The 57,671-nt window shown below is 37.2% G+C and carries 50 protein-coding genes and 3 riboswitches (1 of these 53 running past the window's edge); of the genes, 32 read left to right on the forward strand and 18 right to left on the reverse strand.

What is annotated here, in order from left to right:
• The coding region (locus tag E1I69_RS10730) for a transposase (protein WP_136379611.1) at nt 1–405 on the forward strand (405 nt) is incomplete at its 5' end.
• Nucleotides 406–566: 161 nt separating this feature from the next.
• On the opposite strand, the gene E1I69_RS10735 is transcribed toward E1I69_RS10730, so the two are convergent.
• Together E1I69_RS10735 and E1I69_RS10740 are read right to left on the reverse strand one after the other, a co-directional pair.
• On the reverse strand, nt 567–929 hold the full coding sequence (locus tag E1I69_RS10735) for a GIY-YIG nuclease family protein (RefSeq protein ID WP_136379612.1): 363 nt from the start codon (nt 927–929) through the stop codon (nt 567–569).
• Nucleotides 930–986: 57 nt separating this feature from the next.
• Complete coding sequence (locus tag E1I69_RS10740) at nt 987–1,742, reverse strand: DUF2087 domain-containing protein (protein WP_136379613.1); 756 nt, start codon at nt 1,740–1,742, stop codon at nt 987–989.
• Nucleotides 1,743–2,008: 266 nt separating this feature from the next.
• Between E1I69_RS10740 and E1I69_RS10745 the strand changes: the two genes are divergently transcribed.
• The 11 genes from E1I69_RS10745 (at nt 2,009) to E1I69_RS10795 (ending at nt 11,393) form a co-directional block, all read left to right on the forward strand.
• Entirely contained in the window at nt 2,009–2,206 is a 198-nt protein-coding gene (locus E1I69_RS10745; RefSeq protein ID WP_136379614.1) for a hypothetical protein, read from the forward strand.
• A 247-nt stretch (nt 2,207–2,453) separates the two neighbouring features.
• Nucleotides 2,454–3,065, forward strand: coding sequence for an NAD(P)H:quinone oxidoreductase (gene wrbA / locus E1I69_RS10750; protein WP_136379615.1), 612 nt, complete (start codon nt 2,454–2,456; stop codon nt 3,063–3,065).
• Nucleotides 3,066–3,209: 144 nt separating this feature from the next.
• The gene (locus tag E1I69_RS10755) at nt 3,210–4,352 is read left to right on the forward strand and encodes an SH3 domain-containing protein (protein ID WP_242634577.1); all 1,143 of its coding nucleotides are present in this window, start codon (nt 3,210–3,212) and stop codon (nt 4,350–4,352) included.
• A 136-nt stretch (nt 4,353–4,488) separates the two neighbouring features.
• Nucleotides 4,489–5,010, forward strand: a complete 522-nt coding sequence (locus tag E1I69_RS10760; protein WP_136379616.1) for a hemerythrin domain-containing protein — start codon at nt 4,489–4,491, stop codon at nt 5,008–5,010.
• Between the two features lie 155 nt (nt 5,011–5,165).
• Nucleotides 5,166–5,266, forward strand: a riboswitch (SAM riboswitch).
• Nucleotides 5,267–5,399: 133 nt separating this feature from the next.
• Nucleotides 5,400–5,573 carry a YezD family protein gene (locus E1I69_RS10765; protein ID WP_136379617.1) on the forward strand — a complete coding sequence of 58 codons (174 nt, stop codon included), beginning with the start codon at nt 5,400–5,402 and terminating at the stop codon, nt 5,571–5,573.
• 164 nt (nt 5,574–5,737) lie between these two features.
• On the forward strand, nt 5,738–6,289 hold the full coding sequence (gene ssuE, locus E1I69_RS10770; RefSeq protein ID WP_136379618.1) for an NADPH-dependent FMN reductase: 552 nt from the start codon (nt 5,738–5,740) through the stop codon (nt 6,287–6,289).
• Between the two features lie 21 nt (nt 6,290–6,310).
• Nucleotides 6,311–7,696, forward strand: a complete 1,386-nt coding sequence (locus E1I69_RS10775) for an LLM class flavin-dependent oxidoreductase (protein ID WP_136379619.1) — start codon at nt 6,311–6,313, stop codon at nt 7,694–7,696.
• A 144-nt stretch (nt 7,697–7,840) separates the two neighbouring features.
• Complete coding sequence (locus E1I69_RS10780) at nt 7,841–8,866, forward strand: methionine ABC transporter ATP-binding protein (protein WP_136379620.1); 1,026 nt, start codon at nt 7,841–7,843, stop codon at nt 8,864–8,866.
• Nucleotides 8,856–9,518, forward strand: a complete 663-nt coding sequence (locus tag E1I69_RS10785; RefSeq protein ID WP_136379621.1) for a methionine ABC transporter permease — start codon at nt 8,856–8,858, stop codon at nt 9,516–9,518. The genes E1I69_RS10780 and E1I69_RS10785 overlap by 11 nt, the downstream gene beginning before the upstream one ends.
• Before the next feature lie 27 nt (nt 9,519–9,545).
• On the forward strand, nt 9,546–10,421 hold the full coding sequence (locus E1I69_RS10790; RefSeq protein ID WP_136379622.1) for a MetQ/NlpA family ABC transporter substrate-binding protein: 876 nt from the start codon (nt 9,546–9,548) through the stop codon (nt 10,419–10,421).
• A gap of 153 nt (nt 10,422–10,574) precedes the next feature.
• A complete protein-coding gene (locus E1I69_RS10795; RefSeq protein ID WP_136379623.1) occupies nt 10,575–11,393 on the forward strand; it encodes an alpha/beta fold hydrolase in 819 nt (272 codons plus the stop codon).
• A 212-nt stretch (nt 11,394–11,605) separates the two neighbouring features.
• Here E1I69_RS10795 and E1I69_RS10800 read toward each other — a convergent pair whose 3' ends face one another.
• On the reverse strand, nt 11,606–12,655 hold the full coding sequence (locus E1I69_RS10800) for a 2,3-butanediol dehydrogenase (RefSeq protein ID WP_136379624.1): 1,050 nt from the start codon (nt 12,653–12,655) through the stop codon (nt 11,606–11,608).
• Between the two features lie 361 nt (nt 12,656–13,016).
• On the opposite strand from E1I69_RS10800, the gene E1I69_RS10805 reads away from it, so the two are divergent.
• Both E1I69_RS10805 and E1I69_RS10810 read left to right on the forward strand, forming a co-directional pair.
• On the forward strand, nt 13,017–13,397 hold the full coding sequence (locus E1I69_RS10805; RefSeq protein WP_136379625.1) for a hypothetical protein: 381 nt from the start codon (nt 13,017–13,019) through the stop codon (nt 13,395–13,397).
• A gap of 304 nt (nt 13,398–13,701) precedes the next feature.
• Entirely contained in the window at nt 13,702–14,319 is a 618-nt protein-coding gene (locus E1I69_RS10810; RefSeq protein ID WP_242634579.1) for an Ltp family lipoprotein, read from the forward strand.
• 153 nt (nt 14,320–14,472) lie between these two features.
• Here the strand turns inward: E1I69_RS10810 and E1I69_RS10815 are convergent, their stop codons facing one another.
• The 3 genes from E1I69_RS10815 to E1I69_RS10825 all read right to left on the reverse strand — a co-directional run bounded on the left by E1I69_RS10815 (nt 14,473) and on the right by E1I69_RS10825 (nt 18,108).
• Nucleotides 14,473–16,119 (reverse strand): hypothetical protein, encoded by a 1,647-nt coding sequence (locus E1I69_RS10815; protein WP_136379627.1) that lies wholly within the window; start codon nt 16,117–16,119, stop codon nt 14,473–14,475.
• Between the two features lies 1 nt (nt 16,120).
• On the reverse strand, nt 16,121–16,900 hold the full coding sequence (locus tag E1I69_RS10820) for an ABC transporter ATP-binding protein (RefSeq protein WP_136379628.1): 780 nt from the start codon (nt 16,898–16,900) through the stop codon (nt 16,121–16,123).
• Nucleotides 16,901–17,022: 122 nt separating this feature from the next.
• Entirely contained in the window at nt 17,023–18,108 is a 1,086-nt protein-coding gene (locus tag E1I69_RS10825; protein WP_136379629.1) for a GntR family transcriptional regulator, read from the reverse strand.
• Nucleotides 18,109–18,447: 339 nt separating this feature from the next.
• Here E1I69_RS10825 and E1I69_RS10830 point away from each other — a divergent pair, with 339 nt between their 5' ends.
• The 5 genes from E1I69_RS10830 (at nt 18,448) to E1I69_RS10850 (ending at nt 25,180) form a co-directional block, all read left to right on the forward strand.
• Complete coding sequence (locus tag E1I69_RS10830) at nt 18,448–20,058, forward strand: xylulokinase (protein WP_136379630.1); 1,611 nt, start codon at nt 18,448–18,450, stop codon at nt 20,056–20,058.
• 24 nt (nt 20,059–20,082) lie between these two features.
• Nucleotides 20,083–20,778, forward strand: coding sequence for an L-ribulose-5-phosphate 4-epimerase (locus tag E1I69_RS10835; protein WP_136379631.1), 696 nt, complete (start codon nt 20,083–20,085; stop codon nt 20,776–20,778).
• A gap of 37 nt (nt 20,779–20,815) precedes the next feature.
• Nucleotides 20,816–22,228, forward strand: coding sequence for an L-arabinose isomerase (gene araA, locus E1I69_RS10840; protein ID WP_136379632.1), 1,413 nt, complete (start codon nt 20,816–20,818; stop codon nt 22,226–22,228).
• A gap of 184 nt (nt 22,229–22,412) precedes the next feature.
• The gene (locus E1I69_RS10845) at nt 22,413–23,792 is read left to right on the forward strand and encodes a sugar porter family MFS transporter (protein WP_136379633.1); all 1,380 of its coding nucleotides are present in this window, start codon (nt 22,413–22,415) and stop codon (nt 23,790–23,792) included.
• Nucleotides 23,793–24,007: 215 nt separating this feature from the next.
• A complete protein-coding gene (locus E1I69_RS10850) occupies nt 24,008–25,180 on the forward strand; it encodes a diflavin oxidoreductase (RefSeq protein ID WP_136379634.1) in 1,173 nt (390 codons plus the stop codon).
• A gap of 144 nt (nt 25,181–25,324) precedes the next feature.
• Here E1I69_RS10850 and E1I69_RS10855 read toward each other — a convergent pair whose 3' ends face one another.
• The 5 genes from E1I69_RS10855 to E1I69_RS10875 form a co-directional block, all read right to left on the reverse strand.
• Nucleotides 25,325–25,849: an RNA polymerase sigma factor gene (locus E1I69_RS10855; RefSeq protein ID WP_136379635.1), complete on the reverse strand. Its 525-nt coding sequence runs from the start codon at nt 25,847–25,849 to the stop codon at nt 25,325–25,327.
• A 79-nt stretch (nt 25,850–25,928) separates the two neighbouring features.
• Nucleotides 25,929–28,169: a sensor histidine kinase gene (locus E1I69_RS10860; protein ID WP_136379636.1), complete on the reverse strand. Its 2,241-nt coding sequence runs from the start codon at nt 28,167–28,169 to the stop codon at nt 25,929–25,931.
• The gene (locus E1I69_RS10865; protein ID WP_136379637.1) at nt 28,147–28,839 is read right to left on the reverse strand and encodes a response regulator transcription factor; all 693 of its coding nucleotides are present in this window, start codon (nt 28,837–28,839) and stop codon (nt 28,147–28,149) included. Before E1I69_RS10865 ends, E1I69_RS10860 begins: the two co-directional genes overlap by 23 nt.
• Nucleotides 28,840–29,108: 269 nt before the next feature.
• Complete coding sequence (locus tag E1I69_RS10870; protein ID WP_136379638.1) at nt 29,109–30,101, reverse strand: DUF3231 family protein; 993 nt, start codon at nt 30,099–30,101, stop codon at nt 29,109–29,111.
• Nucleotides 30,101–31,204, reverse strand: a complete 1,104-nt coding sequence (locus tag E1I69_RS10875) for an NAD(P)/FAD-dependent oxidoreductase (RefSeq protein ID WP_136379639.1) — start codon at nt 31,202–31,204, stop codon at nt 30,101–30,103. Before E1I69_RS10875 ends, E1I69_RS10870 begins: the two co-directional genes overlap by 1 nt.
• A gap of 294 nt (nt 31,205–31,498) precedes the next feature.
• Between E1I69_RS10875 and E1I69_RS10880 the strand changes: the two genes are divergently transcribed.
• A complete protein-coding gene (locus tag E1I69_RS10880; RefSeq protein WP_207308536.1) occupies nt 31,499–32,488 on the forward strand; it encodes a glycoside hydrolase family 43 protein in 990 nt (329 codons plus the stop codon).
• A 103-nt stretch (nt 32,489–32,591) separates the two neighbouring features.
• Here E1I69_RS10880 and E1I69_RS10885 read toward each other — a convergent pair whose 3' ends face one another.
• Nucleotides 32,592–33,728 carry an ROK family transcriptional regulator gene (locus E1I69_RS10885; protein ID WP_165439159.1) on the reverse strand — a complete coding sequence of 379 codons (1,137 nt, stop codon included), beginning with the start codon at nt 33,726–33,728 and terminating at the stop codon, nt 32,592–32,594.
• A 290-nt stretch (nt 33,729–34,018) separates the two neighbouring features.
• Here E1I69_RS10885 and xylA point away from each other — a divergent pair, with 290 nt between their 5' ends.
• From xylA to E1I69_RS10935, 10 genes are all read left to right on the forward strand, one after another.
• The gene (gene xylA, locus E1I69_RS10890) at nt 34,019–35,335 is read left to right on the forward strand and encodes a xylose isomerase (RefSeq protein WP_136379642.1); all 1,317 of its coding nucleotides are present in this window, start codon (nt 34,019–34,021) and stop codon (nt 35,333–35,335) included.
• Between the two features lie 68 nt (nt 35,336–35,403).
• Nucleotides 35,404–36,903 carry a xylulokinase gene (xylB, locus tag E1I69_RS10895; protein ID WP_136379643.1) on the forward strand — a complete coding sequence of 500 codons (1,500 nt, stop codon included), beginning with the start codon at nt 35,404–35,406 and terminating at the stop codon, nt 36,901–36,903.
• Nucleotides 36,904–36,948: 45 nt separating this feature from the next.
• Nucleotides 36,949–37,932, forward strand: coding sequence for an aldo/keto reductase (locus E1I69_RS10900; protein ID WP_136379644.1), 984 nt, complete (start codon nt 36,949–36,951; stop codon nt 37,930–37,932).
• Nucleotides 37,933–38,159: 227 nt separating this feature from the next.
• Nucleotides 38,160–38,768 (forward strand): YesL family protein, encoded by a 609-nt coding sequence (locus E1I69_RS10905; protein WP_136379645.1) that lies wholly within the window; start codon nt 38,160–38,162, stop codon nt 38,766–38,768.
• A 710-nt stretch (nt 38,769–39,478) separates the two neighbouring features.
• A complete protein-coding gene (locus E1I69_RS10910) occupies nt 39,479–40,594 on the forward strand; it encodes a GntR family transcriptional regulator (protein ID WP_136379675.1) in 1,116 nt (371 codons plus the stop codon).
• 361 nt (nt 40,595–40,955) lie between these two features.
• Complete coding sequence (locus E1I69_RS10915) at nt 40,956–42,302, forward strand: ABC transporter substrate-binding protein (protein WP_136379646.1); 1,347 nt, start codon at nt 40,956–40,958, stop codon at nt 42,300–42,302.
• Between the two features lie 66 nt (nt 42,303–42,368).
• A complete protein-coding gene (locus E1I69_RS10920) occupies nt 42,369–43,322 on the forward strand; it encodes a carbohydrate ABC transporter permease (protein ID WP_242634578.1) in 954 nt (317 codons plus the stop codon).
• Between the two features lies 1 nt (nt 43,323).
• On the forward strand, nt 43,324–44,160 hold the full coding sequence (locus E1I69_RS10925; RefSeq protein WP_431731876.1) for a carbohydrate ABC transporter permease: 837 nt from the start codon (nt 43,324–43,326) through the stop codon (nt 44,158–44,160).
• A gap of 31 nt (nt 44,161–44,191) precedes the next feature.
• On the forward strand, nt 44,192–44,878 hold the full coding sequence (locus tag E1I69_RS10930; RefSeq protein WP_136379648.1) for a YesL family protein: 687 nt from the start codon (nt 44,192–44,194) through the stop codon (nt 44,876–44,878).
• The gene (locus E1I69_RS10935) at nt 44,838–46,352 is read left to right on the forward strand and encodes an alpha-N-arabinofuranosidase (protein ID WP_136379649.1); all 1,515 of its coding nucleotides are present in this window, start codon (nt 44,838–44,840) and stop codon (nt 46,350–46,352) included. Before E1I69_RS10930 ends, E1I69_RS10935 begins: the two co-directional genes overlap by 41 nt.
• 79 nt (nt 46,353–46,431) lie before the next feature.
• Here the strand turns inward: E1I69_RS10935 and E1I69_RS10940 are convergent, their stop codons facing one another.
• Nucleotides 46,432–47,238: an AraC family transcriptional regulator gene (locus tag E1I69_RS10940; protein WP_136379650.1), complete on the reverse strand. Its 807-nt coding sequence runs from the start codon at nt 47,236–47,238 to the stop codon at nt 46,432–46,434.
• 131 nt (nt 47,239–47,369) lie between these two features.
• On the opposite strand from E1I69_RS10940, the gene E1I69_RS10945 reads away from it, so the two are divergent.
• Nucleotides 47,370–49,289 carry a right-handed parallel beta-helix repeat-containing protein gene (locus E1I69_RS10945; protein ID WP_207308534.1) on the forward strand — a complete coding sequence of 640 codons (1,920 nt, stop codon included), beginning with the start codon at nt 47,370–47,372 and terminating at the stop codon, nt 49,287–49,289.
• A 102-nt stretch (nt 49,290–49,391) separates the two neighbouring features.
• Here E1I69_RS10945 and E1I69_RS10950 read toward each other — a convergent pair whose 3' ends face one another.
• The 5 genes from E1I69_RS10950 to E1I69_RS10970 all read right to left on the reverse strand — a co-directional run bounded on the left by E1I69_RS10950 (nt 49,392) and on the right by E1I69_RS10970 (nt 55,179).
• Nucleotides 49,392–50,282, reverse strand: a complete 891-nt coding sequence (locus E1I69_RS10950) for a carbohydrate ABC transporter permease (protein WP_136379651.1) — start codon at nt 50,280–50,282, stop codon at nt 49,392–49,394.
• Nucleotides 50,283–50,299: 17 nt separating this feature from the next.
• Nucleotides 50,300–51,178: a carbohydrate ABC transporter permease gene (locus E1I69_RS10955; RefSeq protein WP_136379652.1), complete on the reverse strand. Its 879-nt coding sequence runs from the start codon at nt 51,176–51,178 to the stop codon at nt 50,300–50,302.
• Nucleotides 51,179–51,255: 77 nt separating this feature from the next.
• Nucleotides 51,256–52,563 (reverse strand): extracellular solute-binding protein, encoded by a 1,308-nt coding sequence (locus tag E1I69_RS10960; protein ID WP_136379653.1) that lies wholly within the window; start codon nt 52,561–52,563, stop codon nt 51,256–51,258.
• Nucleotides 52,564–52,670: 107 nt separating this feature from the next.
• Nucleotides 52,671–53,456, reverse strand: coding sequence for a response regulator transcription factor (locus E1I69_RS10965; RefSeq protein WP_136379654.1), 786 nt, complete (start codon nt 53,454–53,456; stop codon nt 52,671–52,673).
• Nucleotide 53,457: 1 nt separating this feature from the next.
• On the reverse strand, nt 53,458–55,179 hold the full coding sequence (locus E1I69_RS10970; protein WP_136379655.1) for a sensor histidine kinase: 1,722 nt from the start codon (nt 55,177–55,179) through the stop codon (nt 53,458–53,460).
• A 292-nt stretch (nt 55,180–55,471) separates the two neighbouring features.
• Nucleotides 55,472–55,577, forward strand: a riboswitch (SAM riboswitch).
• A gap of 200 nt (nt 55,578–55,777) precedes the next feature.
• Nucleotides 55,778–55,889: riboswitch (SAM riboswitch) on the forward strand.
• Nucleotides 55,890–55,995: 106 nt separating this feature from the next.
• Here E1I69_RS10970 and E1I69_RS10975 point away from each other — a divergent pair.
• Nucleotides 55,996–57,671, forward strand: partial view of a PLP-dependent aspartate aminotransferase family protein gene (locus tag E1I69_RS10975; protein WP_136379656.1) — the 5' portion only. 124 nt of this gene lie beyond the right edge of the window; only the first 1,676 of its 1,800 coding nucleotides appear in the window; it begins with the start codon at nt 55,996–55,998; its stop codon lies beyond the right edge, outside the window.

The following is a 57,671-nucleotide window of genomic DNA, read 5'->3' on the forward strand; positions in this document are numbered from 1 at the left end:
CGATGGGATTTATCCGCATCTGAGATTGCAGAAATTTATAAAAATCGGTGGATTATTGAATTATTTTTTAAATGGATAAAGCAATCACTACGATTCGTCAAAGTCTGGAGTACAAAACCGCAAGGAATTTGGAACCAAATGTTTATAGCGATGATCGCTTATATTTTAACGCTCATTGTTAAACTAAAGACCAAATCAAAGAAAAGCCAGAAGTTTATTCTTACAAATATTCGAGTGTATTTCGATAAAACATGGGAAAAGTTTATCTCTGCATTAGAATATAAACCAGTAAAGACATCAAAAGGAAGACAAAAGGTTCCAGATAAACCGACGAAAGAAATATTCTACGGAAGTGTTGCGCTAATTGGTGAGAAAAAGAAACGTATTAAAAGGAAAATAAAGTAAAGTAAATACCAAAAAATGGGAACAAACAACAATTTTATCCATGATTGTTGTTTTAGCTCCCAAGCGAAAAAACTAACTGTAAATATATTACTTTTTATCAAAATAAATGCAATTATGCAAAGCTAGTGGGACAGGTTCACTGTCCCACTGACCCAGTATAATTAACGGGTCTTTTTCTTGTTGTATCCCCGTTCTTCATAGGGTTGAATCTGATTAATCCATTTATTCTCAAGTTCTGATAAGGCTTCTTTTTCATTAAAATAGGGGTCATCTTTCTTTTTTAGTGTTTCTAAAATATCAATACTGAATGCACTGGCTCCGTAATGCTTCCAGTCTTCTTGTAGTTCCTTGTTCATAGGTGAAGCTGTGCCTGCCTCTAAACTGAATTTTAAACCGTTTAAAGTTTTAAAATTTCTGGTGCTACCGATAAATACTTTTCCAGTTTGCGTGTTTTTTATCTGAAAAACACCGGCCTCGATAGGTGTTTCTTTGTATTGTTGTTTCAATTCTTTCTTGCGATCCATTTTATATTCTCCCTTTCAATGGGTATTTTACGAGTATTCACTTACTGCTGTGTTCCGCTATTTTTTCAGCCAGTATTGACTTCCATCCGTCTTTCTTCCTAAAAATCCATAACTAATTAAGTATCTTCGAATGAGGACATAATCATCATAAATGTCTTCTAAAATCTGATTGATTTCTTTTTCTGTGTAAATTATATCTTTTTCAAATCGCCCAGAGATTTCCCGAAGGATAATTAGTCTTTGTTTTTCTTTTGGGGGAAATTTCTTTAACCTCCCATTTTTCCCTTCCGTTAGAAACTTTTTGATAATTTCTTTTTGTTCCTCATCCGTAACGGCATAGCGATCATCAAGCATTGTTGCTGTTTTATGAGGTGGAACAAAGGCAGGTGCATGCTGATCTTTCTCTTTTAAAAGTTCCATTATGGCTAAAAAGGTCTTTGCTTGACGTTCTTTCTCTTTCAACGCAAACCGATGGTGCCTAATAGTAGAAGTGCTGCCTATACCCATCTCAGACTGTACATCTTTATCACTTTTGCCCTGATAAAAAAGGCGAATCAACTGATTTTGATGATCGGTTAGCCCTGTCAGTTTTTTATCAAGTCCAATTAAATAATCAAATACGGATTGGTGGGAACCTTCAATATGAACACGCATATACCTTTCTGCCTCATATAAAAATCCTTCATGTGGGTAAATGATTCCTTTTTCGATCTTCTCTCCGCATAAAAGACAAGTATAAGAATCTGACTCTTCCAAATATCCCTGTTTAAGTTCTTCCAACGTTGCATTCCAAAAACCATCTGAAATATCCATTGTTTAAACACATCCATTAAAAGTTTGTAGTAAAACAAATATATTATAATTTTGTTTATTAATCAACAAACATTTTTGTTTCATGTTTGTTTCTTGAAGTGTAGGAGGTTTTACATGAATAGAGTAAGAGCAGAAGGGTATGTTTTGGACGAATTGGGCAAATGAGGAAACAAACATACGGTAATTATGTGATTATTTTGAGCAAACTATCGTTTAAGGGAAGTGTGAGATTCAAAAGGCATTTCCTACACGAGGAGGTGGGATAATTGGCTGACAACAAACGAAATCGCGATGATATTAATACTGGCGAGGCACTTGGAACGGGTGCCGGTGCAACTGCAGGAGCAGTGGTGGGATCTGTGTTGGGACCACTAGGTACAGTTGCGGGTGCTATTGCTGGTGGGGCACTGGGCAACAAGGCTGGCGAAGGTGCTGAAGAGGCTGTGGATCAAGAAGAAAAGTAAAGGTTTCACTATACTTAATTTGAAAAAGGCTCCCAGATGGGGGGCTTTTCTTTTCTGTTAGAAAGGCAAAGATGCAGGGGACACAGGGACAGGTACTGCGTCCCAGTCTTTTTACCAAATAACTTTTGGGACAATGAACCTGTCCCTCTGTCCCGCATATAAAACAAATTATAAGAAATAATAGGTTAGGTAAGATATTGGGATTTACTCTACCACTTAAAAATCATTGATAAAGGAGAATGTAAAATTGTCAAATGTTAAATTAGCCGTTATTTTTTACAGTATGGGCGGCACAAATTATCAGTTATCAAAATGGGCAGAAGAAGGAGCTAAAGAAGCAGGGGCGGAAGTTAAAGTATTAAAGGTCCAGGAATTAGCTCCAGAGTCTGTCATCCAGGGAAATGAAGTATGGAAAGCAACAGTTGAAGCAACGAAGGACGTTCCAGTGGTCACATCAGAAGATATTGAATGGGCAGACGCCATTATCTTCAGTGTTCCTACCCGTTTTGGAAACATGCCTTCACAAATGAAGCAGTTTCTTGATACGCAAGGTGGCCTTTGGGCTAGTGGAAAAACGATTAATAAAGTTGTAAGTGCAATGACGTCTGCTCAAAATCCGCATGGTGGACAAGAAGCGACAATCCTTTCGTTATACACCAGTATGATGCATTGGGGAGCGATTATTGCTGCACCTGGTTATACTGATCCAGTATTGTTTGGAGCTGGTGGAAATCCATACGGAACAAGTGTGACAGTCGGTCAAGATGGAAAAATGATTGAAGACGTACAAGCGGCAGTAAAACATCAAGCAAAACGTACGGTTACTGTTGCAGAATGGGTAAAAAAAGCAAATCAATAAATGATGAATTTGAGACCTTGAATTGCGGTATAGTCGGGGTCTCTTTTTTTTGTGGGTTGATGTGGGTAAAATTTACAATTCCTCTAGTTTTATTTTCGTAATATAATTATTTGAGCAGTTTTTCATTAGGGGGATATTTTCAGCATGAAGAAGAAAAAATGGCTAGTCGGAATTTTAACAACATTGATAATGGCTGTAATCATAATTGCCGTTACAATTGATATAGGTGGCGACGATACTGTTGAAACTTTTTTAAAAGAAGAAACAATAACGAAGGCTACAATAGCAAGCGAAATAGATAAGGAAATGAAAGAGGACAAGACAGTTAGGCAGGAAGCGTTACACGAAGATATTCAAAAAGAAAATGAGATAAAAGTTGAAACACAAAAGACTGAGAAGGCGACTTCTACTACTCTAGGAAAGCCCGTCACTAAATATGTTACCGTAGGTTCTTTAAACGTGCGTAGCGGGGCAGGTACGAATTATCCAGTTGTTATGGCTGTTACGCAAGGCCAATCCCTTTTCGTTAGTGAGGTTACAGATTCTTGGAGTAAAGTGAAAATGAATGATAAAACAGGCTGGGTGTATAGTGAATATTTGTCCGATTCGAAACCTGTTGTTGAAAAAAGCGTTGTGGCAGCACCACCAGCCCCAGCTCCAAAACCTGTAACACAGCCTGAAATAAGTGGGAATATTGCTGATACATTAAAAACGGTTAATGGAAATAAACAGCTTATTCTTGTAACGGCGAATGGATACAATACCAATCGGGCAACGATTCAAGCGTTTGAGAAGGATGCAAATGGAAAATGGAATCCGATTTTAAGCACGACTGGCTATATCGGAAAAAATGGCTTTACAACAAACAAAAAAGAAGGCGATGGTAAATCGCCGGTAGGCAAATATACGATCGGAACTGCTTTTGGTCAAAAAGGTAATCCAGGAACGAAATTATCTTTCCGAAACATTACAAATGATGATGTATGGGTCGATGATCCGGAATCCCCACTTTACAACTCCTGGCAATCAAGAAGCGCAACCCAAGGACAGTGGAAAAGTGCAGAGGATATGATGCATCGTCTATATACCTATGGATTTGTGATCAATTACAATACAGAGAGAACTCCCTATAAAGGAAGTGCGATATTCTTCCATGTTGGCAGTGGGTATACGTTGGGGTGTACTGCAACATCGGAAGCAAATGTGATCAAACTTTTGAAATGGTTGGATCCAGCAAAAAATCCTGTTATCGTTCAGACGCCGGCACAAGAACTGAATAAATATTAGACTGGTACAGATAAGGCCTGACACCTGGGACAATGTACCTGTCCCTCTGTCCCGCCGTGATTCCTGTCACTAAATTATTTTTTGATGTAGCGTATGCTATAAGAAAAGGCATCATGCACTGTAGTGAAGGAGGATAATGGCTAATATGATAATAGGAGACCCCAATATTGAATTAAGTGCTCCACTTCAACAATTAAAAGATGAGCATACGTTTTTGCGGGCAGACATGGATCGTTTCTATGAAATTGCGGAAGAAATAGAGTTTGAGTCCGGCCCTGAAGTGCTGGAACTGTTTTGGGATTTATTTGAATTGGTCTCGGCTTTCAATGACAAACTATCCGTCCATTCGAAGCGAGAGGATGAAGGCTTATTCCCGTTAATAGATCAGCACCTTGGAGAAAATGACACAACCATCGAGACGATGGAATATGAGCATCAGAAGGCAGAACAGCATCTACAGGATTTTTTAAATGAGACTGCTGCAGTGAGAGAAAAAATGGATGAATACCATGCGCAAACCATTACAGTTTACGCAGTACAAGCTTATGCAACCTTAACACAGCACTTTGCAAAGGAAGAAAATATGTTGTTTCCATTAGCAGAGAAAATATTGTCAGTTGAAGAAATGGATGAGCTCGCGCGGATGTTTCGGGATTAAAAAAATAGTATTCAGAAATACCCAAACTCACACTCGCAACTAAGACTAAGTAACTAAAAGTTTCCTCTTTTAAAAATTTTTGGATAAAGTGATTGACAGATAGTAAAATTCCGTGTAATTTTATATCAACAAACAACAACTTAATTACGAATTGATTCTTATCCAGAGAGGTGGAGGGACTGGCCCGACGATACCTCGGCAACAGACATTTTGTACTGTGCCAATTCCAGCAAGCGCTAAGCTTGAAAGATAAGAAGAGTGTATTTGAACTATGCATGTATGCCCTCTTCTTGTTAGAAGAGGGTTTTTATTTTGGCAAAATGAACAATTGTCTTACTGGTAAACCAGCGGCAATGGCTTAATACACATCTTTTACAAGGAGGAGTGACATGGCAAAACTTGATGAATCCAAAGTGAACCATATTTTATCAACCTTGGAGAACCTGGAATTTGGATCTGTTGTGATTACCGTCCACAATGGAGAAATCACCCAAATTGATGCGACGGAAAAAAAGCGTTTTTCCCTACAAAAATCAATCCAAAACCAAACAACGAAAAAATAATAAGCCGATTAGACGACTAAAGGCATCTTTATTTTCAAAGCGTCCACTTTTGACGTTTTGGATAAAGATGCCTTTTTCTATTCCTTTTTTCAGTGGAAGGGGGAGGTTGATGTTCCAAAACTCATAAGAAATGATTTCAATAAAAATGCGAAAGGATGATTAAGATGAGTGAAATCGTTATTTTATCAGGAAGTCCTTCAGAAAGTTCTAGAACGGATTTGGTTCTACAGTTTGTAGGAAAAAAGCTTAAACATGAAGGTTTTTCAATCACACATGTATCCGTGAGAGATATTCCTTCTGATGACATATTCAATCTGAAGTTTGATAGTCCAGCCCTTAAGGAGCTCACTTCACTAATCCAAGGGGCAGAAGGTGTGATTGTAGGATCCCCCGTTTACAAGGCTGCGTACACAGGAGTTCTGAAGGCTGTGCTAGATTTACTTCCACAAGATGTGTTAGCAAGAAAAACCGTTTTACCAATTATGACAGGCGGAAGCCCAGCACATCTCCTTGCGATTGACTTTAGTCTCAAACCTTTATTGGCTGCATTAAAGGGGCAAAGCTTACAGGGGGTGTACTTCCAAGATTGTCAAATTGATAAAACACAAGCGGTCAATCCCATTATCGATGTAAATGTTTTAGAAAGATTGAAAAAGGAGCTGTACTACTTTATTGAATCAGTTAATCAGAGTAAAGATTTTGCCATAAAAAATTAATTTTAAAAGGAGCTAACAAAAATGACAAAGAAAAGAATTTATTTAAATGCATTTGATATGAACTGTGTGGGGCATCAATCTCCAGGACTATGGACACATCCTGAGGATCAATCCCATCGCTATAAAGATAGCGAGTATTGGATAGAACTAGCGAAGCTTTTAGAAAAAGGTAGATTCGATGCTATTTTTCTAGCAGATGTATTAGGTCCATATGATGTATACCAAGGCTCTCGAGATGCTGCTATCCGTCAAGGGACCCAAACCCCTGTTAACGACCCATCACTAGTAGTGCCATTAATGTCAGCAGTGACAAAGCATTTAGGATTTGGAGTCACGGCATCTGTTACACATGAGCATCCTTATACATTTGCTCGCAGAATGTCGACACTGGATCATATAACAAAAGGGCGTGTCGGCTGGAATATTGTCACTTCTTATTTAAAAAGCGCCGCGGTGAATATGGGATTGGAAGACCAAATTAAACATGATGAGCGCTACGATATTGCCGAGGAATATTTACAAGTTTGCTATAAATTATGGGAAGGCAGCTGGGAGGATGATGCCGTATTAGCAGATAAAGAGAATCGGATTTTCGCTGACCCGAGTAAGGTTCATGATATCAACCATGAAGGTAAATATTTTAAAGTTCCAGGTGCACATCTGTGTGAACCTTCTCCACAAAGAACGCCGGTACTCTATCAGGCTGGAACTTCAACAAAGGGGCGCGCTTTTGCTGGTAAAAATGCAGAGCTCATCTTTATCGGAGCACCTACAAGATACGTGGCGAAGCAGTCAGTTAAGAAGTTACGTGAAGAAGCTAAAAAGGCAGGTAGATCACCTGAGGAAATTAAAATACTGACCATGATTACTCCGATAGTTGGCAGAACGGAAGAAGAAGCTTTTGAAAAATACAATGAGTATAAAAAATATATAAGTTATGAAGGTGCACTAGCACTACTTGGGGGATGGACTGGAATTGACTTTTCAGAATATGCTCCAGATGAAAATCTTCGTTTTGTAAAAAATGAGGCGATTCATTCTGCAGTTGAAAACCTTACAAAGATTGACCCGGATAAAAAATGGACTGTAAATGAAATCAAAAATTATACGGGAATTGGCGGAATGGGACCTGTTACTGTTGGAAGCCCAGAACAAGTTGCAGATGATTTGGAGAGTTGGGTGGAAGAGACAGGAATTGATGGATTTAACATTGCCTATGCGATTACTCCTGGTACCTTTAAAGATTTCATCGAACTTGTTGTGCCCATATTACAAGAAAGAGGTCTAGTTCGAAAGGAATATGAAGGTGGAACATTAAGGGATAGTCTATTTGGCAAGGGAAGCCAGCTATCAGAACACCATCCCGGAAAACAGTACGGAAAACTAAGTATTTTAGCAACAACATAACAAACATCTAGGAATGTTCATTTTTCTGCCAAGAAGTATCATTTGAAACAATTGCCGATTAGACGACTAAAGGCATCTATCATGCTGATAATTAGAAAAATTATCAGAGGGTAGATGTCTTTTTTAGATAAAGGGGGAGTACCATTGATAAAGTTTGATAAAGTAAATAAAGTTTTCGGAACGGCCGAGAGGAAGGTTCAAGCTGTCAAAGATGTCTCTTTAACAATCCATAAAGGAGAAATCTTTGGAATTATAGGTTTTAGTGGTGCCGGGAAAAGCACATTGCTTAGAATGGTGAATTTATTAGAACGCCCAACCTCTGGAAGGATCATTATCAATGATAAAGAAATCAGTACTATTTCCAAAACAGATTTAAGGAAACTGAGAAGTCGAATCGGGATGGTTTTTCAGTCTTTTAATCTGTTATCTTCGCGAAATGTTGAAGGTAATATTGCTTATCCTTTAAAGCTAGCAAAGGTCCCAAAGGCTGAAAGAGACAGGCGGGTGAAAGAACTACTGCAATTTGTTGGGTTGGAGGACAAAGCCGCTAAATATCCAGAGCAATTATCAGGTGGCCAAAAACAACGAGTAGGGATTGCAAGAGCACTTGCAACATCGCCTGATATTTTAATATGTGATGAAGCAACCTCTGCATTGGATCCAGAAACAACCGAAGAAATCCTGAATTTATTAAGAAAGGTAAATAAGGAGTATAATATCACAATTTTGTTAATTACACATGAAATGCATGTGATTCGAAGTATCTGTAGCCGAGTTGCTGTAATGGAGGGGGGAAAGGTGATTGAGCAAGGTAATGTATACGACCTCTTTTCAAATCCAAAATCAAGAATGACTAAAACCTTCATTAGTTCTATTTTGAATGACCAACTTTCTCATAGATTGTATGAACAGCTGCAAAAAGAACATACTGGAAATTTCTATCGATTAATATTTACGGGAAATGTATCAAGTAGACCAGTTATCTCTCAAATATCCAAAAAATACAATCTGGATTTTAATATTATGTATGGTAGCATTCATGAAATTCAGGATCAACTGTTTGGTAATCTCATTGTAGAACTAATAGGATTAGATTCGGTTGTAAAAAAAGCGGTAGCTGAGCTAAAAGAAATAGTAGAAGTGAGTGAGGTGCTAGTCAATGAAGGTTGATTGGACCACATTTTGGCCAAAAATAGTAGTAGCTCTGGGTGAAACCATTTCGATGGTGCTCCTTACTTTGGTTATCGCAAGTATCGTTGGGCTTGCTGTTGGACTATTATTCTTTGTTACACGAGAAGGGAATATTTTAGAAAACAAAATTGTTTTTACGATCTTAAATATATTAGTTAACGTAATTAGGCCTATTCCATTTATTATTTTACTTGTGGCCGTTAGTCCAATGACGCGTGCTTTAGTAGGGACAACGGTTGGAACCGCTGCTGCGGTATTTCCAATGAGTATTGCTGCATCATTCGCAATCGCGCGGGTTGTTGAAAACAATCTTGTTTCGATAGATCCTGGGGTCATTGAAGCGGCGCAGGCAATGGGGGCTAGTCCAACGAAAATTGTCTTCACCGTCCTGATACCGGAAGCTTTAGGTCCTCTTATTTTGGGACTTACGTTTATTACAGTTGCCCTAATTGACTTTTCGGCTATGGCGGGAACTGTTGGTGGAGGTGGATTAGGGGCAATTGCTATGAGTTATGGATACCAGCGGTTTGATACCACAGTTATGGTGGTCACGATTGTTATTTTAATTATATTAGCCCAGGGGGCACAATTCGTTGGGAATTTTCTATCGCGATTTTTTTTACGACGATAAAAGGGACATTGAAAGGGGATGAAAGGCATGAAAAAACGATTATACTTTTTATTTTATATGATTATTGCTTTGAATATCATTACAGCTTGTGGAACAAATATCTCTTCAGGTGGAAATAAAGATAGTAATGCAGTCAAGATAGGTGTTTCTAGCACGGATGGACCCGTTTGGGACTTATTGAAAGAAAAAGCAAAGGCAGAAGGAATTGATATAGAAATAGTAGAGATAGTAGATTGGCAATTGCCGAATGATGCTTTAGTCAACGGTGAAATCGATATGAATGCCTTTCAGCATTTGGCATTTTTGAGTCAATATAATGTACAAAGAGGTGCGAATCTTGTCCCGATAGGCTCTACATTTATTGGACCTAAAGCGCTATTCTCTGAAAAATACGATAAAATTTCTGAAATACCAAATGGTGCAAGTGTTGCCATTTCTAATGACCCCGCCAATATGGGGCTAGATTTAAAGCTGCTTGAATCAGCAGGTTTGATTGAATTGAAGGATGGGGTTGGTATTTTTGGAACGCCAGAAGATATTACAAAAAATCCAAAACAATTAAAAATGAATGAGATGGATGCTCAGCAAACACCACGAACCTTGCAAGATGTTGCACTTGCAGCGATATATATTAGTATAGCTGGTAGGGCAGGAATTGATATGGAGAATATTTTGTATGAAAATGATCCACTTAGTATGGATGGATTACCATATGCGAATGTATTTGCGGTACGATCTGAGGACACGGAAAATAAAACCTATAAAAAGATTGCATCGCTCATTCAAGACCCGGAAATAAAACAGGCCTATAGTGATGATACAGGAGGCTTAGGAGAAATTATTGACGTTCCACTGGACGATCTTCAAAAAACCCTGGATAGGTTAACCGGACAGAAAAAGTAAATCTAGAAAACTTCTTACTTTCAATTATATAGTAGTGAAAAAGTTAAGATAAGCCTTCGAAATCAATGGAGGCTTTTTTGACTTAAGTTAGGAGGAATGCAGTACCAACATGTTGAATATAGTGTGTAAAAGCCAAATGAAGGGGGAGCGATGATGAGTTTTATCGAAGGAAAATATATTGAAGTTGATTCAGGGGTAGAATTATTCGTTCAAGATGTAGGGGAAGGGGAGCCTATTGTTTTCATCCCGGGTTTTACATTTACAGCTGAGGTTTTTTCAAAGCAAATAGACTATTTTTCAAAAACGAACAGAGTCATCGTGATTGATCCAAGAAGTCACGGAAGATCGACTATCACTCTTCATGGAAATGATTATGTCACACACGGTTCTGATTTAGCTTCTGTTCTCCACACGTTAGAGGTAAAAAATGCAACTCTTGTTGGTTGGTCATTTGGGTGTTTTACAGTTTGGGAGTACGTGAAGCAGAATGGCTTTGATCGTATTAAATCCTTAGTACTTGTTGATATGCCACCCAAATCCTTATCTGTCAATGATGACTGGGTCGAAGGAAAGCTAGATGATATTGCAGGCATTTACAATGCTTATTTACGAAATCCAGCAGGACATCGTGAGTTCATAACCAGCTATATTACTCAAGTCATGGTGCAAAGAGAACTTGAGAGAGAAGAATTAACCTGGCTAGTAGAGCAATCATTAAAAACGCCATATTACATCGCAGGTAATTTGTTTGCATCAGGTATGTTTTCTGATTATCGTGAGGAAGCAAAAAAGGCAAGTAAAGCTGTCCCTACTTTAACGATTGTCGCAGAGCACTGGGCTGATATTGCCAAAAGGTCCACAAACCAACTGACTCCCGAATCTCAAGTGAAGGTCCTTGGAGGACATATGATGTTTTGGGAGCATAATGAAAAATTTAATGAAATGGTCAAAGCCTTTTTGAATGAAAATTAGGTAACAAAGGAGCCACAGGGACGGTTCCTGTGGCTCCGTTCAACTGCATTGTACACGGGCGCTCTTCATCAGTTCACTCATAACTCCTAAGCCTATCATACTCTATAAAAGAGAGGGATGAAAGGAAGCGAAACATGTTGGAAGCTTTATAAGGTCTAAAAGACTGAGCCAATAGTCATTGGTCCATGATCTATTGGCTCATTCATCACAACTTATTCAGCTTTCACTAGGATTTTAATGTGATTTCTTTCTTTAAGAAGACCTTCGAATCCTTCAGTGACGACATCATCAAGTGTTATACGTTTTGTTACTAGTTTTTCAGCTGGAAAATATCCTTTTGCCATTAGGCTAATAACGGCTGGGAATACATCTCGATATCCGATAATGCCTGTTACTGTACGCTCTTTCATCACGATATTTTGGGGATGGATAGAAGCCTCTGTTTCAAAAATGCTGACAATCATGGTTTCACCGTTGAATTTTGTAGAGTTGATGGCTTGGACTAAGACAGGTGGCACACCTGTAACTTCATAAGCTACATCGACTCCGCCACTTGAAAGTTGTTGAATTTGCTCTACGACATCACCGTTATGTGGATTTATGCCAATTGCCCCTAGTTCTTCAGCTTTTTGTCTTCGTTGCTCCGAAAGCTCGACTGCATAGATTTCGGTTGCGCCAGCAGCCTTGAGAGCCTCGATCACTAATAAACCGATTGGACCTGTTCCAAATACTGCAGCTTTATCACCAACCTGTAGCTTGCTTTGTTTCACCGCATGAAGGGCAACAGCTGCTGGTTCAACAAGTGCTCCTTGTTCATAGGATACTGTTTCAGGTAGCTTATGTAACATATGCTCAGGAACCGAAGCGAATTCAGAAAATCCGCCCCCGCCTCCAGAGAGACCATAGAATCCCATTTTATCGCAAAGGTTATATTTCCCTTGTTTACAAGCTTCACATTCCCCACAAGAATAGATTGGCTCAACTGCAACACGGTCACCAACCTGGACTCTAGTTACACCTTCACCAATTTCAACAACTTGGCCTGAGAACTCGTGTCCCATTACAATTGGTGCTTTATCCCCTGTAAGCGGATGTGGTGTTTCAGCCGGAATAAAGATAGGTCCAACTGTATATTCGTGTAAATCACTTCCACAGATTCCACACCACTCTACTTTGAGTTTTACCTCTCCTTTTTTTGCTGTTGGTTCTGCAATTTTTTCTAAACGTAAATCTTTTGCCTTGTACCATCTAAGAGCTTTCATGATCCTCAACCTTTCAAAATAGAATAGTAGATTCTCAAATACAATATCAGCATAGCATTCATTTTAAGAAAAAAATGAAAAGAGTTTTAAAACTTTGTGAACTTTTTCACAAAGTGACCAAAGGGACGGTTCCTGTGGTTCCATTTGGTGGTTTTGTTTTAAATCGGATAAATGAAACATATTAAAATGAAATTACGTCTAAAAATAAAAAAGGGGTGCTCCATGCGTATTTTAGCTCGCGTCGTTCTGTTAGCCTGTTCATTTTTATTTTTAGTAGTAACTAGCGTTTCGGCCACAAGCTGGGCGGAATTAGAGCTACAAGAGGTACTCGAACGTGCAGAAGTAATTGTGATGGGGCAGTATGACTTTTCCAGCAAGCCGAAACGCGGTGAGTCCGTTAACGGTAGGTATTGATCCTTATGATGTAGGTTGGGCAGAGGAATTCCAAGATATGGGTGGCGCTTTTCTTTTGTTTTTAGAAGAAAACGAGAACGGTAAATTACTTCTTCCGGTAGGTGGACCGAATGGCATGATAGAAGTGATTGACGGAAAAGTTGATGAGCGGGATGATGAAAGAAGGACTTTTTTCGAAGAGTTTTTAAACGAAAATCCGACAAAAACATTCGAAATAACAAATGTCGAACAAAATGATAAGCTAAACGTTCCCTTATTTTTAATTGTAGCCGCTATTGTCCTTATATTCATTCTACTATATCTGAAAAAGAGAAAGTCAATCCAATAATCCTCTCCTCATATCGAAAAGTAACGGATTCGAGTTAAAAATAGGAAATAGCCAGCAAACAAACGTTTAGAATTTTTCTAAGCGTTTTTTCCTTTGGGAACAATTCATTTATAGGAGTGATTAATTATGAAAAAGTTCCTAATAATAACGGTATTGAGTTCTCCTGATCGTGAAAAGTGAATATTTCGAATTAAAAAGGAAGATTCTAGTGCAGGAGGGGTATCCACTGTAATAAGTCAAGGAATCCATAAGTGTTCCACTTTTTTAGAAAATAAACTATACAAAGGAGATGATTGCATTGGCTATGTTTATCGGCTTAATCAGTTTTGTAGGAATGATTATATTTCTTATCTTAGGTATTGTTGGGGCAATAAGGAAGTCTAAGAATACTAAGAGGAACTTTATTATAACAGGTGTATGTTTTGTATTGTTTATTGCTGCCCTATCATTAGGCGGTGATTCATCTGAAACTGACCAAGCAGAATCCCCAATAACAGAAACAGAAGAAAATGACGAAGTTGAGCAAGAAGAACCGACAGAAAAGGAAGCAGTACCTGATGTTGAAAAGGAAGAAGAACCAGTAAAAGAAGAACCGGAACAACCTAAAGAAGAAGTGAAAGAAGAACCTCAATTAACAGTTTCACAACAAAATGCAATTCGTCATGCCGAAAACTATATTTCAACAATGCCATTCTCAAAGACAGGTCTCATAGAACAATTAGAATATGAAGGATATTCCACAGAGGATGCCACTTATGCAGTTGATCATATTGACGTAGATTGGAGAGAACAAGCGGTGAAGCATGCCAAAAATTACAATGACACAATGCCAATGTCAAGGCAAGGTTTAATTGACCAATTAATGTTTGAAGGGCACAGCCAAGAGGATGCGACATATGCAGCTGACCAAATAGGACTATAAAAATTAAAGAAGAGGGATATTTTTAAGTTTGCTCTTCGGTTTACAACTGATAAAAATTAAAGCAGAGGCTAATTCCCTCTGCTTTGTAGTATTCTTATTATCCTCAAATACAATTTATCTTTAATGATAACTAAATGTTGGGTTGGTGAATCATTACTCCACTTTTTCCCACGAAACATTGAAAACTTTTCTCCAGAGTAAAGTCAAAATTAGTACCGCTAGGACAAGATAAATATAGAGTCCATATGGGAAAAGCATACTGATGATATGTAGACCTGCAAAGACACCAGCTACTAACATCAGCATAAAAATAATAACTCCATTGCCCGAACTATAAGTTTCAAACGACCTTGAAAAAGGGAGAGACTTTTCCAAAATAGCAAAACAAATAACTGCATAGATCACCGCACTAACAAAGACAAGTATCAGGTCAGGAATAATTCTTACACCATAAATAGGAATATACACGATACAGAGTATGAAAAAAATGGGTACATATAGATTTACAATAAAAGCCTTTATCGTTCCACTAAAAACGGGTTTTAGGTTTTTTAATGGTGTGAGTTTGTAGATCCAAGCTCCTTTATGTGCTCCTGAGTACTTAAGTGTAATGAGGACGGTGGGCATCATCAACAAGCTAAAATAGATATTCAAATAAGATTTGCCTTCTCTAAGAAGGTTAAAAGACTCCCAACTGAAATCATCCATAAATGTGAATAAAAAAATAAAAGGAATCACAATCGAAAATCCTAAAGAAGGATAAACTTTTAACTTAAACTCTCTTTCATTTTTAAGCATGAGACTCGAAAAATGATAGAAAACTCTCTCCTCTTTTGTAGGACAAATTAATTTTCTAAACGCTTCCGCCAGCTTAAGTTGTTTTTTCATCCTTCCTTTATTATGTTGAGAAAGCTTTTGAAGATTTCTCTCAAAAGTAGGAGTTAGCTTAGCGTAGATCCAAATCGAAACAAATGGAACAAGTATACCTAGTCCTGCTAGTAAGAAATAAAATGGTTGCGAACCACCGTTCAAGCCCAGTTCCATAATAACACCGTACCAAATAGGAAAAATAAAGACGTGCCACCATGCTGGTTCAAGGCTAATCGAAAGGTCGACGATTTCAAAGGACCTAATAAGAAGCTGGTAGCCAATCATAATCGAAAAGGACAAGCCAATTTGCACATAATTAATAAGATCTTTGAGTTTTTCTCCATCAAAAAATTGAAGAATGATAAAATATATTAACGCCGTCAAGGCAATAATCAATAAATCTATTAAAATGACATTAAAAAGCGCAATAAGAAAAAACACAATGCCATGTTTAAAAAGACCTGCAACGACTGAAGGGCCTGCTAAGGCAATCGTCATCAAAGATAGATAAATCAAGATATGAGTGAGTTTCGCCGCGCTGATTGTCTTTCGATCAATTGGCTTAGGGTAGAGAATATTTCTGTCGCGAATATCAAGGAGCACTGACGAAAAATCAGAAATCATGGAGGTCATTAAGAAAAAGGTAATCAAACCAAAAACAAGGCTCATCTGAAAAACATAATTTTCCCCCATAATGGTAAAAGGAATTAAAAAGAACCCGAACAAAACATAAATCCACAAGGATAACAGATAATGATTTTTATCTTTTTTCTCCTTTTTATTATTTTGTGAGAAAATGGTCGGGACACGTCGTCGGTCCATCACGAGTTTCGCCTGGAGAATTTTTCGCATCGTTCGATAATCAATCCCAAATCTAGTAAAGCCTTTTTCAAAACGATCCAGTAGCTTTAAAGAAGGAAAGTCCTGCATATCACACCTCACCAACTATCGATACAAAACGTGATGCAAGTTCTGTATGCTCGTTGAATCCGGTCAATTGGTTGAAAATCCCTTCTAAAGACCCTTCCTTATTTTGTACCTTTAATTCCTCAAAGGTTCCATCAGCCACAATTTTCCCATCATGGAGAAGGATGATTCGGCTGCTTATTTTTTCAACAACATCCATGATATGTGAAGAATAAAAAATGGTTTTTCCCTGCTGTGCCAGCTGCGCCATAATCTCTTTGAAAACCATTACACTGTTTGCATCAAGTCCGTTTATCGGTTCATCGAAAAAGAGAAGTTCTGGATTATGTAATAAGCTTGAAATAATCAGGAGCTTTTGTCGCATTCCTTTTGAATAAGAAGCAATTCGAGAATGATACACCTCACCAATTCCAAACAGATCCATTAGGTTTTTAGCTTTATAGTCAGCTAAATCATAGTCGAGACCATATAATTCACCAATAAAAGTGAGGTACTCTTGCCCGGTTAGACTGTCATAGACATCGGCAATTTCTGGCACATACCCAATCTTCCGTTTATATTCCATATTGCCGTCTAAAATACTTTGACCGAAAATCCTTACTTCACCCTGAAAGTATTCTTCAATTCCTAGTATAATTTTTACGGTCGTGCTTTTTCCCGCCCCGTTTGGACCGATATACCCGATGATTTCGCCCTTATTTACTGTTAAGGAAACCCCTTGCAGAACCGACTTATTGCCATACCTTTTTTGTAAATTAGCAATCTCAACAATGGCTCCAGTCATTCCATCAACTCCACAACTATTAGTTTTTTCCTATTTTACCATATTTGGAGAATTGTGGGACGGAGGGACAGGTACAGTGTCCCGCCAAATCTTGGAACCGTAGGGACGGTTCCTGTGTTTTTTTATCTTATATCTTTAACTGTTTCGCCTTCAACTAGTACTGGTTGGTAAGTAGTTTCGTTGGGTAAATCTTTTTTGCCTTGTAGTTTCTTGATGATCCAATCAGCTGCATCGCGTCCCATTTGTTCTTGAGGATGTGTTAATGTTGTCAGTTTGATATTCGCATTTTTTGCAATATAGGAGTTGTCTTGACCAATTATTGATAATTTGTCTGGAATAGGAATATCAAGTTGTCTGCATACATTTGCAACTTCCAACCCTACTTCGTCGTTATAGCAAACAATTGCAGTCAATTCGTTTTTGTTTTTATTTAGAAATTCTTTCAATTTAGTGGATAAGTCCTGCTTGGTCTCCGTGTTGTACGAAAACACATGATCTGGTTGAAGGCGCAGTCTGGCTTCTCCTAGCGCTTTGATATATCCTTTCATTCGATACTTTCCCTGTAAATCATCTGTTTTTGCAATTAGACCAATTTGTGTGTGCCCTTTAGAAATTAGTTCTTGAGTTGCTATGTAGCTAGACTGCACATCATCTAGGCAGAGGTAAGGGACGTCCAATTCTTCATAATAAGCATTGATCATAATGAATGGGACATCTTGCTCCTTGAAAGAAAGGTAGTATGCAATATTAGGATTATAAAGATTGCTCTTAGTTGGTTCAACGATCAAACCATCCACGCCATAGGAAAGCATCATTTCCAAAGCTTTCTTTTCTTGCTCAACGTCATTATTTGTACTAGCTAATAGCAACGAATAACTATCTTCATTCAGTCTCCCTTCAATTCCTCGAATAATGGAAGGGAATATGTAATCAGAAATGTAGGTGGTGATTACACCGATTGTTTTTTTTGTTGAACTACCGTTGGATTTTGACCGAAATTGGTTACTAACATAAGTACCTGATCCCTTTTCACTTCTTAAGTATCCCTCATTTGAAAGTTCTAAAATAGCTTTTCGAACAGTGTGTCGGCTAACATTGTACTTTTCTTGCAAAGTGAATTCAGTTGGGATTTGCTCCCCAACAGTGTAATCTCCGGAAAGAATTTTACTTTTTATATCTTCAATGATGACTTGATATTTTGGTTTCATTTATCTCACTACTTTCAAAAATGTTCGTGCTCAAATTTTCTCTCAACATTAATTTGTATGGACATATTTTATCATGTTTTTAATTTTGATGATACTTTTAAAATGTATTTTAGACAAATTACAGTAAAATCATCAAAGTTCTAGGCGAAGATTAAAGTTTTTTTAAGATTCGACATATTTTGGAGATGCATTGAATGTTAAATTTGAAAGTTGTTTGTATAAATTATATTTTGATTGACAAATGTACGCACAAAAAATATACTAATCGTAAATGCTATAGCAAATAGGAAAGCGCATCCTTATGATAAAAAGAAACCGTTACCAGGGAGGGATGTTAAGATGGTGTCAAATCGAGTAGACATAAAACAAGCAATTACTGAGGGGAAAACATCACTTGGAATTGAGTTCGGTTCCACGAGAATTAAAGCAGTGTTGGTTGATGATCATTTTGAGACAATCGCATCTGGAAGTTACGAGTGGGAAAACCGTCTCGAAAATGGATTTTGGACGTACAACTTAGTTGATATTATTACTGGATTACAAACAGCTTATAGTGAAATGAAACAGGAAGTTGAACGAAATTATGGAATTACCATTCGAACGGTTGGTTCGATTGGATTTTCTGCAATGATGCACGGGTATATGGCATTTGATGAGACGGGTGAATTACTTGTTCCGTTTCGGACTTGGCGTAACGCAACAACAGGTGTTGCGGCAAGAGAATTAACCCAGAAATTTAATTTCAATATCCCTGAAAGGTGGAGTATTGCTCATCTATATCAAGCAATATTAAACGAAGAGAAACATGTACCACGAATAAATTTCATTACAACTTTAGCGGGCTACATTCATTGGTTACTGACTGGAAACAAAGCTATAGGCATAGGAGATGCTTCTGGTATGTTTCCGATTGATGAAGCTACACAAGATTATCATGAATTGATGCTTAAACAGTTTGACGAACTAATAGAAAGTAAAGGTTACCCATGGAAGCTAAAAGATATTCTTCCAAAAGTATATAAATCAGGAGAACAAGCGGGGAAATTGTCGGAAGTAGGAGCAAAAATCCTCGATCGGTCTCTGAATTTACAACCTGGTATTACACTTTGTCCACCAGAGGGTGATGCAGGAACAGGGATGGTTGCTACGAATAGTGTTAGAAAACGCACAGGAAACGTATCTGTAGGAACCTCTGTTTTTGCAATGATTGTATTGGAAAAGGAACTATCGAAGGTACATCCAGAAATTGATTTGGTCACCACACCAAATGGAAGTCCAGTTGCAATGGTGCATGCAAATAATTGTTCAAGTGACATCAATGCTTGGCTCGGATTGTTCAGGGAATTTTCGGAAGCGATGGGACAGAAGGTTGATACGGATAAATTATTTGAAGTGATGTTAAATAAAGCTTTAGAAGCAGATCCAGATGGTGGAGGCTTACTAAGCTACGGGTATTTTTCAGGTGAAAATATTACTGGAATAGAAGAAGGTCGACCACTATTTGTACGGTCACCTGAAAGTAATTTTAACTTAGCTAACTTTATGAGGACACATCTTTTTACCGCTTTCGGTGCTTTAAAAATGGGAATGGATATTTTAATAAAGGAAGAAAACGTAACAATTGACAGCATTTTAGCTCATGGGGGTTTATTTAAAACACCAATAGTTGGGCAAAAGATTGTGGCTGCTGCAATGAATACTCCAGTTTCAGTAATGGCTACAGCTGGAGAAGGTGGTGCGTGGGGAATGGCTATCTTAGCATCTTACATGACGAACAAGAATCAAGCTGAAAGCCTAGAAGATTTCCTCGATAAAAAAGTGTTTGTAGATGTAGATGGACAAGAAATTTATCCCGATGGGTACGACGTTAAAGGATTTGAGGAATTTATCGAACGTTACAAAAAAGGGTTAATGATTGAAAAGTCTGCTGTAGAACATTTACTAATATAAACAAAAAACGAGAGGGGTTATGACGTGCTAGAGCAACTTAAAGAAGAAGTTTATCAAGCGAATTTGGACTTACCTAAGCACGGTCTTGTGAAATTCACATGGGGAAATGCAAGTGCCGTTGATCGTGAAAGAGGTTTATTTGTTATCAAACCTAGTGGTGTCGATTATGAGACGATGAAGCCAAGTGATATGGTCGTTGTTGACTTTGAAGGGAATATTGTAGAAGGGGAGTTGAACCCCTCTTCAGATACACAGACACACGCAGTGCTTTATAAACATTACTCAGAAATCGGTGGAATTGTGCATACACATTCAACATGGGCAACGATTTGGGCTCAAGCAGGCCTTGATGTTCCAGCGATGGGGACCACTCATGCAGATACATTCTATGGATCTATACCATGTGCTCGTTTCCTAACACAAGAGGAGATTGATCAGGGGTACGAAGCGCAGACGGGTCATGTCATTATCGAAACTTTTGAAGAGCGTGGGTTAGATGTTTTAGCAGTTCCAGGTGTCTTACTCCAAGGTCATGGTCCATTTACATGGGGCAAGGACGTAAAATCTGCTGTAATGAATAGTGTGGTTTTAGATGAAGTAGCAAAAATGAATTTATTCGCAAGAGAATTAAATCATTTTGCTCCACTTCTGCCACAACGTGTTTTAGATAAACACTATTTGCGCAAGCACGGGAAAAATGCCTATTACGGTCAAAAATAATAGAAAACTATTAATCAAGGAAAAGAGGTTTCTTATCATGAAAAAAGAATTTTGGTTTGTTGTTGGTTCACAACATTTATATGGAGAAGAAGCGTTAGCCGAAGTGAAAGCGCATGCGCAAGAGATGACCAATGCATTAAATGAAAGCGGAGTCCTACCATATAAACTCGTATTACAAGATTTAGCAGTTAGTGCAGATAAAATTACAAACATCATGAAAGAGGTAAACTATCGTGATGAGGTTGCAGGTGTCATCACGTGGATGCATACGTTCTCACCAGCAAAAATGTGGATTCGCGGTACAAAGTTATTGCAAAAACCATTACTACATTTAGCAACTCAATACAATGAAAGTATTCCTTGGGCGACGATTGATATGGATTTTATGAATCTAAACCAAGCAGCCCATGGAGATCGTGAATATGGTTTTATCAATGCTCGTTTAAAGAAACAAAATAAAGTAGTTGTTGGTTACTGGCAACGCGCAGAAGTACAGAGACAGATTGCCGACTGGATGGACGTAGCGGTTGCGTATAATGAAAGCTTCAATATTAAGGTCGCTCGTTTCGGTGATAACATGCGTAATGTTGCAGTAACGGATGGAGATAAGATTGAAGCACAAATTCAATTTGGATGGACTGTTGATTATTTCGGTATCGGGGATCTTGTTCAATATGTGAATGCCGTTACGGAAGAGGAAATTAATGATTTGTTTGCGGAATATGAGGAGCTTTATGAATTTGATTATGGTACTTATAGTAAGGAAGCTTGGGAAGCTAGTGTAAAAGTACAAGCAAGTTATGAAATTGCGATTAAACGTTTCCTTGATGAAGGAGGGTACAATGCCTTCACAACAAATTTTGAAGATTTATATGGAATGAAACAGCTACCTGGTCTAGCAGTTCAACGATTAATGGCACAAGGGTATGGATTTGCTGGTGAAGGAGATTGGAAGACAGCGGCGCTCGATCGCTTGCTCAAAGTGATGAGTCATAACCAATCTACTGGTTTTATGGAAGATTACACATACGAACTTGCTGCAGGACAGGAATCAATCCTACAATCTCATATGCTTGAGGTCGACCCAACATTAGCAAGTAATAAACCAAAAATCATTGTATCTCCATTAGGTATTGGTGATCGTGAAGATCCAGCTCGCTTAGTGTTTGATGGTAAAGCTGGAGAGGGTGTAGTTGTTTCCATGGCTGACTTTGGTACTCATTTTAAACTTCTAATCAACGAAGTTTCTGCGTTTGAACCTGCTGTTCCAGCTCCAAATCTTCCAGTAGCACGTGTGCTATGGGAGGTTAAGCCGAACTTCCAAGAAGGGGTTCAAGCATGGATTGAGAATGGTGGCGGTCACCATACAGTTGTTTCATTGAATCTAACAACAGAACAAATTGTGGCATATGCAAAACTAGTTGATTTAGAATATGTCGTAATTAAGTAATGTCTTTATCCTTCGGGGAAGTTCTATTTCCTCGGAGGATAGGTAGATTTTTTAGCAACATCAGCTAAACAACATGGTATACTAGTATATATGTTTTGAAAACACTTTCAAAGTCATTTGAAAGGGCTATCAATATTTTGGCAATAAATTAAAAAATATTATTCTACATCTTGAGGTGAGCAACATGATTAATAAAAAGAAAGTTTCAAGCGGTTTCATTTACTTTTTCGGAGCTTTTGGCGGAATTTTGTTTGGATACGATATTGGGGTTATGACGGGGGCTTTACCTTTCCTGCAACAGGATTGGGGGCTTGAAAACGCTGCAGTTATTGGGTGGATAACTTCTTCCATTATGTTTGGTGCAATTTTTGGGGGTGCTATGGCCGGTCAGCTTTCTGATAAGTTAGGACGACGCAAGATGATCTTACTATCAGCTATCATTTTTGCGATTGGTTCTATTTTGTCAGGTATAGCTCCTCACAATGGAAATATATTTTTGATTGTTGTTCGGGTTTTCTTAGGAATGGCCGTTGGTGCTGCTTCCGCTTTGGTTCCTGCGTATATGTCGGAAATGGCTCCTGCTCGTTTGCGAGGACGTTTGTCAGGTATAAATCAAACAATGATTGTTTCCGGAATGCTACTTTCGTACATTGTTGATTATTTATTAAGTGGATTACCTACAACAATGGCATGGCGTTTAATGCTTACGTTGGCAGCGGTTCCAGCTATAATTTTATTTATTGGAGTATTAAAGCTACCTGAATCACCAAGATTTTTAATAAAGAATAATAGACTTGAAGAAGCACGTAAAGTGTTAAGCTTCATTCGTCCTAAAAACCAAATTGATACTGAAGTTAAACAAATTCAAGATACTATAAAAGAAGAAAGATATGCAGGTCAAAATGTATCGTGGAGTTCATTACTTAATAGTAAATACCGATATTTAGTCATTGCAGGGGTCGGTGTTGCTGCTTTTCAACAATTCCAAGGAGCTAACGCAATTTTTTATTACATTCCTTTGATTGTTGAAAAAGCGACTGGTAATGCAGCTAGTTCAGCGTTGATGTGGCCAATTATTCAAGGAATTATTTTAGTAATAGGTTCATTGCTATTCCTATTGATTGCAGATAAATTTAATCGCCGTACTTTACTTACATTGGGCGGAACAGTTATGGGGTTGTCGTTTATTTTACCTGCCATTTTGAATCTAATCATTCCAAATGCGGATCCAATGATGATCGTTGTGTTTTTAAGTATTTATGTAGCCTTTTATTCATTCACATGGGCACCTTTAACATGGGTCATTGTCGGAGAAATATTCCCATTGATGATTCGTGGACGTGCATCAGGATTGGCTTCATCCTTTAACTGGATAGGGTCCTTCTTAGTTGGATTGCTATTCCCAATCATGACCGCTTCAATGTCTCAGGAAGCTGTTTTTGCAATCTTTGGTGCAATTTGTTTACTTGGTGTAATATTTATTCGGACACGCGTTCCTGAAACACGAGGTCGTACATTAGAGGAAATTGAAAAGTTTGGAGAAAGTACTAGAAAAACTGCGTAAAAAAAATTTGACTTTTGTAGATAAACTTACGGAACGGATCCAAATGGATTTCGTTCCTTTTTTGTTGTAACATATATTGGGTATTGTAGTATATTTTGCGACGAGATTTTTATTGTTAAATGATAAATAAATGTCAATAGTGTGCTAAAATACACGCTAGATAACTTGTACATGTGTTATTCTTATTATATATATCATTGTTGGAGGGTTAAAAAATGCAACGAACTATAGATAATGAAAAAAATCCGAAAAAGCCAGTTCCTGCAACATATTCTAGAACAAATCCATTTCCTGCAAAGGTTCTAAAGAACATAAACTTGAATGGAGAAGGTTCAAATAAGGAAACCAGACATATTGAATTATCATTAGAAGGATCAGGATTTTCGTACATTCCTGGTGATACCCTTGGAATTGCGCCTAGCAATGATCCAGAATTAGTTGCAGCCATACTTGAAGAAATGAAGTGGGATGCAGAGGAAATTGTAACTGTTGGTCGTCAAGGCGAGTCCATGCCACTGAAAGAAGCACTGGAAACGTATCTTGATATTACATTACTTTCAAGGAAGATTTTACAAACTGCAGCAGACTTCACAGACAACGAGAAACTTCACAATCTTGTCGAAGACCCAGCAGCGGTTAAAGAATATTGCGATGGACGTGACCTACTTGATATGTTACGTGATTTTGGTCCGTGGAAGGTTCCAGCGCAAGAGATTGTTGCTTTATTACGAAAAATGATACCAAGACTTTATTCCATTGCAAGTAGTTTAGCTGCACATCCTGATGAGGTTCATTTAACAATCGGTGCTGTGCGTTATACAGCGCATGGACGTGAACGCAAGGGAGTCTGCTCCGTTCAATGTGCGGAGCGTGTACAGGAAGGTGATACACTTCCAGTATTTGTTCAGATCAATAAGCACTTTCATTTACCTGAGACTCTTGATAAAGATGTGATTATGGTTGGACCTGGAACTGGTATTGCACCATTCCGTTCATTTATTGAAGAACTTGCTATAAAGAAAGCGACAGGTCGTTCTTGGTTATTCTTCGGAGACCAGCATGAAGCGACTGACTTCTTATATCAAGATGAATTGAAAAAATACCAACAAGACGGCATTCTAACCAAACTTGATGCTGCATTTTCTCGTGATTCAGATCAAAAAGTATATGTGCAGCATAAGATGCTTGAGCACAGCAAGGAATTATTCGAATGGATTGACAATGGTGCTTATTTCTATGTGTGTGGAGATAAAGACCATATGGCAAAAGATGTGAATGAAGCCCTTCTTACTTTAATTGAACAAGAAGGCGGTTTGGACCGAGAAGCAGCAGAAGCGTATTTAAAAGACATGAAAACAGAAGGACGTTACCTACGTGACGTATATTAATAAATAGATCGAAAAGAGCCCTCTTACCACGTGTAAGGGGGTTTTTTAGGGTCAGAGGACCAGTCAGTCGGCACGACTTCCGAGGGAAAGTATCCATCCTTTCGACACTAATAAAGATCAGTGCTATTGTTGCGTCTGACCTTTTTAGGTAAGGGGAGGAATGATGGCCTCATCCCCCTGACCCAGAAATCCCCTCAATTCCTTCCTCGCCCGGTAGACTCTTGTTTTAACCGTGCATGGCTTAAGGTTAAGGCTGTGGGCAATTTGGCTTTCTTTTAAACCATGCCATATTTTTAGAGTGAGTACGTCCTGATATTCTTGTTTCAGCTTACGGGTGGCTTGATGGATTTGCTCCATTACAATGTTCGTTTCAACTTCTTCCTCCACATTTTGTTTCATTGTTTTCCCTAGACAGTCGATTAATTCGTGGTCCATTGGGGTCCCTTTCTTATTTCTTTCCACCCGGACAAAATCTATCGCTGTTCTTGTTGCAATGGTGGACAACCAGGCTCCCATTTTACTTTCGTCTTCGATTGTATCTATTTTATTGATCGCTTTAATAAATGTTTCATGAACCACATCTTCCGCTAGATGGATATCCCTCGTGATGGAATAACTAATTCGAAATAGCCGAGAATGGTATTCATGATACATCTTTGAAAATTCCATAGAAATACACTCCCTTGTGGTTTGAGACGAAGGAGAGGATTTGTTCCGCGTGGGACAATGAACCTGTCCCTCTGTCCCATTACATAAGCGCCAATGTGATTTTGACTTTGAATAGGTCGCCGTCTGTTTCGATTTCGAGAGTTCCGTGGTGAAGGTCGACGATGGATTGGGCAATGGCGAGCCCCAGTCCAGAGCCGTCCGTGTGACGTGAGGTGTCACCTCGTTTGAAACGTTCGAAAAGCTCGTCGCTATTTTCACTTAATTCGTATTTTGATACATTTTTAAACGTAATAATGGCTTGTTCTTCAATTCTGTCTGTTGAAATATAGACACGTGAATGTTCAAGTGAATATTTAAAGATGTTTCCCAGTAAGTTATCAAATACACGCCACATTTTTTGTCCGTCCACAAGTGCGTAGAGTGGTTTCTCGCTGTTTGTCACACGGAATTGTAGGTTGGATGCGTTTATCGTATCATCATGTTCAGCTAGCGCTTGTTGTAAAAGTTGAACGAGGTCAACCTTTTCCAAGTTTAATTCAATATTTCCGCTAGCCATCTTTGAGACTTCAAACAAATCATCGATGAGCACCTTTAAACGTTTTGATTTACGGTCAATGATTTCAAGATAGGCTGCGCGGTCATCATCCGATAGATTTTGAGTTTTCATTAACTCCGTATACGTAATAATCGATGTTAGCGGGGTACGGAGATCATGACTTACATTCGTAATGAGTTCTGTCTTTAATCGTTCGCTTTTTGCTTGTTCATTTTGAGACGTTTTGACACCATGCTTTAACAAATTAATATTACTTGCTAGCGTTTCAAACACAGATTTCCCATTGACAGGTAAATCCTCGCCTAATTTTCCGGCGGCTAGTTCATTTGTCTTCTCGACAATTTTATTAAAATATCCCAATTTTTTTACTAGGGTTATGAGAAGAGGAATTCCTACAACCGCAAGAAACAGAACATAAAAAAGGATAAAAACAGGTTTTAGAAGAATGAAAACAACTCCAAAACCTAAACCAAAGATAATGACGAGTATGACAAAAAACTGTGTCCCAGTACTTTGATTTAAAAATGCGTCCTTAAGGCGTTGCTTTCCTTTTTTAAAAAGGACGATAATCTCTTTTTTTGCTTTGCTGACAAGGCCATTTTCCCATTCGGTTTTTACGTTTTGCCAATCCTTTAATTCTGTCAAAAGATATTTTCCTTGTAGATAAGTCAGTCCTACAAAACATGATCCTATGATGAGAGCCACACTTGGCTCGACTGCATTGTAAAGATTTATCAATACATAATAAAACTCACTCACAGCAAAAAACACACAGAAAATCGAGATTAAGCCTGTAAGTATAAAAAAGATTACACGTGAATCAATAGGGAGCTTATTGTAATAAGGTCTCCATTTTTCAATTTCAGTTCGAACTGCTTGCACCTTTTTACCAAGGATAAAGCAAATAAGGAATGATAGAATGCTTGCTAATCCAGTCACTAGTAAAATCAATTGACTTTGTTTAAAGGTGTTATATTGAATCATCAATGGATTGGAAGCAGCAAGAGTTGTTGATACTGCAATTTTACCTTCAAGGATTCCAATATCAGCAGGAATAATCGACTCTAGCAATTCGGAATCAGGATAGGGACCAAGATGAATAAAATCTTCCCTTGTTATGGTGTAATCCTTTAAAAAATAAGTGCTTTCTTCGGTCATAGCGGTTTCGATTGAATCCTCATTAGTTCGTTTAATATTTGTATAAATTTGGCGTGTTGTAGGGTTTTTGAAATAATAGAGAAACTTCTTTTTAAAAGTTTCATATTGAGATTTGTATCCATCTTTTGCTTTGTAAAATTCCTCGACCTTTTTTTCTTTTTCCTTGATAATCTTATTTTTCACATAGTTGTCGCTTTTGAAATTCTTCGTAATGTCTTCAATCTTTTGATCTCGTTCAGTTATGTATGTATCAGCAATGTCTTGGTAGTTCGCGTTCAAGGCATCCTGAATTCGCTCTTCGTATTGTAAGTTGATGTTCTCAATTTGTTGAGGTAGGTCGCCATAACGATAGCGATGCTCATTTATTTCATCTTCTGTCACGACTATCGAATCTTTAGCTTCCTCTTCTGTCAAATCAAAAAGCTCATACATGCTCACATAACCAGCGAACTGTCCTAGTTCTTCTTGGAAGTAAGGAGTGTGAAAATAATCTTGATAGATATAATCGCTGCCATTGGCGATTACAGACAAGAACCCACCTAGCCCAAACGTAAATAAAAGGCCAATCAAACCAATCGTAATTTTACCTTTCCATTTTGTAGCCAATGCCCCATACCACCTTTAAATATCTAGGATTTTTCGCATCAATTTCAATTTTTTCGCGAATTTTCCGGATGTGGACTGCAACGGTATTTTCCGCGTTATAGCTTGGTTCCTTCCATACCCGTTCATAAATTTCAGTAATTGAGAACACTCGACCAGCATTGGTCATAAGCAATTCAACGATTTTATATTCGATCGGGGTTAGCTTTACATGCTCGCCGTGAACCGCTACTTCTTTTGCATTCTTGTCGAGTGTCAAACCATTAAGGTCAATCACTTTGTTGGCACCTTCATAAGTCCCAAACGTGACATATCGCCTCAACTGTGATTTTACACGTGCAACTAATTCCATTGGGTTGAACGGCTTTGTCACATAATCATCAGCGCCAACCTGTAGACCCAGAATTTTATCGGTATCTTCACTTTTTGCACTTAAAATGATGATAGGAATATTATTCGTTTCACGGATTTTAAAAGTTGCCGAAATCCCATCCAGTTTAGGCATCATCACATCTAAAATAATCAGATGAACCTGGTTTTCATGTAAAATCTCCAATGCTTCGATTCCATCCTTCGCTTTCAACACGGTAATTCCTTCATTTTTTAAGTAAATCTCAATCGCATCCCGAATTTCTTTTTCATCATCAACAACTAGTACAAAATAATGATCCATTGTTCCCCCAACCTTCTATTCCGCTTTCATTGTTTCTATCATAACCGGTAAATCTTAACATTCCATATCAAAATATCTTAAGATTTTCTTAATATTATTTTAACCGTTATTAACTCTGTGTTTATTCATCATTCTATACTAGAAAACTAGGGGATTGTAGAAAAAGTATTTTACGAGGGTTATAAATAGTAGAGGTCCAATTTTTTTGGAATTCACATTTAAAAAAATAGGCCCAAACTCAATTGGGCTCTTTGATAGAAGCATATATATTATAGTTCTCGCTGAATAGCTCCAGGTACTTTTTCCAACCATTCTTTTTTTATTAGGAATTTCGTAACCTTTTCAGAAAATGCGCCTGCTTTGGCGATTTGAGCAATATAGGCTGCAAGTAAATCATGCTTCATAACAGACCCAAGTGAATATCCATAAAGGGATAAAAGACTTCCAAATAAACCAGCCATATGGGTAACGATGATTCGGTCAGAGAAAACTCTTTTCTTAGTACCTGTTATTTCTGCAGAATAAACAGGTGGGTTTGGTAAGTGTTCTTCGACTAATAAGCCACATAAAGCATTGCTTTGTTTTTTGACAACCGTGACTCCATCCGAAATAAGATCAACAACTTCTTCGGATTCTGTGGTTTGAGCAAAACCTATAAAGAGGGTTTCCGTTATGTTGAGTAAGTCGATGATTGAATATAAATTGGCAATCTCCATACTGTTCATCGGACGGATACTTCCAAACCATCCATTTAGATAACTGCTTTTCTGAATATGCTCTGGCGACGTTGGTGGAGGTAAATGTGGTGTTCGCCAATATATTCCTTTTGTTAGAAGAAGATTGACCACTCTTTCATATAGACTTATCGCAGACTGTAAACATTCCATATTATATTTACGGACATCAGCCCTAGTGGATAAAGATAGTGCTTTTGAATGGAATTCAAGACCGAGCCTAGTGGCTTTATGTAGATAAATTAACAAAAAGCGATCAGAAAATAAAGAAGAAGAGTTTTTATTAATGTCCGATTCAGAAAAGCCGACAGGGACTGGATAGTCTTCGTTACTAAGGATCTCTTTTCTGGTTTGAAGCATTTTAGTCGTGTTCTCAAGGGCATAATCATATATATTTTTAATATCTTCATCTTTCGAATGTTTTTGAAACATGATTAGGTACCACATTGACATTTCATTAATCGAGTAGCCAGTCCAAAGATAGCCTAGTTCTGAAGCAGTTAAGGATATTGGTTTTGGGTCATTCATTAGGAAGTCACCCCTTTTTTCATTTTTATATATGGCCGAAGTAGATAGCTTGCTACTCTAATCGGATTAATTGTTTTTGTAAGAAATAAGGTTTCACCCCAGTATCCTTGTAAGGAACGAATCATTCGATCTAGTCCTTCATTGGATAAATGCTCCATTGTTCGTCTTAACACAAGGGCATCTTCGTAGCTTTGACGAAGTGGTTCCATTAATGTATGATAATCACCCAACCCGCATAAATCATAGGCAGCATAAACTCCACTCACAATCGATGCATATTGGCCAAATCCCATAAAAGGCATCATTGTACCAAAATTATTCCCAACATAGAAGGTATTGCCTATTCGGGGAGAATGACAGATTCCCATGAGATAATTTGTAATTTGGAACTGATCTGTAATGGGTAATTCCTGTTTGAGTTGTGAGCGAACTTTATGGTAAAACACTTCCCATAGCTGACCGATATTTACATCTTTGTTCTCAGGTAAATCTGGTATAGCTATCGAAATGCATGCTTCTTTTTCAGAGTATGGGATAAGGAAGCAATACCCGTAGGGAGAGATGTAATAATCAATCCAAGCCATGACTGTATAACGGTCAAAAGAACCTTCAACGGTTGCGCCTTTTATAGATACAGACAAATCTTTTCTGAAATTTTTAGTCTCCTTTGCATAAGCGCCATCTCCAGTCGCCAACACCACATGAGTATATTCACTAAGCAAATCTTCATACGTTTTATTTGAGTTGAAATGAATCTGCGTTTTGGTTTGTTGCCCTAATTGCGATTCAAAGGAATCCTCTTCTCTGCCACGAATATTTGTGAACCCAAGATGCCCTTCGATGACTGCCTCTTCATTTTTTGAGTAAAGCTCCATTTTCTGAATGCTTGATGTTGGTTTAAGGTAAATGCCGTACTCATCTGACAAGGAGGCTATGCAATCCTGGACGGGTCGAGTAAAGATGTCTAGTAAGACTTCGCCATTGACAAATCGGTCTCCCACTTTGCTTCTTTTCTCAAAAATGGTTGGAGATATCCCGTTCTTTTCAAGGGTGATGGCACACGCTAAACCTGAAAGTCCAGCCCCCATAATAGCAATTTCCATTAAAAAAACTTCCTCCTAAAATGGCTACAATACGAGCATTCCCTTACATTAAATAATAAATGTATCCATAATTTCCAAATAACTGGATAATATTTCGCTTTACTGCTAAAGATTACAGTAAAAAAAGCGAGGGGTTCAAAAAGGATGAAATACTGTTTTCAAGCCTCACAGTTTTTGTATTTGAGAAAAGCTACTGTTTTTTGGGGAAAAGTTAGTTGTTCCACTATACAAAGTCAGCCTATTATGATTATAATGAATGTATAAGTATCATAAAAGTTACTGGAGGCTGTTATGATGGAGAAAAATACAAAACCAAATGAACCAATCGTTACACATATTTTTACGGCAGATCCATCTGCGCATGTTTTTGAAGGCAAGCTTTATATTTATCCTTCTCATGACCTTGAACACGATGAACCTTCAAATGACAATGGGGACCAATATAAAATGGAAGATTACCATGTTCTATCCATGGAGAATATAGACGGCCCTGTTGTAGATCATGGGGAAGTGCTTCACGTAAAGGATGTGCCATGGGCAAGTAAGCAAATGTGGGCACCGGATGCTGCCTATAAAAACGGTAAATATTATTTTTACTTCCCGGCACGCGATAAAGATGGCATTTTCCGAATCGGAGTTGCAACCGGTTCAAGTCCTGCAGGTCCTTTTACACCTGAGGAAAGCTATATTACAGGAAGCTTCAGTATCGACCCTGCTGTTTTTGTGGACGATGATAGTCGGGCTTATATGTACTTTGGTGGGCTTTGGGGCGGTCAATTAGAAAAATGGCAGACTGGCACTTTTAAAGCAGAAGTTACTGAAGGACCAGCTCCAACAGAACCAGCTTTGGGACCAATCGTTGCTGAATTAACAGACGATATGCTTACTTTTAAAAGTGAGCCTAGGGAAATTAAAATCGTCGATGATAAGGGGAATCCAATTTTAGCAGGTGACGAGGACCGTCGATATTTTGAAGGACCATGGGTTCATAAATACAATGGACTTTACTATCTCTCATATTCAACCGGCACCACGCATAAAATTGTATATGCTGTAAGCGAGAACCCACAGGGCCCATTTGTATTTAAAGGTACAATTTTAACACCTGTCATCGGTTGGACTACTCACCATTCAATCGTTGAATTTAAAAACAAATGGTATCTTTTTTATCATGATTCTTCCTTATCAAACGGGATAAATCATAAACGGAGCGTCAAATTCACAGAACTAAAATACAATGAAGACGGAACGATCCAAACGATTGATCCGTATGGTGATAAATAATAGAAAAGAATTCGACAGGTTTAGCCTGTCGGTTTTTTTATAAAAAAAAGCCCTGCTGATAATAGAAGCAGGGGGAAAAAGGTAGGCTAATGTACTACTGGCTCTATACTTTGATAAAATTATCAACGACAAAGGCCGAGACGCCAAGGGATGTTGAGTATTTTCCAAGTTTTGAAAAGTTAAGCAACAGGTTATTTTGATGGTATGAGAGTGTGTGTTTTTCAATCGTATTCCGTATTGGTTCTTCGATCCATTCTTTTGCTAAAGCAAGACGGTTTCCAATGATAACTTGCTCTGGATTAAACGTGTTAATGATATTATTAATACCAAATCCTAGGTAGTTACCAATCATTTCAAACAGCTCTTTTGCTTTTTTATCGCCGTTAATTGCTAATTGGATTAGTTCTTCCAATGATTCAACGCTTGAGTCAGACATTTCAAGTAGGGCTTGTTCTGATGCATATGCTTCCCAACAGCCACGGCTCCCGCAATTACAACGTTTCCCGTTCATATCAATAATCATATGACCCATTTCGCCGGAGAATCCACTTTTACCCTTGTAAAGTGCTCTGTTGACAAAGATTCCAACACCGATTCCAATACCTGCGCTAATATAAAGGATATTGTCTTGGTCCTGTCCGGCACCAAATTGCTGTTCACCGACGGCTCCGGCATTTGCCTCGTTCTCAATGATTACAGGGACCTTATAGAGTTTTTCGAGGTCCTCTTTAAACTGGATATTGCTCCAACCAAGGTTTGGGGCAAGAAGGATGGCACCCTCATTGTTCACAATTCCCGGTACACCAACCCCGATTCCAACAATTCCATATCTGCTTTTAGGCATTTCAGTCATTAACGACTGGATCATATCTTGGACAATGCTCATAATGGTTGCATATGAGGTGCGCGTTACAGTTTGATTTTTTTCAATTAGAATATTGCCTTTTAAGTCAGTGAGAACAGATAGCACATAATTTACACCGATATCAACACCGATCGCATACCCCGCATCCTTATTAAAATGAAGAATCACAGGGCGGCGTCCACCACTTGAAGCCCCAGGACCCGATTCGAAAATCAAATCTTCCTCTAATAATTCAGTTACTAATGTAGAAACAGTTGTTTTATTTAAGCCTGAAACTTGTGCGATGTCTGCACGCGAAATGGGCTCTTTTTCTATAATCAATTGCAAGACGAGTGCTTTATTATTTTTTTTCACAACCTGTTGATTCCATGTCATCGTTCCCACTAAAAAAAACTCCTTATGCGTTATTTTTTCAATTGTATCACAAAACTTAGTATGATGAGTATACAAATGGTAGACTTATAGTAATTAAGGGAAAAAGCTTAAAATAAATTTTTTAAAAGAATCTAAAATAAAAACTTAACCTAAACTTAGTTTATCCTATAGACAAACTATAAACACGGTGCTATAATTGGGGTATAAAAAGCTTATAGATTATAAGCTTTCGATACTATTTTGAAAGCATTTACATGGCGAAAAACTATAAAAAACTAGGAGGAACACCGATGACTTATTTCGAATCTGTTAACAAAATACAATACGAGGGACCAAAATCAACAAATCCTTTTGCTTTTAAATATTACAATCCAGAAGAAAAAATCAATGGTCAAACAATGGAGGAGCTTCTTCGTTTCTCAGTAGCTTATTGGCACACATTTACGGCTAATGGTTCAGATCCATTTGGAGTCGGTACTGCAATCCGTCCATGGGATCACTTAAAAGGATTAGACTTAGCAAAGGCGCGCGTTGAAGCATCATTTGAGCTTTTTGAAAAATTAGATGTTCCGTTCTTTGCTTTCCATGATGTTGATATTTCACCAGAAGGAAGCACATTGAAGGAAACAAATGAAAATCTTGATGTCATTGTAGCGATGATTAAGGATTACATGAAAACGAGCAAGGTTAAATTACTTTGGAATACAGCAAACATGTTCACAAATCCACGTTATACACATGGTGCTGCAACTTCTCCAAATGCTGATGTGTTTGCCTATTCTGCAGCGAAAGTGAAAAAAGGCTTAGAAGTCGCAAAAGAACTTGGCGCTGAAAACTATGTATTCTGGGGCGGACGTGAAGGCTACGAAACATTATTAAATACAGATATGAAGCTTGAGATGGATAACTTAGCTCGTTTCTTCCACATGGCAGTTGACTATGCGAAGGAAATTGGATTAAATGTACCATTCTTAATCGAGCCAAAACCAAAAGAGCCAACAAAGCATCAGTATGACTTTGATGTAGCAACCGGTCTAGCATTCTTGCAAAAGTATGACCTAACCGATTACTTCAAGTTTAATATTGAAGCAAACCACGCAACACTTGCTGGTCATACTTTCGAACATGAGTTAAGAACAGCACGTATCAACGGTATGCTCGGTTCAGTTGACGCAAATCAAGGAGATACATTACTTGGTTGGGATACAGATGAATTCCCAACAGACCTTTACTCAAATACATTAGCTATGTATGAAATCTTGAAAAATGGTGGTCTTGGTAAGGGTGGTCTAAACTTCGATGCGAAGGTAAGAAGAGGCTCATTCGATACGGACGACTTATTCCATGCACATATCGCAGGTATGGATGCATTTGCAATCGGATTAAAAGTGGCGAATAAATTAATTGAAGATAAAGTCCTTGATGGCTTTGTTGAAGAGCGCTATAGCAGTTATACTAAGGGTATCGGCTTAGATATCGTTGAAGGAAAAACAAATTTCCGTGAGCTTGAAGCATATGCTCTTGGGTTAACAGAAATCAAAAATACATCAGGTAGAACTGAGCGCTTAAAAGCATTAATAAATCAATATCTATTAGAGACCCTTTAATTCATAGACTTAAAAATGTGCTGGATGTATGTTGCTCCAGCACATTTTCATAGAAAAGGATGATTCGTATGAAATATGTAATCGGTGTGGACCTCGGAACAAGTGCGGTTAAGATATTACTTGTGAATCAAGATGGAGAAGTGGCAGGTGAGGTATCGAAGTCATATCCTCTTATTATTGAAAAATCTGGTTATAGTGAGCAAAGTCCAGAGGAGTGGGTCGAAAAAACAACAGCCGGTCTTAAGGAACTTGTTGAACAATTTGATGGAGATATCATGGATATTGAGGGTATTAGTTTTTCCGGACAGATGCACGGACTTGTTCTACTGGATGAAGAAAACCAAGTATTGCGAAATGCTATTCTTTGGAATGATACAAGAACAACCAAGCAATGTAAGGAAATCTATGACACTTTCGGCAAAGAAAGATTATTAGAGGTAACAAAGAATCCAGCCTTAGAAGGATTTACGCTACCGAAAATTCTGTGGGTAAAAGAGAATGAACCTGAAATTTTTGAACGTTCTAGCGTGTTCATGCTCCCTAAGGATTATTTACGCTACCGAATTACGGGTGCCGTAAATATGGAGTACTCTGATGCAGCTGGAACATTGATGTTGAACGTGTCAAAACGCGAATGGAGTCAGGAAGTGTTAGAGACTTTTGGTCTATCCACTGAATTCTGTCCTCCATTAGTGGAATCACATGCATTTGTAGGAACGATTACTACTGAATTTGCAAAAGCAACTGGTCTATCTAGTGAAACTAAAGTCTTTGCTGGCGGTGCGGATAATGCTTGTGGTGCGATTGGTTCAGGCATATTATCAGAAGGAAAAACCCTTTGCAGCATTGGAACATCTGGTGTTGTGCTATCTTATGAAGAACGTAATGACCTTGATTTTGAAGGGAAGGTTCACTATTTTAACCATGGGGAAGAAAATACGTATTATACGATGGGGGTGACGCTTGCCGCGGGCTATAGCCTAAGCTGGTTCAAGGATACTTTTGCAAAAGAAGAAGCATTTGATCAATTTTTAGAAGGTATCGATGAAGTGCCAGCGGGCAGCAACGGATTACTATTTACTCCATACATCGTTGGCGAGCGGACACCACATGCAGATTCAACTATTCGTGGCAGTTTTATAGGCATTGATGCAGCTCATGAACGAAAGCATTTTGCACGTGCAGTTCTTGAAGGTATTACCTTTTCGTTAAACGAATCGATTGAGATATTTAGAAACAGTGGCAAAACAATTGATACCATCATTTCAATCGGTGGTGGTGCAAAAAATGAAACATGGCTGCAAATGCAAGCCGATATTTTTAATGCTAAAATAAAGAAGTTATCATCTGAACAAGGTCCAGGAATGGGAGCAGCTATGCTTGCTGCATATGGTAGTGGCTGGTTTGAATCATTAAAAGAGTGTGCTGACACATTTCTTCAAACCTCAAAAACATATGAACCGATCCCAGAAAACGTGGAAGCTTATCAGAAACTATTTGTACTATATCAACAGGTCTATACACAAACTATGGCCCTCAATGAGCAATTGAGAGAATTTCGAAAATAAAATGAACCCCACAGCGCCGTGGGGTTTCTTTAAGGAGAGATAACTGTGAACTATCGTAAACTAGGGAATACTGGGTTAGAGATTAGTGAAGTTAGCTTTGGAACATGGGCAATTGGCGGTGCGTGGGGAAAGAAAAATGACGCTGAGTCACTGAAATCTTTGGAATATGCAATTGATCAAGGTGTCAACTTTTTTGACACAGCCGATGTATATGGTGCCGGTCATAGTGAAGAACTCTTAGCTAAAGCAACAAAGGGTAAGGAAGACCGCATACATATCGCGACAAAATTCTGTCGTCAAGGAGATATTTTTGACCCGAAAAATTACAGCTATGAACAAGTAAGTCGTTATTGTGAAGATAGTCTTCGAAGATTGAACCGGGAAGCAATCGACTTGTATCAAATTCATTGTCCAGCGACCGAGATTTTAAGGGATGGCAGTGTGTTTGAAGTTCTAGATCGTTTGCAAAGTGAAGGGAAAATCCGTCACTATGGTGTAAGTGTGGAGACTGTTGAGGAAGGGTTAATTTGCTTGGAAAACCCGAACGTGAAGAGCCTTCAGATTATTTTTAATATGTTCCGTCAAAAGCCGTTGGAAGCTTTAATTCCGGAGGCTTATAAAAAAGGTGTGGGCCTACTTGTCCGATTGCCACTTGCAAGCGGGTTACTTACTGGTAAATTTACAGCAAATCATGTTTTTGAAGAAGATGATCACCGTCGCTTCAACGAAAATGGAGAGGCGTTTAATGTTGGTGAAACATTTGCCGGTCTTGGTTTTAAAAAAGGAGTGGAACTCTCTGACCAATTAAAATGGATTGCAGAAGGACGTAACTCCATGGCAAGTGCTGCCTTACGTTGGATTTTAGATCACGAAGAGATTACTTGTATTATTCCTGGATTCAAAAATGTCAAACAGGTTCAAGATAATTTAACTACATTGGAAACAAAACCTTTTTCACCTGAAGAAATGGAAAAGATTCAACGCTTTTACCATGAAAATGTTAAAGATTTTATCAGAGGTGCCTATTAAGAGAATGAGCTTAGTCTCATTCTTTTTCTAAAGGAAGCCGATATTTTTCATGCGGATATGGAAATAGGACCCAAACAGTTAAGCCGTTCGCATGCTAGTTCAGGAGATAAAGAGCCGGGGATACACTTCATTACTTTAAGCGAGCTATTAAAGGATTTTAAAGAGTAATTATGATAAAATTTTTTTAAGATAATATTTGTGTATGGAATGATGTTGGAGGGGATTTGATGAGCAACACAGCTAATCGGGCATATGCTGCTACATTATGGATTTCAAAATTTGCATATATTAACCTACTTTGGCTTGGCTTCTCATTGGTCGGCCTCATTGTCTTAGGATTCTTTCCAGCAACAATGGCGATGTTTGCGGTCGTTCGCAAATGGTTAATGGGCAAGACTGATGTTCCTGTTTTTCATACTTTTTGGAGTACATATAAAGCGGAATTTTTGAAAAGTAACGGACTTGGATTGATTATTGTAATAGTAGGCAGCCTGGTCATCCTCGATTTAATGTTTGTGAAAAATTTAAGTGTGATTCAAATCCCTATTTATTTGTTTATGTTTTTAGTAGTATTGACGCTGCTCTATGTTTTTCCGGTATTCGTCCACTATGAGCTTAAGATAGTACATATTATTAAAAACGCATTTTTGTTGATGCTAATTAATCCGCTTGAGAATCTTGTGATGATTGTGAGCCTTGTAACGGTGTTTTTTGTGGTGAAATACATTCCAGGCTTAGGTTTTTTCTTCGGTGGTAGTTTAACTGCAGCAATTATCATGTCAGTGTGTATCCGGGCTTTCAAAAAGATGGAGAAGAAGCAGGAGAAGAAGGAATGAGGAACATAGAAAAACACTTCTACGTACGGGAATGAGGGACTAAACAGGAAATCAACTACAGATTAGTCCTCTGCCAAGCCCTCCTGAGATATTAATTACCCACTCCAACTAGTCAAGTCCAATAATTTCTTTATCCTTCTCAGCCCCAATTTCTAAATTCAAGAGCCAAAACCCTCTTTTTGAACCACAATGTCCTTTGTGCCATATGTTGAAATGACTAATATACTTGATAAGTAAGGGAAACTGCCGTCAGTAGTTCGTTCCGTGAAACAACCTGTGGCTAAAGGTGGAAAAAAAGTCGTATAGGGTTAAGGGAGGTGACCTCGCTTTTTGAGGTTACTTGATTAAACGAAAGTTTCGTATTATTATCAAATTATAAGAAACTTATACGTACAAGCAATGTAACGGTTTCACTTATTAAAATTATTTACAAAACAAATATTAAAAGCACATTTATTATTATCAATGCTGTCTTTTAAACTTACTTCAATTAATGTAAGCGCTACACCCAGCGGGTTTTAGTCGATGAATGGCATATGGTTATAGATTTTTAAAATGAATTTGAAGGATCTAGATAAGTTAAAAGATAAACTGGCAAAACAGCCCAGTTTTTATTTGTTTTTAATACTGATTTATAAATGAAATTAATATGATAGTATACTTGGACAAACAATTGTATTACAAGTGTACGGATGGAGTGTTATTGTGTGATTGAAACAAAATACGGCACGATTAAAAATTGGATAAAGTCCAAAATTTTAGATGGGACTTTTGTGCCAAATAAAAAGATTTATTCAGAAAGTGAGTTAATGGAACAGTTTAATGTTAGTAGACATACGGTTAGATTAGCATTAGGGGAACTGGTAAGTGAGGGCTGGCTATATAAGGAACAGGGATCTGGCACGTTTGTTTCAGAAACAAAAGGAAAAAAAATTAGTGCATCTAATATGACAAATAATATGAGTATAGCAATTATTGTAACATACATTTCAGACTACATTTTCCCTTCAATTATTCGTGGAGCTGAGAGTATTCTAAGTCAGGAAGGATACCAAGTGAGTCTCTTTAGTACAAATAATGATCATAATAATGAAAGAAAAATACTAGAAACAATAATTACTCAAAAATTTGATGGTGTTATAGTAGAACCCACAAAAAGTGCAATATCTAACCCAAATATTAATTATTATTTAAATCTAGAAGCCTTAAAAATCCCTTTTGTCATGATTAATGCAGCTTATGATGAGCTAGAACCAATAAGTGTAGTTTTGGATGATGAAAAGGGAGGATATATTCAGACCGAACATTTAATTAGTTTAGGACATACAAATATTTTAGGCTTTTTTAAAAACGATGATTTGCAAGGATTAAGAAGAATGAAAGGGTATTTTAAGGCTCACCGTGCAAATGGAATTCCTATTAATCCGAAAAATGTTGTAACGTATACAACAATTGAGAAATTTAGTAAACCTGTTGATGAGTTAGAAAATATTTTAAGTACTAGAGTGGATATTCCAACTGGCATTGTTTGTTATAATGATGAACTTGCCATGAAGTTACTAGATATACTTAGACAAAAAGGGTTACGTGCACCTGATGACATATCCATTATAGGCTTTGATGACTCATTTTTTGCCGATATATCTGAGGTGAAATTAACGTCTGTAAGACATCCTAAAAGTGAACTAGGGGAAATGGCTGCTAAAAAAGTTATAGAATTAATAAATAATACAAAAAAACCATATGAGAATTACACGGACGAATCAACACTGTTTGATCCTATAATAGTTTATAGAAATTCAACAAAGGAAATAACGAAGAACTAACAAGGATCTTCGTTATTTTTTATATAAAAATCTGGTTATAACAAACAACTTGTACAGCAAAAAAGTTATTCCGAATATTAATAAGTTAGTTAAAGTTATATGCATCTGACATATACGTACAACATAGTACTATAATTTGTGAAATTAAGGTTTTGGTTGTGATAATCTATATTTTCAGTTGACATGTACGGATATGAAACCTATAATATAGGTAAGATTGAATGCGTTTTCATAATAATGATTGAATATTACAATTAATTTGTAATAAATGATAAAGGGGAGGGAGTGATAATAAAATAATATATATTTTTTGACCACTTAGTTTATCCATTAAACAAAGGAATTGAAGGGGGAATGATTTATGAAAAAGAAGTTTCTTTCGTTCTTTAGTGTTTTACTTTTGTCTTTTGTATTTTTGCTAACAGCGTGTAGTGGAGAGAACGAAGCAAAACCAGCGAATTCTGATGATATAAAAACCGCTGGTTCTGATATCGAGGATGCTACAGAATTAAGTTTTTGGACGTTTGCAGGGACACACGCTGATTTTTATGCAAATGCAGCTGAGAGATGGAATGAACAAAACCCAGATAAACCAATTAAATTAACTGTTGAAAATTATCCGTTTGATCAAATGCACAACAATTTATTGATGGCATTGCAATCAGGCTCAGGTGCACCCGATTTGGTTGATATTGAGTTGGCCAAATTTTCGAACTTCTTAAAGGGTGATATACAATTAGAGCCACTTAATGATTTAATCGAGCCTGAATTAGATAAATTTATCCCAGAAAGGGTAAGTATTTATGAGAAAGATGGAAACTATTATGGTGCTCCAACTCACTTAGGTGCTTCGGTTGTTTACTATAATACGGAAATTATGGATGAAGCCGGTGTAAATATTGATGAAATTGAAACTTGGGATGATTATATAGAAGCTGGAAAAAAAGTGGTGGAAGTGACAGGGAAACCTATGACTACTATCGCTGATAACTGGTACGGAATATGGCCATATGCTGCTCAAAGAGGATCAGACTTTTTTGATGAAAACGGTGAATTAACATTAGATAGCAAAGAAAATATTGAAACTTTAGAGTTTATTAATGACTTAATTAATAAACATAAAATTGCAGAAATTGCTCCAGGGGGAGGTTATCATTCTGAAGAATTCTATGGCTTCATGAATGATGGTGGTCAAGCATCTTTAGTTATTCCTATGTTTTATATGAAAGATTTTACAACCTATATGCCTGACCTAAAAGGAAAGGTTCAAATTCGCCCAATGCCAAAATGGTCTGATTCAGATTATCAATCAGCAACAATGGGTGGGACAGGTACTGCTGTTACTAGTCAATCAAAACATATTGACTTAGCAAAAGAATTTTTATACTTCGCAAAGTTATCTAAAGAAGGAAATATTAAGTTATGGACAGAGTTAGGTTTTGATCCTCCTCGTTGGGATGTCTGGGAAGATCCGCAAATGAAAGAGGATAATGTGTATTATCAATATTTCCATAAAGATATATTTGACATCTTATTATCTGTAAAAGATAATGTTGCGGGTATTAAGATATCTGAATACACACCTGATGTTTTATCAGAAATTGATTCTAATATCATGCATAGAGTACTTAGGGAACAAAATGCTACCCCAGAGGAAGCATTGAAGCAGTCAGCAGATACTATAAGACAGAAAATGGGAAGTAAATAATAGTTTGTGTGGGCAGGATTTAATCCTGCCCACACATCTAATTTTAACATGATAGAAGGGATAAAAATGTACGAAGTAAATGTCAAAAACAAAAGAAATCTTACCCCAACACAAATGCCTAAAAAAGAAAATAAAATAATGAAATTTTTAAATTCTAAAAAAGTAGTACCATATATTTTTGTTTTTCCATTTATCGTTTCCTTTACTATACTTACTTTATATCCGACAATTCAAGCTTTTATGATGAGTTTTCAAAGAATTCTACCTGGACAAATTGAATTTATAGGATTACAGAACTATGAACGAATTTTTAATCAGGCTTTTTACAAGGCATTATTCAATTCTACAATCTATACGATTCTAACTGTTTTAATCTTAGTAACGTTACCTATTATTTTAGCGATATTATTAGATTCTAAGTTAGTTAAGTTCAAAACTTTTTTTCGTTCTGCATTATTTATTCCAGCGCTAACCTCTATTGTGGTGGCTGGTGTTATTTTTAGATTAGTTTTTGCAGAATCGGAAAATGCAATTGCGAACCAAATAATAGGCTTTTTGGGTGTTGACCCGGTTAGTTGGAAATACAACGCATGGTCAGGAATGTTTTTAATGGTAATTATGGCTTCTTGGAGATGGATGGGAGTCAATGTCCTATATTTTTTGGCTGGTTTACAAAGCATTCCTAAGGAATTGTATGAATCAGCTGAAATAGATGGGGCAAATTTATTTCAAAAGTTTAGAAATGTGACACTACCATTTTTAAAACCAATTATTATTTTTGTAACGACTATAAGTATTATTGGTGGTTTTAGAGTTTTTGAAGAAAGTTATGTTATTTGGGAAGGCAATTCACCAGGGAATATTGGATTGACGCTTGTTGGATTATTGTATCAGCAGGGCATTCAACAAAATGACATGGGATTTGGAGCTGCAATTGGTGTAGTGCTTTTAATTCTAATATTTGTAATAAGTATTATTTATTTGTTATTGACAGGTGCATTTAAAAGAGGTGATGAGTAGCATGAAAAAGAATAATACTTTAATTAAATGGATTATAAATATATTTTTAGTGATTGTGGCGTTTATTGCTTTATTTCCATTATTAAGCCTCATTATCTCCTCGTTTCGTCCTTCATCAGAACTAATGAGAAACGGGATAACATTTTCAGTAAATTTGAATGAACTCTCACTAAACAACTATAATCATATATTTACACAATCACCTTCATATTGGAAATGGTATGGTAATAGTTTAATTATTTCTGGATTAACAATTGTTTTATCATTATTTTTTTCTTCCCTGGTTGGTTACGCACTTGCAGTCTATAACTTCAAAGGTAGAAATTTACTCTTTCTCTTTGTACTTGTAATCATTATGATTCCGTTCGAAGTGCTAATGCTGCCACTATATCAATTAATGATTGATACTAAACTAATTAATACTTACACGGGAGTAATGTTACCGTTAATTGTTGCACCAACTGCTGTATTTTTCTTTAGACAATATGCAATGGGGCTACCTACCGAATTGATGGATTCTGCTAGGATTGATGGGTGTACGGAGTATGGGATTTATTTTAGAATAATGGCTCCGTTGATGTTACCTTCTTTTTCGGCAATGGCTATTCTACAAGGGTTAGGCAGTTGGAATAATTTCTTATGGCCATTACTTGTTATACGATCAAATGATTTATTTACATTGCCTATTGGATTGGCAACATTATTGACACCATATGGAAATAACTATGATACGTTAATTGCTGGGTCTGTAATGACAATTTTACCTATCATTATTCTTTTTATTTTCTTCCAACGTTATTTTGTTGCGGGTCTAGCTTCTGGAAGTGTTAAAGGATAATCAATTTTACTAGTGATAGAAGGGTGTTAGGATGAGTAGCCAAAACATTGTTAATTCTCTAGACAGACTATTTACTTGGATAACACGTTTAGTGGTCATCAACTTATTATGGTTTTTTTACACAATGATTGGGCTAGTAGTAGGTGGGATTTTTCCGGCTACTTTGTCAGTTCTAAAAATATTTAGAAAGTGGATCATTGGTGAAAAACAAGTACCAATTTGGAGTACTTTTAGACAAGAATATCGGAGAGAGTTTATCAAGTCTAACTTAATAGGTTGGATGCTTACTATTGCAGGAATCATACTCTTTATTAATTATTTAGTTATTAAAAGTATGGACAATATTAGTATTTTAATTCCTGTAGCCTTTTATCTCTTAATTATTTTTTATATTAATTTATTGATATGGTCATTCCCACAATTAGCACATTATAATGGTAAAATTAGAGACTTTTTTAGAAATGCAATAATATTGGGATTTGGTCGGTTCCACTATACGATTGCTATATTTTTCTATCTTTTTTTCGTTTTGTATATTTCGCTAAAATATCCAGGTATACTTCCTTTCTTCACAATTAGTATAGGTGCATGTGGTTGGATTTGGTTTGCAATGAACTTATTTCAAAAAAATGATATAAAAAGTGAAAAGACAAATATCGTTAAGAAAGGTGAATTAAATGACTTTGGACACTTTCAAAGCAAAAATGGTTATAGATAAGACATATAAGATATCTGAAATTAATCCTAGGATTTATGGCTCTTTTATAGAACAATTAGGTCGTGCAGTGTATGGTGGAATCTATGAACCTACTCATTCCACCGCAGACGAAGATGGTTTCCGTCGAGATGTTATAGAACTAGTGAAAGAATTACAGGTGCCAATTATTCGTTATCCGGGTGGCAATATGGTTTCAGCCTATAACTGGGAGGATGGAATTGGGCCAAAAGAATTGAGACCTAATCGATTAGAATTGGCATGGAGATCACTAGAAACGAATGAAGTTGGTACTAACGAGTTTGTATCATGGGCCAAAAAAGTAAATGCTGAAGTGATGATGGCTGTGAATTTAGGCACCCGTGGCATAGATGCTGCGCGAAACTTAGTAGAATACTGTAATCATCCTGGTGGAACATATTGGAGTAATCTTAGAAGAGACCATGGCTTTAAAGAACCACATCAAATTAAAGTTTGGTGTTTAGGTAATGAAATGGATGGACCTTGGCAAATTGGAAGGAAAACGGCTTATGAATATGGTCGACTTGCTGCTGAAACAGCAAAGGCAATGAAACTAGTCGATCCAACAATTGAGTTAGTTTCCTGCGGAAGTTCTGGTTCTGGCATGCCAACATTTCCCGAGTGGGAAGCAGAAACACTTGACCATACATATGAATATGCTGATTATATCTCTCTTCATCAGTACTATGGAAATCGAGATAATGATACGGCTAACTATTTAGCAAGCTCGTTAGATATGGATAATTTTATTAAAACTGTAATTGCAACCTGTGACTATATAAAAGCAAAGAAACGCAGTAAAAAAACAATGTATTTAAGTTTTGATGAATGGAATGTGTGGTATCACTCTAATGATCAAGATACGAAAATTGAGCCATGGTCTGTGTCGCCACCATTATTGGAGGATATTTACACATTTGAAGATGCAATCCTTGTAGGTAGCATGCTGAATACATTACTAAAACACTCAGATCGAGTAAAAATGGCCTGTATGGCACAATTAGTAAACGTCATTGCGCCAATTATGACAGAAACAGGTGGTGGTGTTTGGAAACAAACTATTTTTTACCCATACTACTATACTTCTGTTTATGGACGTGGAGCTGCACTTCATTCCATTGTTGATTCACCTAAATATGATAGTAAAGACTATACAGACGTACCATATTTAGATCAATCTGTCATTTTTAATGAAGAGAATGATGAACTGGTAATTTTTGCAGTAAATCGAAATATGGAAAATCAGTTACTAGTTGATGTTGATATTCGGTCATTTGAAGGATATAAATTAGTTGAGCATGTTGTTCTTGAAAATGAAAATCCAAAAGCGGTAAATTCAGTCGAGCATCAGCAAGTAAAACCACATACAAGTAATAATTCTTATATCGAAAACGGTACTTTAATTGCGGTATTACCTAAGATGTCATGGAATATGCTACGTCTTAAGAAAAACTAGAAAAATATATAATAGAAAAAATCCATTTTACACTATTTGTAAAATGGATTTTTTCTATTTTTATGAATTGTGATCCGTATTATTTTTCGTTTTGTGGTTGTTGTTTTACCGCATAAGAGGAATGGTGTGTCCTATGATGTTCTCTATATTTCATAGGAGAATTTTTCGTTATCCTTTTAAAATTACGGTTGAACGACCTAAGATTATTGTATCCGCATTTACTGGATATCTCGGTAATGGTTTGTTCGCTGTTTTTTAATAGATAACAAGCCTGGGTAATTCGGTAATGATTCAGATATTCTGTAAAGGGTAGATTGGTCATTTGAACGAATAGCTTTGATAAATAGGGATAATCATATTTTAGATGTTTTGCGATGACTTTCAGGGTACACTCTTCACTATAATTCCTATCTACATAAAGGAGTATTTTATGTAACACCTTCGTTTTTGTTGAGTACTCAACAGGGATAAATTCCGTGTTATCCACCAAAATACCACAAACATTATAAAGGAACCCTTTTTGACGATATATAGAATCCAGCTTAGTTAAGTCAGGAATAGCTTTTAGGTGAATGATATTATTCTCTGGAACGTATCCCTTATAATTCATAAAGAAGTCTCCGACCATTTCTGGTGAAAAGATTACGATGGAAATAGTAGAATGATTCATTGTTTTAAATTCGTGCATCTGGTTATTAAAAACAAAGGCGGCATCGTTTTTTTGTAGTAAATACTCTTTTTGATCAATCGTTACTACTAATTCTCCTTCGTTTACGATGATTAGTTCGTAAGCATGGTGAAAGTGGAGAGGGAAGGAAAAATTAAAGAGTGTAAAAGTGCGAAATAATTCATTTTCTTCTACTCCATGATGTTCAAAAAAAGCCACAAGCCACACCCCCTAAATCAAGTAGTAAAAACACTAATATTGTCTTTAATTATACTATTTTTTGAATAGATAGGTATAGTCTTTTCCAACTATAATGAACGTATAGTAGAGCTAAGGGAGGAAGAAGAATAATGGCAATTGAATATCATGTAGCCAAGAATGGTTCAGATCTAGCACAGGGTTCAAAACAGGATCCATTCTTAACCATTAATAAGGCAGCTTCTATAGCTGTAGCAGGTGACACGATTATTGTCCATGAGGGAGAGTATCGTGAATGGGTCAAACCTAAAAATTCAGGATTAAGTGAATATAGAAGAATTACATATCAAGCAGCAGAAGGTGAGAAGGTTGTTATTAAAGGTTCCGATCGGATACAAGAATGGGAACAAGTGGAAGGAACAGTATGGAAAGTCGTATTACCAAACGAATTTTTCGGAGACTATAACCCGTATAAAGAAGAAATCTTTGGAGATTGGATTGTGTATAATCCTGGTAGACATCTAGGTGATGTTTATCTAAATGGCATGTCCTTTTATGAAGCTGAGAATCTCGAGCAATTACACAACCCTGAAGTAAAAACGGAAGTGTTAGACCACTGGACGCAAACAATTGTACCTGTACTTGACCCAGAGCAAACAAAATACGTATGGTATGCAGAAGTGGATGAAGAGAATACAACTATCTACGCGAATTTTCACCAATCGAACCCAAATGAAGAATTGGTGGAAATTAATGTACGAAAAGCTTGTTTTTATCCAGAGCAAATTGGTATAGATTATATTACCGTAAGTGGTTTTGAAATGTGTCAAGCGGCGACACCATGGACTCCACCTACAGCTGACCAACCAGGATTAATTGGACCTCATTGGAGTAAAGGCTGGATTATTGAGAATAATATTATCCATAATTCAAAGTGTAGTGGGATTAGTATTGGGAAAGAGGCTTCGACAGGCGATAATTATCGTACAAAAAGGAAGGATAAGCCAGGCTATCAATACCAGCTTGAATCCGTGTTTCTAGCCAAACAAGCTGGATGGAGCAAAGAAAAAATAGGTTCTCATATTATTAGAAACAATACAATCTATGATTGTGGTCAAAATGGTGTTGTAGGTCATCTAGGCTGTGTATTTAGCGAAATCTATCAAAATCATATTTATAATATAGGCATAAAGCGCGAGTTCTATGGACATGAAATTGCTGGCATTAAGTTACACGCAGCAATTGATGTGCAAATTCACAATAATCGAATCCATGACTGCTCTTTAGGCACGTGGTTAGATTGGCAGACACAAGGAACTAGAGTCAGTAGAAATTTGTATTACCGAAATAGTCGGGACTTATTTGTGGAAGTGAGTAGTGGCCCTTATATTGTCGATCACAACATTTTAACAGCGGACTACGCTATAGATAATCATGCTCAAGGGGGAGCCTATGTAAATAATTTAATTCGAGGTAAAATGGTTCACCGAAAAATGCTCGACCGTGCAACACCATATCATGTTCCACATAGTACGGAGATTGCTGGATTTGCAGTTACTTATGGAGGAGATGACCGCTTTTTTAATAATATGTTCATCGGTGATGAGACTTTAGAGAACGTTGGTACGGTGCATTACAACGGATATACGACATCCCTAGAGGAATATATTGAAGCTGTACACCAACAAGATGGAGATCATCAAGCGTTCAATGCAGTTGAGCAACCAGTTTATATTAATCATAATGCGTACTTTAAAGGTGCAGAATCATTCGAAAGAGAAAAGGAAAAAATGGAAGCCTTATTTGAACCGAATTTGAACATTATTGAAGAAGGAAATGAAGTCTATCTCTCACTAGAACTCCCTGAAGATTTCGAGACATTCCTAGGAGAGATTCAATCTACGAATACGTTGGAAAGAGTCCGTATAGTAGATGCAGAATTTGAAAATCCGGATGGAAGCGAAGTGGTACTGAATACGGACTTTTTAGGAAATCATCGGGAAGAAAAGAGTGTAATAGGACCAATCGCTTCGTTGAAAGCAGGAAAAAATTATTTGAAAGTTTGGGGATAATACGAAAAACTACCACAGTCCTTAATTCCAAAAGACTGTGGTAGTTAATTTTGTATCAGGTTGCAATCAGCGGTCATGCGTTTTATCTGACTTTCTAATGAGTTATCCTTTAACAGAACCAGCTGCCATTCCTTCGACAATCTTATCACTTAAGAATAAGAATGCAATGAGGATCGGCACGATACTGATGACGAGCGTTGCACCAATTGCGCCCCAATCTGTTAAATACTGACCGACGAAATTATTGATACCTACCGTTAATGTTTTCCATTTATCCGAACTGATAAATGTATTTACAAAAACGAACTCGTTCCAGTTGTAGATCATGTTAATGATTGCAGTTGTTGATAGCACTGGTATTGTCATCGGTAGTGTAATCTGGAAAAAGATTCGGTGGACGGAACATCCATCCATAACTGCTGCTTCTTCGATTTCCCTTGGGAAGGTTTTATAAAAACCTAGTAAAATCATGATTGTTAAAGGTAAGTTAAACGCAGTATATGATAATACAATCGATAATGGATTATCAATTAAGTTTGCACTGTTGTACATTTTAAATAGTGGAATTAAGGTTGAATGCAACGGAATCATATACGCGACTAAGAATAATCCTAGAACCGGAGCACTTAACTTCCAGTGCATCCGTGTTACTGCAAATGTTACTAAACTAGCAAGAATGATGGTTAGGACAACAGAAAGTACTGTAATCCAAACACTGTTGAAAAAGTAGACCCCGATATTTCCGGAAGTCCAAGCTTTTGTATAGTTCTCCCATTGTGGGCTTTGTGGTAAAGCGAAGGGAGACATCCCGAAAACTTCTTTGTTGGTTTTTAGGGAAAAGAACACCAACCAAATTAATGGATAGATTTGAATAACTGCAAACGTCCCAAGTAAGAGATAAAGAAATCCAAAGCCAATTTTGTTCAAAGAGGATTTCTTTGATTTTGGTACGGAAAGGTTTGGTTTTATTTGTTGTGTACGAACCTCACTCATTTGTAACTCACTCCTCCTTAAAATTGAACATCGTCTTTAGATTTCGTTAATTGAGAGGTTAACCATGTCATGACAAGGCAAATTACTAATAGTCCAAATCCAATTGCACTTCCATAACCGAAGTTATTTAATTTGAATGCTTCCTTGTACATGTATGAGGCCATAACTTCACTTGCGCCATTTGGTCCTCCACCAGTCATTACGTAAATTAAATCGAAATATTTTAATGATCCTACTACAGCTAGCATGATTGTTACTTTAAACACGCCTGAGATAAGGGGTAATTTAATTTTAAAAGCGATTTGTAGTGGGCTAGCACCATCAATTTTTGCAGCTTCAATGACTTCATCAGGTACATTTTTCAATGCTGCATAATAAATCAAAATATAAAATCCAGCGTACTGCCAAATGATTGGAATGAAGATTGCATAAAGTGCAATCTTTGGATCAGCTAACCAAATTGGTGTATTTTCAACCCCAAAGAACTCAAGCAACTTGTTTGCCATACCATTTGTTGGGTCAAAGATCTTCATCCAAAGCTGAGCAATTGCCACAGACGATAATAGCATTGGAATTAAATAAATTTTTCGTAAAAGGTCAGAACCTTTAATTTTGCTTGCTAAAACGAGTGAAATGCTCAAGTAAAGAAGCAAGCTAGCAGTTGAAAAAATGGCTAATAAAAATGAGTGCCATGTACTGGACCAGAATAATTTATCTTGAATTAAGGTAATGTAATTGTCTAAACCAATAAACTTCATTTCACCAATTCCATCCCAATCCATAAGGCCGTAGTAACCAGATAACACGATCGGGATATAAATAAGGATTAAAATGAGAAGTAATGCAGGGAGTGTATAAAGGGCGATAACGAATTTATTCGACATCACATTTTTCATAATGGTTTTGCCCCTTCCTTTCTATAGAGAAGAGGGCATATTTACAAGCAATATGCCCCCAGTCATTTAAGCCATAATTATTTTTCGGCAGCTAGAGCTTCCTCTTGTGTTTTTGCGAAATCTTCAGGAGTTGTTTGACCGCCAAATAATGCTTGAATTTGATTTAAATGCACATCAGCCACACCAGCAGACATTTGGACATCCGCATAAAGTGTTAAGTTTGTTGCATTTCCTAAGTCATTAAGAATGTCAATGTACATTTGGTCAAGTTCGCCGTTTGATGTATCTACAACTGTTGCAGGGATAACACCCGCATCAACAACAGAGCGCTTGCCCCACTCATCGACTAGGTAAGAAACAAATTTCTTCGCTTCATCTTTTACTTTTGATTGTTCAGATACGAATAAACCAACACCAGGACCACCTACATAGCTATCGATGTCACCTTTCCCACCTTCATAGGTAGGGAATTTGAAATAACCAATTTTGTCTTTGAATTCCTGATCGACATCAGGGCTAGTTGTATAGTTTGGTAATTCCCAAGTAGCCATTAAATACATAGCGGCTTGTTCGTTCATGAAATAACCTTTTGCTTCATCATTAGAAAGACCATTAAAACCTTTAACAAAAGCGCCCATATCTACAAGGTTTTTAACCTCTTCAGCAGCCTTTACTAAAGCTGGATCCTCAAAGCTTCCTGTACGATTGATTGCATTGTTTAATGCATCAGGACCACCAATTCTATCTGCAAGGTACATGTACCACATAGAACCTGTCCAACGGTCTTTGTTTCCTAAAGTGATTGGGGTAACACCGTTGTCAGCAAGGGTTTCAACCACGTTTAAGAATTCATCATACGTTTTCGGAGCTTCTAGATTGTATTTTTCAAAGATTTCTTTATTGTAATAAACTGGCGTAATGTTTAATTCTAATGGTAGAGCGTACGTCTTTTCGTCAACTGAAAAAGCATCGAGAGTACCAGCAACGAAATTATCTGCTTGAACGATATCGTCTAGTGGTGTGAACATATTTCCATCGACGAAAGGTTTCATATAACCAGCTGCCCATGTAATACCAACATCGGGAAGTTCGTTTGAAGCTGATAGAACCTTGATTTTTTCCTTGTATTGCTCGTTACCTAAAATTTCTGTTTGAATGTCTACATCAGGGTGTTCATCTTCGTAAGCCTTGATAATGTCATCTACGATTGTAAACTGTGCATTTGAGCTACCCTCTGGCCATAAATGCATCATTTTTACGACTGTTTTGTCACCACTGGATCCACCGGAATCTTTAGCCGTATCATCAGATGAGGAACAACCTCCTAAAAGTAATCCACCGACTAATGCCATAGATAATACAGTAGTAAACGCTTTCTTTTTCATTGTTCAAAACCCCCTTAATTTGTTTTCCTCTTTGCCTTACAGTTTAAGTCTACACTCTTGAAAACAATCAAAAAAGGGAACGTTGATTGGGAGAAATACTACTATTTTTAGAAAGCCCTTTCATCATTGGTTTTTCGGTATGCAGTTGGTGTCATATTCTCATATTCTTTAAAAATTTTAATGAAATATTTAGCAGTTTTGTAGCCGACTTCATCAGCAATTTCATTGATAGTTAGCTTGGTTGAAAGGAGCAGTTCTTTCGCATGTTGGATTCTGCGTCTTGTTATATATTCACTAAAATTTAAATTGACTTCCTCTTTGAATAACACACTAAAATAGCTTGGGTTTAGATGGACATGGGCTGCAACTTCTTTCTGAGTGATTTCATCTTTGATATGGTGATCTATGTAGGTTAGGGCCTCACGAATTGTATTTGATGTTGTATCAATTTTAATCGTGGCATCAACAATTTTTTCGTCGACCACTTTTTCAATCATTCCGACTCTAAACTGTTTTTCCAAAACTTTCAATGCATCTTCAACTGCTTCAATTAACTTCCTTTTGCTAATTGGCTTTAAAAGATAATTGACAACACCAAGGCGAAGCGCTTCTTGGGCGTATTCAAACTCGGAGTATGCAGATATAACAATGACAACAGGGGACAATCCTTTTTCCTGTATTGTTTTTAAAAGCTGAAGACCTGTCATCTCAGGCATCTGTATATCCGATAACAAAATATGAATCTTCTGCTTTTCCGCAATTCGTAAAACCTCCTCACCATTTTCGGCGGTGAGGATTTTAAATTCGCCATTATTCCAAGTTTCCAGTGTTCTATGCAAGCCTTGCCTTGTTCTTGGTTCATCGTCAACAATGACGATATTTTTAATAAACATATTAGTTCCCCCTAATCGGAATTTCAAATGAAATTCGTGTTCCTATATTTGGCTCACTTTCAATTAAAAGTTCACTATGCAATGTCTCGTTGTAATAGAGTTTTAAGCGTTTATTTACATTTGATAGGGCAATTCCTTTTCCTCTTGTCGAAGCGACAACTCCGTCTTTCATAGATGCTTGAATTTGGTGAATACGCTCTAGCTTCATGCCAGGTCCGTTATCCTGCACAGCAATCCTAATCACGTCGGTATTAACAGGCTCAACTGTAACTGTCACTAGACTATCACCTGCCTTGTTACCCGTTCCATGAAGAACTGCGTTTTCAACAAGCGGCTGTATAATTAGCTTTGGAATTCGAACTTGCTCAAATTCTTGTGGTACTGAGACTCGCCAATCCAAGCGGTCTCCGAAACGCATTTTCATAATTTCCATATAGTCACCAATGTGTTTGATTTCATCCTTTAAATAGACCCAATCATCATCGGTCTCTTTTGTTATTGTGTAACGAAATAAATCAGACATGGCAATGACAACTTCAGACAATTCATCTTCATTTTTTTCTTCAAGTGTCCAATGGAGCGAATCTAGAGTATTAAAGAGAAAATGCGGATTAATTTGTGCTTGAAGTGCTTTTAACTCACTTCGACTCCGTAATATTTCTTTTTGATAGACCATTCTTATTAGATGGTTTGTTTCCTTCACCAACTGATTGTACGTACTGTTCAGTTCATTGATTTCATTGACCGATGACACTTCCGGGTTCAGGGTCAAGGTACCTTGGCCAGCTAGCTGCATTGTTTTTGTTAGTCGGACAATTGGCCGGGTAATCACTGTTGACAAAAATAATGAAAAAATCATAAAAATAATCGCGCCAGCTACTCCAGATAAGATAATCCCTGTCCGAATTCCCGCAAGTCCATCTGTCAGTTCACTTACAGGAGTTAAAATAAGGACAGTCCAGCCTGTAAGATTTGAGGTTACCTTGTTAACGATATAATCGCCTTCATCGAGATGAATTGTTCCTTCATTATTGGAAATGATTTCTCGGATGTCACCATTGTAATTCTGAACAATCGGGTTTTCATTTTCATCTAAAAGAATAGAATATTGATTGTTTGATTTTGCAAACTGAAAGTGGTCACGGTCGATGCTTATTAAAAGATATCCGCCATTTCTATATTTCCGTTCGATTAAACTAACCCTTCGAATGGCAAGAAAATTGTTTTTATCCTGGGGATCATCACCCACCCAAACTAATCCACCTTTTGCGTTATTTGCTTTTTCAACCCACTTTTTATCTATTCGGTTTTTTAATAAGTCTTCATCAAGAGGAATGACTCGCCGCTGTTCACTAGAAAAAATTTGAAAGGAAAAGATGCCATCGGTGTTCCCCATAATTCGATTAACTTGACCCATTAATTGTTGACGGTCATGAAAGGAGATTTCTTTCCCATCGTAAATTTTTGTTAGGAGTTCTTGAACTCTTTCATCTGTAATGACAAGTTTTGAAGACATATTAATTTGTTCATATAACGACTCAATTCTACCGTTAGCCTCAATTGCAACTTGGTGGATTTGTTTTTCAGCATTATTTTTTAATAGGGTGGAAACCTGTCTTAATGTTAATAGACCTACAATCAAAAGAACGATAATCATTACAAATAAAAAGATAAATAAAATTTGATTACGTAATGTATTCCACTTTTTTATTTGCTTAAGCATAGGGAGGCGCCTTTCTTGTCGTAAATTTAAAATTTCTATTAACATTACTTTTGGAAGGTTATGAAACGAAAGTACTAGGATTTAGTTCAATTTTATCATTTATTCTACAAAAATTAAATGATTGTTTAGTGATTAGACTAAGAGGGGCTATAGTCTGATAGGTAGATTCCCTACATAAATCGTTGAAGAAAAAACAAAACCCCAGTTATTTTTTTAAAACTTTTAGAAAGGTATTGACTAAGTAATCAAAAGTGTTTTAACATTCTTATTAAACACTTTAATAATGCAATTCTTCTTATCAAGAGAGGTGGAGGGACTGACCCTAGGAAGCCTCGGCAACCAGCATTTGAAAGCCCGGTGCCAAGTTCAGAGGAAGTATTTTTTTCCGAAGATGAGAAGGTGGATGAACGAATATGTAATTATTGGATATTCTTGTGCCCCTTCTGTTGTCATTCAGAAGGGGTTTTTCATTTGAAAAGATCAATTATAAGAAAACATGAATTTTTCAAAAAAATACATTGACTGCAAAAATGATGTGTTCTATAATACTTTATATGGTTGAAGAATTAATGCGTTAGTGCGTCAATTTAATAAAGATTTCTTATCCAGAGAGACTGAGGGAACAGGCCCGTAGAAGTCCAGCAACCTTCAAGTGAAAGCTTGAAAAGGTGCTAATTCCTGCAGATGCACAAGCATCTGAAAGATAAGATGAGGCCCCCTCTTCTTATGTTGAGGGGGCTTTTTATTTACATAAAGTAACCAGGTAATCAACTAATCAAGAAAACTCACAAAAAATCAAATTAGGAGGATTATACAATGACAAAACAATATGAAACGTATGATGATGAAACAATACTTTTACATGGAGGTCAATCTCCAGATCCGACAACTGGTTCACGTGCAGTGCCGATTTATCAAACAAGTTCTTTCGTATTTCATAATACAGATCATGCTCAAAGTCTATTTAGTCTTGATGAATCAGGTAATATTTATTCTCGAATCGGTAACCCGACTGTTGATGTGCTTGAGAAACGGATAGCGTTGTTAGAGGATGGTGTCGCAGCTGTAGCCACATCTTCAGGAATGGCAGCAATTGCTCTATCCATTATGAACGTTGCACAAGCAGGGGACGAAATTGTTGCAGCTTCCAATTTATATGGAGGGACTTACAATCTTTTCGCTGTGACCCTTCCGAAATATGGAATCAAGACTCATTTCGTTGATCCAACTGACCCTGAAAACTTTAGAAATGCCATTACGCCGAAAACAAAGGCCGTATTTGCTGAAACGATTGGAAACCCAAGCTTGCATGTTTTAGATATTGAAGCTGTATCAGCGATTGCACATGAAAATGGAGTACCGCTCATTATTGATAATACATTTGCTTCCCCATATGTTTGTAAACCAATCCAATTTGGAGCTGATATCGTAGTTCACTCCGCAACAAAGTGGATAGGTGGTCATGGAACTACAATTGGTGGGTTAGTCGTTGATGGAGGTCGTTTTAACTGGAACAGTGAAAAGTTTCCTGGATTTACTGAGCCTGATCAAAGTTATAACGGAATTAAGTATGCGAATGAATTTGGAACTTTAGCATTTAGTACAAAGCTTAGAGTTCAGCTATTAAGAGACTTTGGTTCATCTTTAAGTCCACATAGTGCATTCCTATTGATACAGGGGCTTGAAACATTACACTTAAGAATCGAAAAGCATAATGAAAATGCACTAAAAGTTGCAACATTCCTAAAAGACCATCCTGCGGTTGAATGGGTTTCATATCCAGGCCTTGAAGAGCATCCGGCACATGAACTTGCGAAAAAGTATTTACGAACTGGCTTTGGTTCTATCGTGAACTTTGGTATTAAGGGTGGTAGAGAAACGGGTAAGAAAGTAATTAATAACATTGCGTTATGGTCACATGTGGCCAATGTAGGAGATGCCAAGTCACTTATTATTCACCCAGCATCAACAACTCATCAGCAATTAAGTGCAGAAGAGTTAGTAAAAACAGGAGTAAGCGAAGAATTAATCCGCTTATCGGTTGGTATTGAATCATATCGTGATTTAGTAAATGATTTGGATCAAGCTTTTTATGAAGCGACTGGAATCTCATCAAAAGGTGAACAAAAAGGCGACACAGCAGTAAATGATGAGGGAGTTATTCGCTGGGCACTTCAATCAACATTTATTCGTGAAGAGGTTGAAGGAAAAGAAGTTCAGCGAGCAAAAACAATTGCTGTCGTTGGACTCAGCGGTAACCCTGCACGCCCAAGCTACAGACTTGCACGAAAAATGCAGCGTCTTGGTTATAAAATCATACCGGTTAATCCAAGAGAAACAGAAGTTCTCGGAGAACAGGCATATCCAGATTTAACATCTATTCCGGTTAAGGTTGATATCGTTCAAGTATTCCGCAGCCCTGAAGCGGCGATCGGTGTAGCGGCAGAAGCAGCAAAAATACAGCCTAAAGTTTTCTGGCTCCAAGAAGGGGT

This window comes from Bacillus timonensis, from assembly GCF_004799755.1.
Taxonomy (GTDB): domain Bacteria; phylum Bacillota; class Bacilli; order Bacillales; family Bacillaceae_L; genus Ferdinandcohnia; species Ferdinandcohnia timonensis_A.

What these genes read in the sequence shown, in the direction of transcription:
- E1I69_RS10735 (WP_136379612.1), bottom strand. Translation starts at nt 929, where the DNA reads ATGGATCGCAAGAAAGAATTGAAACAACAATACAAAGAAACACCTATC.
- E1I69_RS10740 (WP_136379613.1), bottom strand. Translation starts at nt 1,742, where the DNA reads ATGGATATTTCAGATGGTTTTTGGAATGCAACGTTGGAAGAACTTAAA.
- E1I69_RS10755 (WP_242634577.1), top strand. Translation starts at nt 3,210, where the DNA reads ATGAAGAAGAAAAAATGGCTAGTCGGAATTTTAACAACATTGATAATG.
- E1I69_RS10760 (WP_136379616.1), top strand. Translation starts at nt 4,489, where the DNA reads ATGGCTAATATGATAATAGGAGACCCCAATATTGAATTAAGTGCTCCA.
- E1I69_RS10765 (WP_136379617.1), top strand. Translation starts at nt 5,400, where the DNA reads ATGGCAAAACTTGATGAATCCAAAGTGAACCATATTTTATCAACCTTG.
- ssuE (WP_136379618.1), top strand. Translation starts at nt 5,738, where the DNA reads ATGAGTGAAATCGTTATTTTATCAGGAAGTCCTTCAGAAAGTTCTAGA.
- E1I69_RS10775 (WP_136379619.1), top strand. Translation starts at nt 6,311, where the DNA reads ATGACAAAGAAAAGAATTTATTTAAATGCATTTGATATGAACTGTGTG.
- E1I69_RS10785 (WP_136379621.1), top strand. Translation starts at nt 8,856, where the DNA reads ATGAAGGTTGATTGGACCACATTTTGGCCAAAAATAGTAGTAGCTCTG.
- E1I69_RS10790 (WP_136379622.1), top strand. Translation starts at nt 9,546, where the DNA reads ATGAAAAAACGATTATACTTTTTATTTTATATGATTATTGCTTTGAAT.
- E1I69_RS10795 (WP_136379623.1), top strand. Translation starts at nt 10,575, where the DNA reads ATGAGTTTTATCGAAGGAAAATATATTGAAGTTGATTCAGGGGTAGAA.
- E1I69_RS10800 (WP_136379624.1), bottom strand. Translation starts at nt 12,655, where the DNA reads ATGAAAGCTCTTAGATGGTACAAGGCAAAAGATTTACGTTTAGAAAAA.
- E1I69_RS10805 (WP_136379625.1), top strand. Translation starts at nt 13,017, where the DNA reads ATGACTTTTCCAGCAAGCCGAAACGCGGTGAGTCCGTTAACGGTAGGT.
- E1I69_RS10810 (WP_242634579.1), top strand. Translation starts at nt 13,702, where the DNA reads ATGTTTATCGGCTTAATCAGTTTTGTAGGAATGATTATATTTCTTATC.
- E1I69_RS10815 (WP_136379627.1), bottom strand. Translation starts at nt 16,119, where the DNA reads ATGCAGGACTTTCCTTCTTTAAAGCTACTGGATCGTTTTGAAAAAGGC.
- E1I69_RS10820 (WP_136379628.1), bottom strand. Translation starts at nt 16,900, where the DNA reads ATGACTGGAGCCATTGTTGAGATTGCTAATTTACAAAAAAGGTATGGC.
- E1I69_RS10825 (WP_136379629.1), bottom strand. Translation starts at nt 18,108, where the DNA reads ATGAAACCAAAATATCAAGTCATCATTGAAGATATAAAAAGTAAAATT.
- E1I69_RS10830 (WP_136379630.1), top strand. Translation starts at nt 18,448, where the DNA reads ATGGTGTCAAATCGAGTAGACATAAAACAAGCAATTACTGAGGGGAAA.
- araA (WP_136379632.1), top strand. Translation starts at nt 20,816, where the DNA reads ATGAAAAAAGAATTTTGGTTTGTTGTTGGTTCACAACATTTATATGGA.
- E1I69_RS10845 (WP_136379633.1), top strand. Translation starts at nt 22,413, where the DNA reads ATGATTAATAAAAAGAAAGTTTCAAGCGGTTTCATTTACTTTTTCGGA.
- E1I69_RS10850 (WP_136379634.1), top strand. Translation starts at nt 24,008, where the DNA reads ATGCAACGAACTATAGATAATGAAAAAAATCCGAAAAAGCCAGTTCCT.
- E1I69_RS10855 (WP_136379635.1), bottom strand. Translation starts at nt 25,849, where the DNA reads ATGGAATTTTCAAAGATGTATCATGAATACCATTCTCGGCTATTTCGA.
- E1I69_RS10865 (WP_136379637.1), bottom strand. Translation starts at nt 28,839, where the DNA reads ATGGATCATTATTTTGTACTAGTTGTTGATGATGAAAAAGAAATTCGG.
- E1I69_RS10870 (WP_136379638.1), bottom strand. Translation starts at nt 30,101, where the DNA reads ATGAATGACCCAAAACCAATATCCTTAACTGCTTCAGAACTAGGCTAT.
- E1I69_RS10875 (WP_136379639.1), bottom strand. Translation starts at nt 31,204, where the DNA reads ATGGAAATTGCTATTATGGGGGCTGGACTTTCAGGTTTAGCGTGTGCC.
- E1I69_RS10880 (WP_207308536.1), top strand. Translation starts at nt 31,499, where the DNA reads ATGGAGAAAAATACAAAACCAAATGAACCAATCGTTACACATATTTTT.
- E1I69_RS10885 (WP_165439159.1), bottom strand. Translation starts at nt 33,728, where the DNA reads ATGACATGGAATCAACAGGTTGTGAAAAAAAATAATAAAGCACTCGTC.
- xylA (WP_136379642.1), top strand. Translation starts at nt 34,019, where the DNA reads ATGACTTATTTCGAATCTGTTAACAAAATACAATACGAGGGACCAAAA.
- xylB (WP_136379643.1), top strand. Translation starts at nt 35,404, where the DNA reads ATGAAATATGTAATCGGTGTGGACCTCGGAACAAGTGCGGTTAAGATA.
- E1I69_RS10905 (WP_136379645.1), top strand. Translation starts at nt 38,160, where the DNA reads ATGAGCAACACAGCTAATCGGGCATATGCTGCTACATTATGGATTTCA.
- E1I69_RS10915 (WP_136379646.1), top strand. Translation starts at nt 40,956, where the DNA reads ATGAAAAAGAAGTTTCTTTCGTTCTTTAGTGTTTTACTTTTGTCTTTT.
- E1I69_RS10920 (WP_242634578.1), top strand. Translation starts at nt 42,369, where the DNA reads ATGTACGAAGTAAATGTCAAAAACAAAAGAAATCTTACCCCAACACAA.
- E1I69_RS10925 (WP_431731876.1), top strand. Translation starts at nt 43,324, where the DNA reads ATGAAAAAGAATAATACTTTAATTAAATGGATTATAAATATATTTTTA.
- E1I69_RS10930 (WP_136379648.1), top strand. Translation starts at nt 44,192, where the DNA reads ATGAGTAGCCAAAACATTGTTAATTCTCTAGACAGACTATTTACTTGG.
- E1I69_RS10935 (WP_136379649.1), top strand. Translation starts at nt 44,838, where the DNA reads ATGACTTTGGACACTTTCAAAGCAAAAATGGTTATAGATAAGACATAT.
- E1I69_RS10945 (WP_207308534.1), top strand. Translation starts at nt 47,370, where the DNA reads ATGGCAATTGAATATCATGTAGCCAAGAATGGTTCAGATCTAGCACAG.
- E1I69_RS10950 (WP_136379651.1), bottom strand. Translation starts at nt 50,282, where the DNA reads ATGAGTGAGGTTCGTACACAACAAATAAAACCAAACCTTTCCGTACCA.
- E1I69_RS10955 (WP_136379652.1), bottom strand. Translation starts at nt 51,178, where the DNA reads ATGAAAAATGTGATGTCGAATAAATTCGTTATCGCCCTTTATACACTC.
- E1I69_RS10960 (WP_136379653.1), bottom strand. Translation starts at nt 52,563, where the DNA reads ATGAAAAAGAAAGCGTTTACTACTGTATTATCTATGGCATTAGTCGGT.
- E1I69_RS10965 (WP_136379654.1), bottom strand. Translation starts at nt 53,456, where the DNA reads ATGTTTATTAAAAATATCGTCATTGTTGACGATGAACCAAGAACAAGG.
- E1I69_RS10970 (WP_136379655.1), bottom strand. Translation starts at nt 55,179, where the DNA reads ATGCTTAAGCAAATAAAAAAGTGGAATACATTACGTAATCAAATTTTA.